Source organism: Mammaliicoccus sp. P-M59, from assembly GCF_022386135.1.
In the GTDB taxonomy this organism is placed as follows: Bacteria; Bacillota; Bacilli; order Staphylococcales; family Staphylococcaceae; genus Mammaliicoccus; species Mammaliicoccus sciuri_A.
In genome coordinates, this window is record NZ_JAJNJJ010000004.1 from 1 (window position 1) to 57,671 (window position 57,671).

Genomic DNA, 57,671 nt, shown 5'->3' on the forward strand with positions numbered 1-57,671 from the left:
TTGTACCTGGTGTGTTTCCATCTGGTAATTGTGTTTCGTCATCCACTGTGATTGTTGGTTGTTCTTTATCCGCTGGATAATCTGGGATTGTCACTGCACCTGTTACATCGTCTGTTGTTGTTGGTGTGCCATTGTCTTTCGTTACACCTTCTGTTGTTGGTTCATATGCATTATTATCTGCTTGTTCCCCTACTGTTACAGGTACTTTAATGTGATCCTCTGTACCATCTGGGTATGTCACCGTTACATCTACTTCTGTTGTACCTGGTGTGTTTCCATCCGGTAATTGTGTTTCATCATCCACTGTGATTGTTGGTTGTTCTTTATCCGCTGGATAATCTGGGATTGTCACTGCACCTGTTACATCGTCTGTTGTTGTTGGTGTGCCATTATCTTTCGTTACACCTTCTGTTGTTGGTTCATATGCATTATTATCCGCTTGTTCCCCTACTGTTACAGGTACTTTAATATGATCTTCTGTACCATCTGGGTATGTCACCGTTACATCTACTTCTGTTGTACCTGGTGTATTTCCATCTGGTAATTGTGTTTCGTCATCCACAGTGATTGTTGGTTGTTCTTTATCCGCTGGATAATCTGGGATTGTCACTGCACCTGTTACATCGTCTGTTGTCGTTGGTGTACCATTGTCTTTCGTTACACCTTCTGTTGTTGGTTCGTATGCGTCATTGTCTGCTTGTTCCCCTACTGTTACAGGTACTTTAATGTGGTCTGTTGAACCGTCTGGGTATGTCACTGTCACATCAACATCTGTTGTACCTGGTGTGTTTCCATCCGGTAATTGTGTCTCATCATCCACAGTAATTGTTGGTTGATCTTTATCCGTTGGATAGTCTGGGATTGTTACTGAACCAGTTACATCGTCTGATGTTGTTGGTGTGCCATGATCTTTTGTTACGCCGTCTGTTGTTGGTTCGTATTGACTGTTTTCCATTATTTTTACAATAAATGAATCAGCTGCTACATCATTGTCGCCTACTACTAAATATGCAGTGTAAATATCTCCATCTACCGCACTATCTGGAACAATAAATGTACCTTGTTGTTCACCATCTTCTAACGTATTAATATCGTCAGTTTTTTGAACTACATTACCATTCTTATCTCTCCACTCAACACGCGTTGGTAGCGGTGAAATATTTGAACCTGTTAAGTCAATGTGTACTTCATCTCCTGGAACTGCAGGTTTATCTGTATTGTTATATTCCAACACATCTAAGTTAATATCATTAGATGGAACTAATGCAAAATTAACGTTGTACCACATTGGATTAGCGACTAAGTTTTGAGCCGGTGCTGTTTGTGGTGCCCATGATAAGTTACTGTTTGGTGCTCTAAATTGAGGGCTTGTATAAGATGAATATGCATTCACTACATTGCCATCTTGATCCATCACATAACCATACATATAGCTTGTATTTAACGTACCATCTGGGAATCTTAAAGTATAACGACCGTTATCATCTGTTTCACCATAAACAGTTGCTGAAATATAGTCAGGGTTTTCTTCTAATAACCCTTTAGCTGCTGCTGCTCTTTCATTTTCTGGTAAACTATTAACTTGAGCTTTATATTGTTTGGCACCTTCTTCAGTTAATGAAGACATAACAACTGTATAACCTGCAGCTTCTGGATCTTTACTATTGTTATTTGGTCCTGTAGCTGAGTTAGCGTAATCTCCATCACCTGTTTCAAACCAAACTTGTCCTGATACTGAATTTTTAGCTTTTGTATCTACTGCTGGACTACTAATCGGACCTTCTTCATCATGAATCCAATTAGATTTATCTGTAGTCATGTAATCATTAGTAGGTTTAACTCCCATGTATATACCAGTACGTTGCATGTTAGTGCCAATTAGTGGGAATTGACCTAAATTAGAGTTACTTACTGAATTTGTAAATCTTCCAGGATAAAATCCGCCAGCTTGACGTATCATTGTTGCAGTATTGCCGTTCTCTGTTTCAAAGTCTTCAATCCATAGACGATATAATTGACCACCAGAAGAATTATATTTATGCTCTTTTCCATTTGCGTCTGTCCAAGCGTCTCTTAAGTCAAATGCATATGCACCTGGACCTACTTGAGAACCATCTGCAGAGCTTAATTTGTTAGATGTTGTAGCCATATATGTTGGAGATACAGCTCCATCTTTATCGATCCATTGTAAGTATACTTTCGTACCTTCAGGAACTGCTGTTAGTCCATTAGACATTGTTGAAGGCGTTCCTTTATCAACAATCCAAGCTCTTCCTGATAAAGTATTTGCAGCGTTAGTTGCGTCAGTTTGCGATTTGATATATCCATTCTTAATAGCATCTGCTTCGATTACTTTTGAATCGTCAACTGCTAACGTATTGATTAATTCATTTGAAGCAATATTTAAAGATTCTTCATCTTTTGGTGATGCCGCTCTTAATGCAGTTGCTAATGGTTTATTGTTTTTCTGCTTGTTTGCTAACGCTTTGATCAATTCATATTGTAATTCTTGTTCACTTAAATTTTTAGTATCTAAATTTAAATTACTGATTACTTCACGAGCTTGTTTATCAGAAACGTTGGCAGCTTTTTTATAATATGTAGCAGCTGTTTCTTCATCACGAACTTGTGAGATTGAATAATCATCATTTTTATTTGCAGTATTAGATTCTACTGTAGATTTAGCTGACTGAGCTTTTTCTGTTGCTACTTTGTTTGTAGTTTTTGGTGTTGTCTCAGTTTCTGGCGCTTTCTCTTCTGTACTTGCTTCTTCTGTTGACTCAGTTTCTGGTGCTTTTTCTTCTGTGCTCGCTTCTTCTGTTGACTCAGCTTCTGGTGCTTTTTCTTCTGTGCTCGCTTCTTCTGTTGTCTCAGTTTCTGGTGCTTTTTCTTCTGTGCTCGCTTCTTCTGTTGACTCAGTTTCTGGCGCTTTCTCTTCTGTGCTCGCTTCTTCTGTTGAGGCAGATTCTTGAACAGAATCATCTATGTTTGCTTTATCCTTATTCACACCTTCATCTTGAACAGTTGAATGACTCGCTTGTTCATCCGCTTTAGCTTCACTACCTATACCGAAAAGTAAAGCTGAACCAACTAAGATTGAAGCCGTACCAATCGTGAATTTTCTAATAGAATAATGATTTAATCTATTAGGTAAAAAATCTAATTTTTTAACTCTTTTTCTTTTCTTTTGTTCCATTTATATACCTCCAGAATATTTTGGATATTCGATAAGCATTTCGAACATCAAGCACTTATCATGTAAAATTATACTAGCGCACTTTAAATTGTACAACATTTATTTTAAAAAGTTATTATTTATATTTATATTTTGTATAATACAACGTTTTAATTTTAAGAATATCTAAAATCTATTTTATTTTTAATATCGGTAATTATTTTTCCGACAAATTCCAAATACCAATTTACTGGCATAAAAAAAGACCCTGTCATTATGTATGACAAGGTCTGATTGTATTATTTAAGTTCTTCGCCGTTTGTATCTATAACATCTTTATACCAATAGAATGAGTTCTTCTTAGTACGTTTTAATGTGCCTTTTCCTGCATTATCACGATCTACGTGAATTAAACCATATCGTTTTTTCATTTCACCTGTTGTAAATGATACGATATCAATTATGCCCCATGGTGTGTAACCCATTAGTTCAACACCGTCTTCATCAACCGCTTCTATAGACGCTTGAATATGTTCTCTCAAGTAATCGATTCTTTCTTGGTCATCTATTGTACCGTCTTCTTTAAATTCATCTGTTGTACCGAAACCATTTTCCACGATAAATAATGGTAACTGATAGCGATTGTACAACGCATTTAAAGTATATCTTAAACCAACTGGATCTATTGCCCAACCCCACTGACTGACTTTAATGTATGGATTCTCTACTGAATTTGGTAATCCACCATTCACAATATTACCATCAACACTTTGTTCTGCATCATGTTTAACGACTGTAGACATATAATAACTGAAACCGATATAATCTACCGTACCATTTTTTAAGATTTCATCGTCGCCTTCTTGCCACTTAATATCGTAACCTTTTTTCTCAAACATTTTTAATGCATAACCTGGGTAATATCCTCTTACTTGAACATCTGGGAAGAAATATCTTAAACGACTTGCAATTTCCGCTTCTAAAATATCTTTAGGGTTACATGAATATGGATAAATAGGTACGTGAGAAATCATGTTCCCAATAACAAAGTTTGGATTAATTTCTTTACCTTTTGATACAGCAAGTGCACTTGCGATTAATTCGTTATGCGCAACTTGATATAGCACTTCTTCAGCATCATCTTCTTCAGTTAAAGTAACACCAGAATTCGTCCATAAGAATATAGGATTACTTGTATCCATTTGGTTATTAATCTCGTTAAATGTCATCCAATATTTCACTTTATCTTTATAACGATTGAAGACAGTTTCAGCAAAACGAACGAAAAAGTCTACAACTTTACGATTTCTAAAACCACCATATTCTCTTGCTAAGTGTAATGGCATTTCAAAATGAGATAACGTTAATACTGGTTCAATGTTATATTTTAAAAGCTCATCAATCACATTATCATAGAACTTTAGACCTTCTTCATTAGGCTCTGTTTCATCACCATTTGGAAAAATACGTGTCCATGCGATAGATGTTCTTAAACACTTTAATCCCATTTCATTGAACAAACCAATATCTTCTTTATATCTATTATAAAAATCAATACCTTCATGGTTAGGATAGTATTTGTCAGCTTCAACCTTTTCAGTAATTTCACGTGCTTTACCATGCTCTCCAGCAGTCATCACATCGTGAACACTTAGCCCTTTACCACCTTGATCATATCCACCTTCAAATTGATTAGCAGCTAAAGCGCCACCCCATAAAAAGTCTTTGTTTAATTTAGCCATTTGATTACCTCCGGATATTTTGTATACACTTACATTATAATTATACCGATACAATTTGTAAAGATAGGTATATATTTAGTTGGTGTTATTAATTTAACAAGTGCTATAATATGAGTAATATCTATCATAAAGTGGGGATTAATATGCTTAAGTACGAGCTTATTGCTGAACGTATTGAGTCGCTTATCAATAATGGGCATTATGAAGCTGGGGATAAATTACCGAGTGTTGAAGTTTTAAGAAATGAATTTAACGTGAGCAAGAGTACAATTATCAATGCTCTCAAAAATCTAGAAAAAACAGGTTTAATCTATCAAGCTAGAGGCAGTGGTATCTATGTAAGAAATCCGAAAAGAGATGGATTTGTTAACTTATTTACTGCTGATGGATTTTCAGATGAATTTAAAGGACACGATGTAACGAGTAAAATCTTAAAAGTCGCGGAGATTCAACCTGAAGATGAAGTAAAACAACAATTAAAGTTAAAAGATAACGATACTGTATATCTTGTCGATCGTGTTAGATATCTTGATGGAGAAGTATTCTGTATTGAAACTTCTTATTTTAGTAAAAATGTTGTCTTATACATGAATGAAGAAATTGCCAATGGTTCTATCTTTCATTACATTGAAAATAATTTAAAAGTCAAAGTAGGATTCACTGATATATATTTCAATATTGGTAAATTAAATAAAGAAGATGCGACTCATTTGGAATTAAATGAAGGTGATCCATCGTTAGAATATGAACAAATATTCTACACAAGTACAGGTATTCCTTTCGACTACTCTAAAATCATATTCCATTATGAAAATTCTAGATTCTATATACCTTCAATTAAATAATAGAACGGGACAGTCATCATGTACGATGGCTGTCCCGTTTTTTCATGCTATTTCTGTTGGATTAATGGCTTGTATAAATTTAAATGTATTGTTTTCAAATTCAAATTCGAGTATGCAACAATTGGAGAATTTCACTTCTTTAACTTTTTCAAATGGTAACCATAGTTGTAAAAACATAAATAATGCTCCACCATGGCTTACTGCTAAAATTGTATTGGCTTCATCTGTATTCATGATATCTGTTAAAGTTTCATTCATTCTATTTTGCAGTTCTTCACTAGACTCACCGCCATAATCAACAAAGAAGTCTCCATATGAAGTTTCACCTGGCTTATGTGGCGGATTTAAAGTTTCACTTTCAGCTTCATAAAGCCCGAAGTTCCATTCTTTCAATCCTTTTAATCTTACATACGTCCTTTCTGGACATATAATTTCAAGCGTATCACTCGCGCGTTCTTGTGTAGATGCGTATAACGACTCAAATGTTATATTCGATTCATCGAAATACTTTTTTGCCATACGCGCTTGTTCAATACCTAATTGTGTTAATGGTGAATCAGATGCACCTTGAATTTTTTTCTTCTCATTAAATAATGTTTGTCCGTGTCTCATTAAGTATAATTTCTTACTCAAAATCCATCATCCCTCTTATTCAAAATATCATTCATTACATTTATCCTACCATTATTAAAACTTAAGTGTAAAATAACATTTATTTTCATGAGCATTCCTATTGCTTTGCTAAAGAATTTAAGTATAATATTTATAGTTAGTTTAATTTTTATCACAGAGGAGAAATATTATTATGTCACAAGTATTATTTATTACAGCTCATCCACATGATGAAACTGTTTCTTTTTCAATGGCAACAGCTAAATCATTTATCGAAAGTTATAAAGCTTCAAACCCAAATGATGAAGTCGTTCATATCGATTTATACAATTCATACATTCCACAAATTGATGCAGATGTATTTGCTGGTTGGGGTAAATTACAATCAGGACAAGGATTTGAAGAACTTTCAGAAGGCGAACAAGGTAAAGTACGTCGCTTAAACGAATTAAGTGATCAATTTGTTAATGCAGACAAATATGTATTCGTTACACCATTCTGGAACTTCTCATTCCCACCAGTTATGAAAGCATACTTAGATTCAGTATCAGTAGCTGGCAAAACATTCAAATATACAGCTGAAGGTCCAGTTGGTTTATTACCAGATAAAAAAGCATTACACATTCAAGCACGTGGTGGTTACTATAGTGAAGGTCCAGCAGCTGACTTAGAAATGGGTCACCGTTACATCGGACAAATGATGAACTTCTACGGAATTACTGACTTTGACGGTTTAATTGTTGAAGGTCATAATGCTAACCCAGAAAAAGCAGAAGAAATCAAAGCAGACGCAATCGAACGTGCAAAAGCATTAGGACAAACATTCTAATTTAATATTGTAATATTGAACCTGAGTCATCGTGTGATGACTCAGGTTTTCATTTATCGGCCTAGTAATCTCGTTTCTGGACCGGTAATTATTTTTATCGGTCCATATTTCTCGTTTCTGGACCGGTAAATTTTTTTATCGGTCCATATTTCCCATTTCTGGACCGGTAATTTTCCGTATCGGTCCAGATTCCGCACACATCCTCCGCAAATTTCCTTCTAATCCTAAAATATATTACATTTTATTCAAAAGTTTCGTTTATACTATATTTATCAAGGAATTATTTTATGATTGGAGGCTTTTTCATAATGAAAGAGATTGTAATTTTAACGGTGAGTGATATTCATGGCTATATCTTCCCTACTGATTATCAAGAGGCTCATCAAGACTTACCTAAGGGGTTACTTAAAATTAATCAAATGATTCAAGATATCAAGCAAACTCATGAACATGTCATCGTAATGGACAATGGTGATTTTCTACAAGGTTCACCACTATGTTCATATTTGGCTTCGGAAACTAAATCAAGTAAGCCTTTAACGGATCTATACAACCAGATTGGTTTTGACTTCGGTGTTATTGGAAATCATGAATTTAACTACGGCTTACCTTACCTTTATGACGCGATTAAATCTTTAAACTACCCTGTGCTATCGGCAAATATTTTTAAAGATCATCAACCTTTCACTGGTAATGATGTCATTTATTTAGAAAAAGACAAAACAACTTTCGGTATTATCGGTTTAACGACTCAATATATACCACATTGGGAGAAACCCGACACAATAGCTGAATTAAGTTTCCAATCTGCTGTTGAAACTGCGAAAGAACTGATACCAGAAGTGAGACGTAACGCGGACATTGTTGTCGTGTGCTATCACGGAGGATTTGAGCGTGATTTACATACTGGTGAAGAAACTGAATTACTGACTGGTGAAAATGAAGGCTATGATTTACTGTCAGAATTAGAAGGTGTTGATGTATTGATAACCGGTCATCAACATAGAGAAATTGCAGAAGTCATTAATCAAACAGCAGTCATTCAACCCGGTGGTAAAGGAGATTGTCTCGGTAAAATCACATTGAAAATTGATGAAGAAACAAACAAAGTGTTATCAGCAGATTCAGAATTACTATTTGTTAAAGACTATCAACCACAAATTTCAATTCCAGAAAATCTTACAAATTTAGAAAAAGAAATTAATGACTGGTTAGATACTGAAATCTCACAACAATCTCAAACGATGTATGTCGACGATCATTTTAAAGCAAGAATAGAGCCACACCCACTGATTAACTTTATTAATTATGCGCAAATGAAGCTTAGTGGAGCTGACATATCCGCTTCAGCCTTATTTGATAGTGGTGTTGGGTTTGGACAAACTATTACGATGCGTGACGTTATTAACAATTACCCATTCTCTAATACTTTCTATGTATTAGATATTACCGGTAAAGATTTATTACTAGCCTTAGAAAGAACCGCTTCATACTTCGATATTGAGCAAGGTAAACTTGTCGTGAATAAAGCTTTCATTGAACCTAAACCACAACATTATAACTATGATATGTACGCAGGTATTTCATATACATTCAATATTCAAAAACCTATTGGCAATCGTGTAGAAAATGTTTTATTTAAAGGCAAACCTATAGAATTAGACACACATTATTCTATCGTTCTTAATAATTATAGAGCAGTTGGTGGCGGTGATTTTAACATGTATAGTGCTGATAAAATCATCAAAGATATTCAAGTTGAAGGCGCTGAAATGCTGATTGATTTCTTAGAACAACACAGTATAGAAGATGTGCCAGAAGTAATGAATTTTGAAATTAAATATTAACTAAATCATAGAAATATGATGCATCAGACAAATCTTTAATATCCTTACAATCATTTAACAAAATTTTCTATTTTTATGTAAAAAAGCATAAGATTTTGTGGTAATATTTTTATGTAAATGGAGTCCATACAAATTATGGCATTAAATAGAAAATATATGCATATTCATATTGTAATTTTACATAATCGAAGGGTATAATTAAATTTGTATCGAGATTTTATTTATTTGTAGTGATAATACATATTTGGAGGTTTAATTAATGGACATGAAAAAAAGTTTTAGTTTTGTAACCATACTTTTGTTGGGGGCAATGATTTTACTAGCTGCATGTGGCAACGGGAAATCAAGTATTGATTCAAAATCGTCAAGTGATGGGGATAGCAAAGGGGACAGCTATAAACCTAAAGAACTTACTATTCAATTCGTTCCATCTCAAAATGCTGACACATTAGAAGCAAAAGCAAAACCGTTAGAAAAATTATTATCAAAAGAATTAGATATTCCAGTAAAAGTTTCAGTTTCTACAAATTACAACACAATCGTTGAAGCAATGAAATCTAAAAAAGTAGACGTTGGTTTCTTACCACCTACTGCTTACACATTAGCACACGATCAAAAGGCTGCTGATGTATTACTACAAGCACAACGTTATGGCGTTAACAAAGACGGATCTAATAATGACAAACTCGTTAAAAGTTATAAATCACAATTTGTTGTTAAAAAAGATTCTGGCATTAAATCTTTAAAAGACATGAAAGGTAAAAAAATTGCCTTACAAGATGTTACATCAACTGCAGGATACACTTATCCAGTAGCTGAATTATTAAAAGAAGGCATCAATCCTATCAACGACATGAAAATTACAAATGTTAAAGGACATGACCAAGCTATTATTGCATTATTAAATGGTGACGTTGATGTAGCAGTAACATTCCAAGATGCTCGTAACATTGTTAAGAAAGACCAACCAAACGTCTTCAAAGATACTGAAATCGTAGAATTAACTGAAGATATTCCAAACGATACAATTTCAGTAAGAAGCGATATGGATGACAAATTTAGAGATAAACTTAAAAAAGCTTTTAAAGATATCGCAAAAACTAAAGAAGGTCACAAAATTGTAAGTGAAGTTTATAGTCATGAAGGCTATGTTGATAGTAAAGACTCTGAATTCGATATCGTACGTGAATATGGTAAAAAAGTAAACGATAACGAAAAATAATGATGAGATTTAATATAAAAGCTCAGCTCCTATTATGAGCAGAGCTTTTATTTTTTAAGGGGGATACATATGAGTCAAATAGAATTTAAAAACGTGAGCAAAATATATAAAAATGGTCACCAAGGCCTGAAAGATATCAATTTAAATATTGAAAAAGGCGACTTTGCAGTAATTGTAGGTTTATCAGGTGCTGGTAAATCTACCCTACTACGTTCAATCAATCGTTTACATGATATTACTGAAGGCGATATTTTAATTGATGGTAAATCCATCTCTAAAGCATCAGGTAAAGAATTATTGATGATGCGTCGTAATATAGGTATGATTTTCCAACATTTCAATTTAGTAAAACGATCATCTGTTATTAGAAACGTGTTGAGTGGTAGAGTCGGATACCACCCTACTTGGAAAATGGTACTCGGTTTATTTCCGAAAGAAGATAAGATAAAAGCATTAGAGTCATTAGATAGAGTAAATATACTAGAAAAAGCGTATAACCGTTCTGATGAATTATCTGGTGGTCAACAACAACGTATTTCTATCGCACGTGCTTTATGTCAAGAATCGTCTATCATACTTGCAGACGAACCTGTCGCGTCATTAGACCCACTTACAACGAAACAAGTTATGGATGACTTAAAGCGTATTAACGAAGAATTAGGTATCACGATTATCATCAACCTGCATTTCGTAGATTTAGCAAAAGAATACGGTACTAGAATTATCGGGCTACGTGCTGGTGAATTAGTTTATGATGGTCCGGCTTCAGAAGCAACGGATGAAACATTTGCCGAAATTTATGGACGCCATATTAAAAATGACGAGAAGTTAGGGGTGCAGTAAATGGACTCTAACCAAGAACGCTTTGAACCTTACTTACGTCGTAAGACTTCTTTAAAAGTTGTTTTATCAATCATTATCGTCGCTATATTAGTCGTTTGGAGTTTCATGTTTACGAACTTTAGTATTGGTGATTTAATGTACGGTATTCCACAAATGGTCGAACTGTTCAAAAGTATGGTTCCACCAGATTTAAGTTATATTTCTAGTATCACGAAACCAATGTTAGATACTATTCGAATGGCAGTTGTAGGAACATTTATAGGTGGTCTACTTTCAATTCCTATTTCAATCCTCTGTGCCCGCAATGTAATTCGTTCAAGTTGGATTACTTATCCTTGTAGATTTATCTTGAATATTGTAAGAACAATCCCTGACTTATTACTTGCAGCAGTATTCGTTGCCATTTTTGGTATTGGTCAAATTCCAGGGGTACTCGCAATCATCATTTTATCTATTAGTATCATATGTAAATTGATGTATGAGTCATTAGAAAGTATTGATGATGGACCATTAGAAGCCATGACTGCAGTTGGTGCAAATAAATTAAAATGGATTACCTATGCGATAATCCCACAAGCTATTGCACCATATATGTCTTATGTATTATACGCATTTGAAATCAATATAAGAGCAGCAGCAGTATTAGGTTTAGTTGGTGCTGGTGGTATTGGTCTGTATTATGATCAAACATTAGGTCTTTTCCAATATCCTAAGACATTAACAATCATACTTGTAACACTTGTTATTGTTGTAATCATTGACTTAGTAAGTACGAAAGTGAGGGAAAAATTAATATGACACAAACTCATTATCAGTTAAAGCCAGAAAGACAACGCAAATCCATTATTTCTCGATGGATTACAAGTATCATTCTTGTCGTATTATTAATTTGGGCTTTTGTAGGATTACCCGCTTTCGAAATCAAATCACAGTCAGGAACAATTATGAAATCTATTGTAGATGGATTATTTCATCCTGATTGGAATTATGTATATATTCCTGAAGGTGAAGACCTTCTAAGAGGTTTATTAGAAACATTTGCAATTGCTGTTATTAGTACATTTTTATCAGCCATTTTATTTATACCACTTGCATTTATTGCTGCTAAAAACATGGTTAAATTTAAACCTGTTTCTAGTATTAGTAAATTTATTTTGAGTGTTATAAGAGTGTTTCCTGAAATTGTTATGGCTATTATCTTCATTAAAGCTGTAGGTCCAGGTTCATTTTCAGGTGTACTTGCACTAGGTATTCATTCTATAGGTATGATGGGTAAATTGTTCGCTGAAGATCTAGAGAATCTAGATTTAAGCCCAACAGAATCACTCGTAGCAAGTGGCGCCAATTCGATTAAGACACTTATGTTTGCAGTAGTACCACAAATACTACCTTCATACATATCATTAGTATTATATCGATTTGAGTTAAACTTAAGATCCGCTTCAATACTCGGTTTAATCGGAGCTGGCGGTATCGGAACACCATTAATATTTGCTTTGCAAACTCGAACTTGGGATCGTGTAGGCATAATATTAATAGGTTTAGTCATAATGGTAGCAGTAGTTGATTTTATATCAGGTAGTATTAGAAAGAAACTCGTTTAATAAAGATGAAGCGACCACGGAAATTACGATTTCCGGGTCGCTATTTTATTTTATCGGCCTGCAAATACCGTTTCCGGGTCGCTATTTTTATTTATCGGCCTGGTAATCTCATTTTCGGGTCGCTATTTTTATTTATCGGTCCGTATTTCTCGTTTCTGGACCGGTAATATTTTTTATCGGTCCATATTTCTCGTTTCTGGACCGCTAATTTATTTTATCGGTCCATATTTCCCGTTTCTGGACCGATAATTTATTTTATCGGTCCATATTTCTCGTTTCTGGACCGGTAATTATTTTTATCGGTCCATATTTCTTATTTCTGGACCGGTAATTATTTTTATCGGCCTGAAAACTCCATTTCCAGGTCTCTATTTTTATTTATCGGCCTGAAAACTACAATCCTACCTACTCACTTCCTGCCCACACCCACACTCCTACATCCACCCATCCCAAATATCATTATCTTTGTGACTTTTACATGGAAAGTATACAATTATATTTAAAGAATGATTCATTATTTATAAGGGGATGAACAAATGGATACTTCATTTAATACAACAAAAGAATTTGCCGAAGCTTTGGATAAAGCGGATGTGTTACATCATGTTCGTGATCGATTTTATATACAACCTAACGAAATTTACATGGATGGGAATTCTTTAGGTCTTGCTTCTAAAGATGCTGAGGCATCATTACTCAATGCGTTAGAAGATTGGAAAAAAGAAGGCATCAAAATTTGGAATATTGAAGACAGCAAATACTATCATTATTCTAAACACATTGCTTCAAACATGGCGCCATTAATTGGTGCGAGTCCTGAAGATGTAGTTGTCGTCGGCAGTACGACATCCAATATACATCAAGCTATCAGTACTTTTTACGAACCGACTAAAGATAAATACAAAATATTAGTTGATGACTTAAACTTCCCTACTGATCGTTATGCAGTAGATAGTCAAGTGCGTCTAAAAGGATTAGATCCAAACGATGCAGTTAAAGTTGTTAAAAGTTCAGATGGTGTATTCATTGATGAAGATGCCATTATTGAAGCAATGACGGATGATGTTGCACTTATTCTATTGCCTACTGTACTCTACCGAAGTGCTCAAGTATTAGACATGGCAAAAATAACAATGGCTGCAAAGGAACGTCAAATCATCATTGGATGGGACTTATGTCATGCAATCGGTGCGATTGAAATGGACTTAGCCCAAATTGATGCAGACTTTGCTGTATGGTGTACATATAAATATTTATCAGGTGGACCTGGTTCAACTGCTGGCTTATATATCAATAAGAAACACTTTAATCGTAATCCTGGAACGGCCGGATGGTTCGGGAATAAAGACGAAACACAATTCCAACTTAATCATACATTTGAACATCAACGAGATGCTTCAGGTTGGCAAGTTGGAACGCCAAATATTCTATCTATGGCACCATTAGAAGGTGTGCTTAACATTTTTAACGAAGTTGGTATGCATGCTATTAGAACGAAATCACTTCATATTACGTCATACTTAATGTATTTAATTGATGAAAAGTTAACTGACTATGGTTATTCAGTTGGAAACTTACGAGATGATTTTAAACGAGGTGGACATGTATGTTTAGTGCATGATGAAGCATATAGAATCAGTTTAGCGTTGAAAGATAAAGGTGTGATTCCTGATTTTAGAGAACCGAATGTTATTCGATTAGCACCTATTGCTTTATATACATCATATGAAGAAGTCTATAAAGTCGTTGAGATTTTAGAAGAAATTGCACAAGATCATTTATACGAACAATATAGTACTAAACGTGGCCTGGTCGTATAATAAATTGCGTACTTAAGGAGTAGCTATATGTCCAAGAAACACGGAGAAATCATTCGATTTATACTTGTAGGTGGCATCAATACAGTTAATTATTACTGGATATATTTATTATTATTAAAAGTGTTCGACATTCAATATTTAGTGAGTCATATATTGAGTTTCATAATAAGCTTTATCATTTCATTTTATTTGAATTGTTATTTTGTTTATCGTGTTCAACCTACCGTAAAAAAATTCATTCAATTTCCTATTACACAAGTTGTAAATATGGGATTACAAACATTATTATTATTTGTGTTTGTACAGTTACTTCATGTAAACGAAACTTTTGCACCATTTATCGGATTAATTTTTACAATTCCAATAACATTTATATTATCTAGATGGATTTTAGTAGGTAAATAAAACGACAAGCGCCTGTAACATAAACATGTTACGGGCGCTTTTCATTTTTTCTATAATAAGAACATAACAAAGAATGGAACGACTGCTACGACTACGATACCAACAAGAACGAGTGAAATACTGGCCATTGATTCTTCTACTTCACCTAATTCTTTTGCTGCTGCGACACCGAGTGTGTGTCCACTTGTACCTAAGGCTAATCCTCTTGCAATCGGATTTGTAATATTAAAGAGTTTCAATAATTTATTTCCTAATGCCATTATAATAACGGCGTTTAAAATCACGGCTAATGATGTGAGTTCTTTAATACCTGAAATACCTTCTGAAACTGGCAATGCAATTGCAGTTGTTGCTGCTTGTGGTAACATTGATGCGATAATATCATCACCAAATTGGAATGCTTTCGCTACAATATAAATAATAACAAGTGCTGCTACTGTTCCAATCGCAATACCACCCATGATATGATGCCAATGCTTTTTAAGTACTTCACGTTTTTTGTATAAAGGAATTGCGAAACAAATTGTTGCTGGTTCTAGGAAGAAATTAATAATATCTCCACCTATTTTGTAATTTTCATATGGTATGCCTGTCGCTTTTAAAAATACAATGCCACCAACCATACTGAAAAATAATGGCGCAAACAAGAAGAATCCATTTGTTTTTTTAAATAAATAAGTACCGACTAAGAATAATATTACAGATAATCCGATACCGAAATATGGTGTATTAAGGCCTAAATGTTCCATCATGCATAATCACCTGCCACGCGTTTATTGTTAATTTCTTTCGTACGTTTAACTGATTTTTCACTTGGTTTAATGATCATTTGTGAAAAGATACCCGTACAAACAAGTAATAAAATTGTAGAAATAATAATTAGTAATATGATAAGTATTGGACTCGTACTTAAAATACCTAATGAGTTGATCACTGAAATACCCGCTGGAACGAATAAGAATCCGATATTATTCGTTAATGCTGTACCAACCGCTTCTACTTGTTCTAACTTGATAATACCTGTCGTCAATGCGATAAACATTAGCACTAATCCAATAACAGATGCTGGCATTGGTATAGGCATAAAGCTTTCTATGACATGTGAAATTAATAAAACAATTGATATTGTTAATACTTGATGAAAGAAGTTATTGACTTTTTTCATTTTGACAACCTCCCGAAGTAATCTCTTAAGGTTATCTTAATATGAAAATCATTTTTTAAAGCGTTTTCAATGCGAAATGCAATAATTGACCTCTAAGTTACAAAATCTATGCTCTGAAAATTATACTAACCCTATTTCTGATTTAAACGACTTCATATATGATCGACTGACTTGTAATTTGATATTCCCCGTCAACGTCACTTGATACGTCGAATTAAACCAATGTTCAACCGATTGTATATGCCATTTATTAATAATACTTGCGCGATGAATACGAATAAATTTAGCGTGACTGAGCTTTTTCTCATAGAAACTGAGTGGCTCATTTGTCGTATATTCATTGTCAGTCGTATTAATCGTCGTAATACCTTGGTTGACAGATATCGCAACAATATCATCTACATTCAATACATAAATACGATCATCAATTTCAATAGGCAAGACTTCATCGTGATTGACCGGTTTCGGCTCCACTGATTGTTGTGTCTCGATATTCGTAATTTTATTTATCGCTTGTTCAATTCTTGCTTTCTCAAAAGGCTTCAAAATATAGTCTGTTGCTTCTAATTCAAACGCTTGTACAGCATATGTGTCATGGGCAGTCGCAAAGATAATATGCGGAACATGTTTCATTTTATTGATTTTCTTCGCTAAATCTAAGCCACTTTCTTCCATCAAATTAATATCTAAAAATATAACATCAAATTCGTGCGACAATAGTTGTTCCAAAGTTTCTTCAACATTTTCTGCTTCTTCAATTTGACTAAATGAACCAATTTGATTCAATAAATATTTCAGTTCATTACGTGCTAATGGTTCATCATCAACAATTAACGCATGCATTACATTTCCTCCTCTCGATATTTGTGTGGAATAATCGTACATACTTTCGTTCCTTTTTCACTTGAATCGAATTGTAATTCTGCATGATTTCCAAATAATCCTGTTAATCTCCTATTTAAATTCTCTAGCGCACTTCCTGTTCCAGACTGAGAGGCAACAGTTGTCTTACCTAAAATAGCAATTTTATCTTCATGTATACCTTGCCCATTATCTCTTACACAAAGTTGTATCGATTGATGGTTACTACTCACTTTAACCCAAATACGATTGTCATCTTTTCTACTTGTAAAGGCATGTTTAATCGCATTCTCTACTAATATTTGTATAACGAAAGGTGGCACAAGTGCAGAATAATGTTCTTCGGGTATATCAAATTCAATTTTAAAGTGATCGGGATATCTTGCTTGTTCTAAAGCAATATAAGCCCGTACTTGTTCTAATTCTTTTTCAATTGTAATCGTATTGTTTCTCGCACCTTGTAGATTCGAACGGAAGAAATGACTCAATTGTAATAATAATTGACGTGCTTTCTCATGATCAATTCGAACTAATGCTGAAATCGTATTAATCGCATTAAAGAAGAAATGCGGATTAACTTGAGCTTGTAACGACTTAATTTCAGCATCTTGTAATAATTTTCGTTGTGTTTCAACAGCACCGAGTTCTAACTGACTAGAGAATATTTTAGCTAAACCTTCAGCTAGTTGTTTCTCTACAAATGTTAAATCATGATGATCTGTAAAATACAACTTCAATGTCCCTACAATATCATCATGTACATATAACGGAATAACGATCGCCGCCTCAAGTGGACAGTTCGGATGTTGACACCCTATATCTTTACTAGAATAGACTTCTTTTTGTTGACCTGTTTCAATAACTGCTTTAGATAAATCAGTAATGATGGTCTTATCAGGTGTGTGATGATCACTAGCTACACCAACATGCGCCAATATATGCGTCTTATTTGTAATAGCAACAGCAGAAACTTTCATAAGATCTTTGATAATTTTTGCTGATTGATGTGCAGATGATTCTGTTAATCCTTCTTTAAAATAAGGCAATGTCTGATTGACAAGCTTTAATACATCATGCGTTTGGATCGCTCTCATTTGTTCTTCTTGTTTAACTGTCGAAATAATAATAGACATAAATATCGCAGTACCTAATCCATTAATGATAATCATCGGCAATGCAATAAGTTGAACAAGTTCCCATGCATCTGCTTTTTGCGATGAGAATATCAATATACAAATCATTTGAATAACTTCCGTAGATGCACCAACTAATGCACTTTGTTTCACGGATAAATAACTTTTTGACTTCATTGCTTGTGCACCAAAGTAACCTGCGACAAGTCCAATGACGATTGATGATATTAAATATGTATATGCATCTGCACCGCCAATATAAACTCTAAATATACCTGATAGCACACCTACGAACAGACCTACAAATGGTCCACCTATCAACCCTGAAACGCCTATTGTTAACACACGTGTATTCGCAAGTGACACTTCTGGTCCGAGATGTAAATAAATCATACTCGATACAATTTCACCATTATGAATCGCGACACCTGTAAAATTAGATAGCAATGCAAATGATGAAAATACAATGATTAATCGCCATTTTACATACCATTTTTCACGTTCACCCATCATATTTTTAAAATACGTGGTATTCATTAATATGTAGGCAACGAGTATAATTAAACCAACACGTTCTAATAATAAGACAAATAAATTTAACATATAAACACCTATCGTTTCTTTACTTTTCTATACGTTCATACCAACAAATATTTTACCATATGATTGTTAGAAAGCTCGGAATAATGTTTAAATGATATAATAAGGAGAACCATGCAGAAAGGGGATAATATCATGAATTTACAAACTGCATCACCTGAAGAAATTAGAGCAAGTATAAGACAAGGCGCATTAACACGACCAACTAGTGGGATGGCTAAAGGGTATGTCCAAGCAAATGTCGTCATCTTGCCTTCTAAATATGCTTATGATTTTTTGAAATTTTGCTTTAAAAATCCGAAGACATGTCCATTACTTGATGTATCTGAAGTAGGATCGCCGTCATTTAGTAAATATGGAAAAGAAGCGGATATTAGAACAGATGTTGGATTGTACAGACTTTATAAAGATGGCAAATTCGTACAAGAATACGAGGATATTAAAGCGTTGTATACAGAAGATATGGTCAGCTTCTTGATTGGATGTAGCTTTACATTTGAACATGCTTTGCTTGAAGCGGGCATTCCAGTACGTCATATAGAAGAAAATCATAACGTGCCGATGTACATTACAAATATACCAGCTGAACCAAGTGGTACTTTTAAAGGAAACATTACAGTAAGCATGCGACCTATGACGATGTCAGAAGCAATTAAAGCTACTGAAATTACAACACATTTCAAAGAAGTACACGGTACACCAATACATATTGGAAATCCAAGTGAAATCGGTATCGGAAACATTGACCAACCTGATTTCGGTGAAGCTGTAACAATTAAAGACGGAGAAGTACCTGTATTCTGGGGATGCGGTGTAACACCACAATCTGTCGCATTAGATGCCAAACCAGATATCATGATTACGCACGCACCAGGACATATGTTTATAACAGATATTAAAGACAGTGAAATGAACTAGAATTAGAAGGACTTTAAAAGCAGAAAGCTGAGGCAACAGAATTTGCCTCAGCTTCATTTTTGTTTCTGGACCGGTAATTTTATTTATCGGTCCATATTTTTTGTTTCTGGACCGGTAATTTTATTTATCGGTCCATATTTCTTATTTCTGGACCGGTAATTTTATTTATCGGTCCATATTTTCTATTTCTGGACCGGTAATTTATTTTATCGGTCCATATTTCTTATTTCTGGACCGGTATTTTATTTTATCGGTCCATATTTCTCATTTCTGGACCAGTAATTATTTTTATCGGTCCATATTTTCTGTTTCTGGACCGGTAAATTTTTTTATCGGCCTGAAAATCCCTACACTCCTATTCCCAACTTATAATTCTGTACGCAATTCCCACAATTCTGGGAAGAAGTTCTGGTCAATAACCCGTTTTAAATAGTTTACACCTGAACTTCCGCCTGTTCCTGTTTTGAATCCTATTATTCTTTGTACGGTCTTCATATGTCTAAATCGCCACTGACTGTATCTATCTTCTACATCTGTTAATTTCTCTAGTAGTTCATACAATTCAAAGTATGCGTCTGATTGTAAATATATTGTTTTAAAAGCTTCTTTCACAGAATCATTCCGCATATAATTTTGCGTAACTTCCCTATTTAACACTTCGGAATCTATGTTAAATCCTGCTCTATGTACTGCTTTAATTGTTTCATCATAAATACTTGGTCGTTCAAGTTGTGTTTTCAACTGCTGATATATATTTGGGTCTTTTTCATAGATTTTTAAAGCGTGTGTTGTTTTATATCCTAAGCTATATTCAATCATTCTATTTTGAAAAGATTGAAATCCTGAAGAATTCCCTAAGTCATCTCTAAATTTCAAATAATCACTTGGTGTCATGGTTGATAATACTTCCCATACTTGAATGAGTTGTTTTTGTATATTACCTACACGAGCTAATTTTTTAAATGCTTGTTTATATTGATCAGATTTAATATCATCACTTGCAGAATTTAATTCATGAATAATTAAGTTCATCCACAGTTCTGATACTTGATGGACAATGATGAATAATTTCTCATCGTGTGCATCTGTTAATGTATGTTGTGCTGATAATACTTTATCTAAACCTAAATATTCACTATACGTCATGTCCTTCGAAAAATCTGTCTTCACACTTTCCCCTTTAAGTGATTCATCTTGAAATTCGCTCACAACTACTCCCCCTTTTTAGAAATGACCGCTCTTATTGGCGATCCGTCTGCACCTACTATATTTAAAGGTAATCCAATGAAGTTATAATAACCTTCTGAAACATTTTCTAATAATAGATTTTCAATATTAATAATGTCGTATTGATTTAATGCATGATGATTGTCTAACGTTTTAGAGTCAATATCATCTACTGATGGTACATCAATTCCAAATACTTTAATCCCTATTGAAGATAAATATTGAATGGCATCTTCTGTTAAGACAGGTACTGACCCTGGAAACACTTCAGAATGTGCTTCTGTTTTAGTCTTAATCATTATAATCGTCCCTTTAATCTCATATTTCTTAAGTATTTCCTGGGTTATTAAAGTTTCATCCATAATTTCTATCAATGTTGCATCGCCAATTAAACGATTGACGTCAATTTCATGAATCTTGATACCTTCTTCATCAAAGTGATATGGCGCATCCATATGTGTGCCTATATGTGTGCTTGTTGAAATACTACCAATATTTACAGAACCCGTTTCTTCTTTAGTCGCTGAAAGTTTAAAATGAAATGGCTCATCACCTGGCCAGTGTGCAATATTGTTCGTCAATTGTTGTGTAATATCAATCCACATAATCATGCTCCTTTATTAATGTAATCGCTACCATATTACCTTTTAATCCAACTTTTGTACATTAATTTGTAATAATGAAAAAAGTAAAAGCCGAGACATATCCGTATGTCCCAGCCTTTTTCAAAATTATACAATTAAATTGACGATTAATATTAATATCAATCCTAATACAGAAAGTACAGATTCTAGAAGCGTCCATGTTAAGAACGTTTCTTTAATTGTTAAACCAAAGTATTCTTTGAACATCCAGAATCCTGCATCGTTCACATGTGAGCAGAATATACTACCTGCACCAATCGCAAGTACGACAAGTGAAATATTCACATCTGAAGCTTGTAATAATGGTAATACAATACCTACTGAAGATATTGCTGCTACTGTTGTTGAACCAAGTGCTACCCTTAATAAAGCAGCGGCTAACCATGCTAGAAAAATTGGTGACATTTCTGTACCGTGGAATATTTCTGAAATTGTGTCACCAACACCACCATCAATGAGGATTTGTTTAAATGTACCGCCCCCACCGATAATTAAAAGTAGCATTGCTATTGGTCCAATAGCTTCTTCAAATGATTTCATAATCGTTGTCATATTCTTAGATTGTTTAATTCCCATTGAATATATCGCAAATAATACAGCTAATAGCATTGCTGTAACAGATGAACCAAGTAAGTACACGATAGATTCAAACCAGTTTGTAGGTTCTTGATCGTGACCAGTTATAAGTTGAACTACTGTAGCAAATAACATTAAGATAACTGGGAATAAAGCTGTTAATAAACTAATACCAAAGTTCGGTAATTTTTCATTACTAAAATCATTAATTTTACCTATACTTGCTGTGTTCCCTTTCTTTTCAAATGCTACAGGTGCAATAGCATATGCAAATTTAGGGAAGATACCACCTACTACAATTGCTAAAGGTACACCAATGATAAGACCATACATCAGTACTTCGCCAATATTGGCATTAACCGCTTCTGATATCGCTACTGGACCTGGATGTGGCGGTAGGAATCCGTGCGTTACAGCAATTGAAGTCGCCATTGGTATACCAACTTGTAAATTAGAAATTTTCATTCTTTTAGCCAACGTAAACACTAAAGGAATTAATAACACAAATGCAACTTCTAAAAATAAAGATATCCCGATAATAAATGATGCAATAATCATTGCCCAAGTTACATATTTTTTACCAAACGTATTAATTAGTGTATCTGCAATTCTTGTTGCACCACCACCGTCAGATAATAACTTACCTAAAATCGAACCTAATCCAAAAATAATCGCAATATGACCGAGTGTATCGCCCATACCTTTTTCAATGGTTTCCACAATTTTATCAAGTGGCATACCTAAAATAATACCCGTTAACATTGAAGTGATAATTAAAGCAACAAACGTATTTAATTTAAAGTACATAATAAGCGCTAATAAAATTAATACACCAATTACAACACTAACCAGTGGCCAGTACTCTCCCAACATTTAAATCCCTCTCTCTTTATATATTTAACGATTTAATTCATATACACTGCTTAAAGTTTCTTCATCTCCGACATTTCCTGGGAATATAACATAAGGTATATTTTGATATTTCGCTTCAGGACCTGTTAGCCATACTGGCACACCTTGTGTAATTTGACCGATGACTTTTGCTTTTTCAATTTTTAATCCTTTTGTCGCAACATCGCTTGAAGTTATACCACCTTTAGCGATAATAAACTTCGGTTGTACATCTAAATTTGAAACGATCGATACTAAACTATTTGAAATAGCAGTAGAAATACTTAAATTATGTTGCAAGTTCTCAGTTCTAATAACATCTCTAGAAGTATAAATGACAACATCTTCACCGTTATCAATGTATCTTTCAACGAGTTGTGTAATGTCATCAACATAAGCTTGTAAATTGGTTGACGCTATTTGCGTAACGTCAAATTCTATTTCACTAATAAATGAATGGTCTAATAAGTATTTCAGTTGATCTGATGACTTTTTAACATGTGAACCAACAACAATGATGCCACCATTATCATTTTCTTTATACGAATTTAAATTGATAATTTCTCCAGGTGTTTCACAAATTGCTTTAACAAAAGATGCCGCTGTTCTAAAGATAAAGCGTTTATCATGTTGTGCTACAAATTCAGTCAGACAAGCTACAAAGAAATCCACATCCTCATCATTTACAGCATCTACCACAACTTGATCAAAGTCATTTAAATTTGAAAATACATTAAAAATCGTTTCTTTATCTCTTTGTCGTAAATTTTCTAATGTGATGTGATAAACTTCGTCAGATTGAACTTCGCCATTACTTTTCTCGCTTATAAAGTCATTCATATGTTTAGACTTAAATCCAAATGTTGTATCTTGTGCAAATTCACTTTCAGATACTGGGATATATTGCTCTCCTTCTTTAAGATAATGAATGCCTTCATATGTATATCTATTGCCTTCAAAGAAAGCTGGAATATAGAATACAGCATCAAAAGCTTGGTCACTAGATTCACTTAACACTTTAGGTTCTAAATAGAAATGACCTCTTAATGTTGAATCTCCTCTACTAATAATTAAATAAGGTATATCCAACTTATTAGCAACTTTTTGTATGTTAGCGCTTACCTCTTGGTGTAAAGAAATCGTCTCTTGTTCATTTAACGCTCTAGAATTCGTCAAAATGTAAAACATATTATGGGATTGAAGAAAACCATCTTCAATCCATTCCTCAGTCCACTTCGTATATACAGGTAAATCTTTAACTGTTTGAGTGCCTGTAGGATCATCATCTAGTACAATAATTTTATATTTTAAATCTGGTAAATGTTTGTTTATATCATCATGTTTAAATTCATTTATTAAATCTTTTGTTAACATCACTATCACCTACATATTATTTATTTTTTCGAAGTATTGAATGATACCTGAATGGTCATTTAAACCATTACCTTGCGCAACTTCTGATTTATAAATTTCTTTAATTTGATTAACAACTGGTAATGTTAAACCTGCTGTATCTGCTGTTGACGATACATTTTTTAAGTCTTTTAAATTAATGTTTAAAGTGCCACCTGGTTTATAATCTTGTTCAATCATTTTAGGGAATTTGGCTTCCATAACTGCTGAACCTGCTAAACCATTTTTGATTGCTTCATGCATTTCTGTCAAATCAATATCAAATTTCTTAGCGAGTACAACAGCTTCTGACAATGCTGCAATATTTGTATTCACGATAATTTGATTCGCCAATTTAACGACACTACCAGAACCAACATGACCAACTCTTACAACAGATCCAGCAATTGGACGAAGTACTTCTTTAATATCTTCTAATAAATCTTCATCACAACCAACCATTACAGCTAATTCTCCTGTAATCGCAAGTGGTTCTCCTCCACTAACTGGTGCATCTACATACTGAATATCTTTTTCTTCAAGTACTTTACTAATTTCTAAAGATTCATTAGGTGTTAAAGAACTCATATCAATAACCATTTTGACATTAATTTCACTTTGGTTTAATACGGTCGTTTCACCACTGTATAAAACTGATTTAACAATAGCGCCATTAGGCAACATTGTAATCATCACTTCGGCATCTCTAGCCATTTCTTCAATAGTTACAACTTTCGCACCTAATGCTTCTACCTCTTTTTCAGCTTCTTTATTTAAATCATTCACTAATACTTCTTTATTAGCTTTGATTAAGTTTTTCACCATTGGCTTACCCATAATACCTAATCCAACAAATCCAATTTTCATTTTTATGCTCCTTTTCTGTAAACGTTTACAGGTATTGTATACCAAAATTTAATAAATGTATACATTTTATTTCAAATTTTTTTATAGTAAGATGAAGTTAACGAGGTGAAAACGATGGCAAATAAGGAATTATCCATATATCAAAAAATAAGAAATGACATTATAAATGGTGACTTAACGCAAAATGAAAAAATAACAGAAAGTAAACTTGCACAAAGATATAATGTTAGTAGAACACCGATAAGAGAAGCTATAAAACAACTAGAATTAGAATACTTCATAAGAGATGGTTATATTTATGTACCAACAGTAGAAGAATATCGAAATATATTTGAGATGCGTATTTTGATAGAAACACACGCAATCAAAAAAGCGAGTATCGTATTCACACAAGACGATATCGAAGAATTAAAAAGTTACGCAACAATCGGAGACGACAAAACAGAAGAAGAAATCATACAAATCAACGATCAATTCCATCAAAAAATCATGAGCGCCACAAAAAATAGTTTTATAATAGATACGTATAGTAAATTAAAAAGTTATATATACCTATTCAGCAAAACAGTTATCAATAAAAAGCGCCCAGGTCTTATAGAAGAACATCAAAAAATAGCAGAAATGCTAGAAAAAAGACAAACCGAAGCGGCAATAGAACTCATGAAAGAACACTTATTAAACGACTTAGAATTCAGTCTATACTATTTAAAATCGTAGGAAGATGTAGTGTGGGGGAAGGGAAATAAACAATATTCAACTATATTAAAATGAATGGAGTGCATCATATGACATTAAAAGAATTTAACATCATTGAAAATCAACTCATTAATGAATATGCAGGTTACTTTGATAAAAAAGAACTTATAACACATTTTCCATCTAAAATTTCTAATATAAATGAAGAAGAATTTTATTTTTACATGACTAAATATTTGAATAAATTTCACGATCCACATCTTAAATTAATTGAACTTAACGGACTTTATCCAAATATTAGAGTTCAATTACATAATGATCAATTATATGTGATAGACTCCAGGAATCCACAAATTCCAACGGGTTCTGTTATTCATAATTTAGGTTCTTACTCAATCAAATATATACTTGAAAATGATCATGATTTATTAAAATCCAGTAACCCAGAAAGAATGGAATGGTCAGACGTACTTAAAAAATATAAATATATCGTATCCGATTCTAAAGAAATATCTATTTTACAAAAGGATAAACCGGATTTCTTTGAACAATCATACATTATCGAAAATAAACATACCTATATTTATATAAAATTTACCGACTTTATTGATCATTTAAAAATCTCTAACTTAATAGATAAGCATAAAAACTTACTTTTAAATGCGAATCAAATCATTATTGATGTACGAGGTAATCGCGGTGGTTCAGATTTAGCTTATTTAAAGTTATTACCTTATTTAACAAGCGAAAGTATTGCATTTACTGATAATACGCCTTATTATCATAGATTTACAAAATCATATTGCGATGAAAGAATACATGCAATTTCTGAACTCATAAAACAGATGCCAGATTCAGATGATCTCGATGAATATAAATCAATTTTAAATCTATATAAAGATAACTATGATAAAGGACTTGTTAATATCAATAACAATCCAGAACCTGATACGATTGAAGGCATTCAAGAAAAATGTCCAGATGTAAAGGTACTAGCTGACTTTGAATGCGGAAGTTCAGGAGATAACTTTGTAAAATATGCACATGAATTTAAAAATATTGAAATTATAGGTAGACCTACTAAAGGTATGAACGATTATAGTAATGTTATGTTTGTCGATATTAACGGTAAATATAAATTAAGTGTCCCACACTCTAAAGACGGAAATGTAGATTTAGGTAAAAGTATGGGAAAAACAGGTATACCAGTAGACCACTATATTCCATGGACACCAAAAGAACTAGAAAAAGATATCATCTTAGAAACAGCAATAAATAGATTTACTTCACTTTAAAGTTAAATGAAAAATGTTGCGCTAACGATCTTGTTTTCCACTCTTGAGCGTTAGAACGATATTTTTTCGCTTTTTGTGCTGGTTTACGTGCGCTAACGATCTTGTTTCGATTTCTTGAGCGTTAGAATTTCTAACGATCTTGTTTTCCACTCTTGAGCGTTAGAACGATATTTTTCTGTTTTTGTGCTAGTTCTCATGCGCTAACGATCTTGTTTCTCTTTCTTGAACGTTAGAATTTCTAACGATCTTGTTTTCCACTCTTGAGCGTTAGCCGGCCCAAAATCAGATACAAAACCTACACAAAATATGAAAAGCGACGCCTTTTTCGGGCGTCGCTTTATTTTTATTATGATAACTTCTCTTTTACGTAATCATAATTCCCTTCATATTTTGTGAGTTGTTTATCTTGTAGTAAATACGTTATATCAAATAGTTTATTTAAGAAATATCGATCATGTGATACGGCTATTACGGTACCTTCGTATTCTAACAGTGCTTCTTCTATTGTTTCTTTTGAATCTATATCTAAATGGTTTGTTGGTTCATCAAGTATGAGCACGTTAAAGTCTTGGTTAACGATTTGTGCCCATCTTAATCTCATTTTTTCTCCACCACTTAAACTTTCCACTTTGTTAAATACATCTTCACCATAGAACATAAATTGTGCAAGTATGTGTCTTGCTTGTCCCTCTGTTACATGCACGACATCCCTAAAAGTTTCTATGACTGTTTGATTTTCTATATTTTCAAACGTATGTTGAGATAAGTAACCTATTCTTAAGTTTGAAGCGCAATGAACTTCTCCATCGTCTGGTTCTACTTGATGCATCATCATTTTTAATAATGTGCTTTTCCCTGTACCGTTGTTACCGATAATAGATACGTGTTCTTTTCTTCTGATGAGTAAATCTATATCTTCGAATAATATATCTTCATACATTTTAGAAACGTTTTTGAATTCAATTACATCATTTGAGACACGCTGTCCTTCTGTTAAGTTTACATTCATTTTTTTATTTTCTAGTACTGGTTTATCTAATCTTTTAATTCTATTTAATGCTTTTTCCATACTTTTCGCACGTTTATACATTGCAGCATTTGGTGGCTTTGCTTGACTCGCCCATAATCTTAATTGTTTAATGGAATCTTCCATTTTTTTAATTTTCTTCTGTTGTGTCTGATATGCTTCAAATTCACGTATAATGCGTGCTTCTTTTTCTTTCACAAAATAACTATAGTTACCGTGATAAATGTGCAGATGCCCTTGATCGATTTCTAATATTTGATTGACTGTTTCATCTAAGAAGTATCGATCATGCGATACGATCATAACTGCACCATTATATTGTTTAATAAAATCTGCTAGCCAATCAATTGATGAAATGTCTAGATGGTTCGTTGGCTCATCTAATAATAGTAGTTTAGGTTGTTGCAATAATATTTGTGCGAGTCCTACTTTAGTACGTTCTCCTCCAGAGAGGTTCCCCCAAGTTTGATTTAATAATTGATCAATTTTCAAACCATGACTAACTCTTCTTATAAGTGCATCTCTTTCATACCCACCTATTTCTTCAAATGTTTCTTGTAATGCACCATATTGTTTTAATAAACGTTCTAAATCATCTGCATTATTTGCCATTTCATCTTCTAAAAATTTCATTTTTTGAGAGACGTGATTGATTTCTTTAAATACTTCTGATAAACATTCATAAATTTCTTTATCTGCTTCATACTGTGGTAACTGGTTTAAATAACCAATTGAAATGTTCTTTTGCCAGCTTATTTGCCCCTCTGTCGGCACTTCGATACCAGCCATCAATTTCAATAATGTACTCTTACCCTCACCATTTCTTCCAACTAGTCCTACGCAATCTCCCTCATTCAAGTCATATTTAATATCTTCAAAGATGAGATCACCTGTGTAAGACTTCGATAGTTTAGACATATTAATAATATTCATTTTGCTTCCTCCAAAATCGGTCTATAAGGAAGCTGGTGTTAGACATTCCTTATAGCTATATTTTTCTTCAAAAAAGACATACTCCGCCAATTTTGGAAGAACATCCGCAAATTTGTTGCGTACGATTACGAAAAATCTGCAACTATGAGCTAAAAGAAACATCTAAAACACCTCCGTTCATTTAAGTTAGTTTCATTATATAGTTGTAAAAATAATAATTCAATGTCTTTATGCTATTTTAAATTCTCACCAATATTAACGGTTGTGACGTAATTATCATCTATTGTAAATATGATAAGATTGCCACCTACTAGGAATCTATATTCATCTCCGTTACTAGTTTCTTCTATAGTATAATCATTTCCGTAAGCTTTAAGAATTTGTGCTTTTGAAATGTGATGCTTTTTCACTGGGAATTTAGCACTTGCTGCATATTCTTCTTCATATTTTCCACCAAAATAGAATGTTTGATCATATGAAGTTCTATGCGTATAAATATTTCCTTCATAAGATTGTGGTTGAACAATTCTATAATTATTCATTGTAACGTTCTTATACACTAAAGCATTGATGAAAGCTGAATCTAAAATAAAACTACCGTCATGACCGGTGTAACCTTTATAAGTGTAGTAAGGTGTTGTGGCTGCTTCAACTTCATGACTGTCTTGACCAGGAAAATCTACAATGCCAAAAATTGTTCCGAAAGAAATTCCTGTTGCAATTGTTAATTTAGTTATTTTATTCATTATCATCACTCCCTTTTAGTATAATTGTACACCTTAATGTTACAACAATATTACAATGATATCAAAAATATTACACAAGAGGATTGTAGGTATATCACTAGTAATATTACTGATAATTCAGTCTATTATCGTCATAATTACGCTGAAACTTACGCGCACTAACTATAGAAGCATTATAAGAAACATTAAATTCTTGCTATGAACTTTTCATAATCAAAATATGATTGATTCATTTTACACATCTAAAATTTTACATTTTTATTCTATGATCTTATTTCTTAGTAATGAAATCGACTTTAAAATTTTATATATCTACTTTCAAAACCGTCATGAAAGGATTCTATTTCATTATATAAAATCCGACTATTTTATCATCCAATTGTATACAATCGGTAAACTTAGGTGTAATATTACAAAATATAACGAACGTAATTCATTATTACATTATTTCTTCTACATTGTAATCTTTTGTTATTTGACTGTAATTTACAAAGCCTCTATATATGTTATTGTTGTCTTGTCCCAAATTTAAGGGAAGAATTTTTAACTAACAAAGAAATTATCATCTTAAAAAAGATACTATAAATAAAAAAATTATTCGGAGGGTTTTAAAATTATGAAAAAAGCATTTTTAACTTCATCATTAGCAGTAGCAATCGGAGCAACAGGTGTTGCATCTACACAAGTAGCAGACGCAGCTGAACAGGACATAAATAAAGAGCAATTAGCTCAATTAGCTCAATCTAATTCACCAGAACTTAATGAACATGCGATTCAAGAAGGCGCATATAACATTAACTTCACATTAGATGGTTTCGAGTATAACTTCCAATCAGATGGTCATAACTTTACTTGGGAATACCATGCAACTAATGCAGCTGACTCTGAAAGCACTCAAGCTCCTGTAGCTGAGCAACAACAACCAGTAGCTGAACAAAACGTAGCTGAACAAACTCCAGCTCCAGCAGCAAACAACACAGCTAATGAACAAGCAACTCAAGAAGCACCTCAACAAGTAGAAGCACCAAAACAAGAAACACAACAAACTCAACAAACTACTACACAAACAACTCAAACATCTACAACTTCATCTTCAGCTTCTGAAGGTTCAAGTGTAAATGTTAATGATCACTTAAAACTTATTGCTCAACGTGAATCTGGCGGAGACTTAAAAGCTGTTAACCCAACTTCAGGTGCAGCAGGTAAATACCAATTCTTACAAAGCACTTGGGATTCAGTAGCACCATCTGAATGGGTAGGTAAATCTCCAACAGAAGCTCCAGAATCAGTACAAGATGCAGCAGCTGTTAAATTATACAACACTGCAGGCCCTTCACAATGGGTAACTGCATAATATATAAGCAGTATTAAAATTTTATTCAACACATTAATCCAACGCCCCCGGCAATAGCCAGGGGCGTTTTTTTGTATATATTTTTATTTATTAAACATATTATTTACGATTTGTGCAACTTCTGGAAACTCAGTATAACCATCTGAATCACAGAAATGCCCTTCATGTTCAACAATAACCTCTTCAGATTGAAGCTTTTCTGCTAATCGTTCACTTAAATTTCTCGGGACTAAACGGTCATTAGATGCTATGACACTCACAATGTTTGGTACTTGTTTAATAATCTTCTCAAAATCTACTTGTGTCTGATCCATGTAAGTATCAATTTTATTCAAGTTAGGAATCTTTTCATAAAAGCCTGCCACAAGAACAAGTCCTTTAACATTCCATTCTCCTTCAAATCTAGATAGATAATCTAATACCGTCACAACACCTAAACTATGTGCAACGATTACATTATTACCACTCGTAATATCTATTTCATCTAATAAAGTCTTATTCCAATCTTCTAACACTGGATTTGATGAATTAGGAAAGTCCAATATTTTACTATCTATATCGTTAACTTGTTCTGTTAACCATTTAAACCAATGCTTTTTACTGTTTGCAGTATAGCCATGTGCTATATATAAATGTTTATCCATATTCATCACCTATTCTATTTATTGTAAGAGCGCGTTAATGATACCTATTATAATACCTCCGAATGGAATTACGACCCACCAATATCTTGATAAGAACTCCCAACCATTCATCGGGCGATTATAATAATTTTGATTAGGTTCATTTCGATAAGTCTCAATAATCGTGTTTTTTAAATTTTTATCCCCTTTGATTAGCTCATCTAAAGATACATCAAAGATATCGCTCATTTGTACCAATATATCTATACCTGGATATACTTTACCGAGTTCCCATTTAGATACACTTTGTCTTGTGACATGTAATTTGTTAGCAAGTTCTTCTTGAGACCATCCATTAATTTCTCTCTCTTCTTTAATTCTAGCTCCAATATTCATATCAACCAACTCCTTATGTTTACTATATAACGACTACTTTAAAATATCCCGATACTATACTTTGCACCCTGTGCAACTTGAAGTTGCAAACGCATGATACTAACCTTTAACACCATTATATACTTTTTTTACAACACGTCATTTATTTTAAGAGGTTACTCTGCCTTCTGTCTTATTTTAAAAAAACTGCTATTAATCGTTCATTCCGTAATTATAATTGTACTTTGTTATACTATATATATCATATCGATAAAGGAGCGAACAACATGACAATCCCGATTATTATTGACACGGACCCTGGAATTGATGATTTTATAGCGATTTCTGCAGCACTACATAGTAAAGAATTAGATGTAAAATTAATCACAACTATTGGTGGTAATGTAGGCATTGAACGCACAACTCAAAATGCATTAGATATTGTAAGTTACTTTCATTCAAATACGCCAGTTGCTAAAGGTGTAGACAAACCACTCATCAATACACTTGAAACTGCAGAACATGTACATGGTCAAAATGGTATAGGAAATGCTCAAATCAAGACCAATTTACATAATGATATTTTAGAAGAACATGCTGTTATCGCAATGAGAGATACTATCTTGAATTCTGAAGAACCTATTACACTCGTACCAATTGGGCCACTAACAAATATAGGGCTGTTATTCTCACTATTTCCTGAAACTAAAAAGAACATTAAACAAATCGTGTTAATGGGCGGCGCAGCAGTTGGAGGAAACGCTACGCCCGTTGCAGAATTTAATATTTTTGTAGACCCACATGCAGCAAAAATTGTCTTCGATCAAGATGTCCCAATCGTAATGTGTGGACTTGATGTAACGAGAGAAACTATGATTAATAAAGATGATTTAAATATCATTCAAACACAAGGAGACTTTGGAAACATCATTATAGATATGTTGTCTTCATACAACGATGTCAATGCCGGCGAAGAACATGAACATATCATTCATGACTTATGTACAATTTTCTACTTATTATATCCAGAAATGTTTACAACAGAGCGTGCCGATGTATCTGTCATAACAGAAGGACAAGCAGCAGGATGTACATACACAGAATTTAATGAGGAAGGTAAAGTAGAAGTATGTATGCATGCACAAAATGAACAATTCCGAGAAAAATTTGTAGACTTTATTAAAGCAATACATCAAGATCAATAACCATACTTGTTTATATAAAAAGTGAGACTGGAATATTGCATTCCAGTCTCTTTCATATGGGAAATTTGAGGGAGACGAGCTCTATGTTGCTTGTTTGGAGAGTCTTGCAACATACGGTGGCTCTATGTTGCTTGTTTAGGCAGTCTTGCAACATACGGGTGTTCTATGTTGCTTGTTTGGGCAGTCTTGCAACATACGGGTGTTCTATGTTGCTTGTTTGGGCAGTCTTGCAACATACGAGCGTTCTATGTTGCTTGTTTAAGTAGTCTTGCAACATACAGGCGTTCTATGTTGCTTGTTTAGGTAGTCTTGCAACATACGGAGGTTCTATGTTGCTTGTTTAGGTAGTCTTGATAAATACAACGCTCCTATTTATCTTGTTTGCTCAGTCTTGATAAATACGACGCTCCTATTTATCTTGTTTGCTCAGTCTTGATAAATACGACGCTCCTATTTATCTTGTTTGGGCAATCTTGATAAATACGAAGCTTCTATTTATCTTGTTTGCTCAGTCTTGATAAATACAAGGCCCTAAGAATTGCTAGTCACGCCCCACTTGCAATATTCAGCCTCCCAACATTGCTTGTCACGCCCCACTTGCAATATTCAGCCTCCCAACATTGCTAGTCACGACCCACTAGCAATATTCAGTCCTCCAACATTGCTTGTCACGCCTCACTTGCAATATTCACACCTCCAATATTGCTAGTCGCGCCTCACTTGCAATATTCACCTCATTTAAAATATTCACCCCACCCCCATATTTCTAAAAATACGAAAAAGCGTCTAGAACATTTCTGTCCTAGACGCTTTATATTAAAGGCTTAATATTCACCTTTATCTTCTTTATGATAACCTCTTAAGAAGTATATGATTGCCATTACGGATAAGAATACAATACCGATAATAACAGAAACTCTTGTTTCTGAATTGAACAACATACCGATTAATACTAAGATAAAGAATCCTAATGTTAAATAGTTAGAGTATGGTGCAAACGGCATCTTGAATGGATGATCTTTAATTTCATCTGAATGATTTTTTCTAAATTGAATATGACTAAATAAAATCATAAACCAAGGAACCATACCTGGTAGTATTGATGCACTGTATACATACACAAAGATATTTTCAGAACCATCAATCACTAATGGTAATACAATATTTAAAATAACACCTACAAAAATACCAATTGAAATTGCTAATACTGCAAAGAATGGTACCCCTGTTTTCATAACTTTTGTGAAAATACGAGGCATTTGTCCTTTTTGAGCTAATGTATAAACCATACGGCTTGAACTGAATATACCTGAGTTACAACCTGACATTGCTGCTGTTATAACAACAAAGTTAATTAATCCTGCCGCAATTGTAATACCTACTTTTGCGAATGTTGCAACAAATGGACTACCTACATTACCTAATTGATCCCATGGATAAACTGTTACAATAACGAATATTGCACCTATGTAAAAGATTAAAATACGCCAAATTACACCATTAACGGCTTTTTTAATATTTTTCTGTGGATCTTTCGTTTCACCAGCTGTAATCCCTATTAATTCTACCCCTTGATAAGAACCTACAACCATAGATAATGCAAAGAAGAAACCTACGATACCTTTAGGGAAGAATCCACCATGTTCTGTTAAGTTTCCTAATCCTATAGCATTCCCGCCATTTCCAAGTCCAAAGAAGATTAGACCGAAACCAGCTATAATCATTAAAATAATTGTTACTACTTTAATCATTGCAAACCAGAATTCAAATTCACCGAAAGCTTTAACTGACGTTAAATTTGCTGCAGCTAAAGTTACTACTACTATTACCCCTGGTATCCATGTTGGTAAATCTGGCCACCAGTATTGCATATATTGACCAACAGCGATTACTTCACTCATACCTACTACTATCCATTGGAATATGTTACTCCAAGCTGTTACATAACCAGCTACTGGATGTAAATAATCACTTGCATAGTTGGCAAATGATCCTGTAGTTGGATACAAATAAACTAATTCTCCCATTGCTCTCATTACTAAATACAAGAAAAGGCCTGCTACTAAATAAGCGAATATTGCAGATGGTCCCGACCATTTAATAGTGCTTGAAGCACCCATAAACAAACCAACACCTATTGTTCCACCAAGTGCAATCATCTGTACTTGACGTGAACTCAGACCCCTTTTTAAATGATTGTCTTCCATTCTTTCCTGTCACTCCTCATTACAAACTTTTCAGTTAAGATTTATCTATTTAATTTTATTCAAACTTCATGGGACAATTATACTATAAATAATCAGAAAATAAAGCACTACTAGAAAGCGTTTTCCTTTTTTTATAAAATTATATGTATTTTGTTCATAATATTGTAATTTATTTATAATTAATAAATAGAAATAAAGAAAACGAGACATTAATTTAATGTCTCGCTCCCAAAGTTTGTTCTATTGTAATATTTCTACCAGCACGTGATCCTATAATCATAATGATAATTGACGTAACAAGTAGTATGCCAAATGACGTATTCCAACTATTTGTAGCATCGTGCAGTATACCGAATAGTAATGGACCAATCGCAGCAAATAAATACCCTACTGACTGTGACATACCTGATAATTTAGCTGCCGTTAAACCATTTTCTGTTCTTAATCCAAAGAATGTATTAACAAGTCCAAATGCTAAACCACTGGCAATACCAATCAATATAATACTAAAAAATGCCCAGTTAGGTTGTAACATTAACGTTAGTATACCTAATACGAAAAGTAATCCTGTCACAAAAGTAATCAGAACTTGGTTCTTCATTTTTTCAGCAAATATAGGTGTGACAAAAGTTAGTGGAATAATGGCTAATTGAAGAATCGATAAATAAATCCCCGCTTCATTAATCGGCGTACCATGACTTAATAAAAATTCAGGTAACCAATTTATCAATGAATAAAATATCATTGACTGACCACCCATTAATAGCGTAATTTGCCATGACAATGGTGATTTCCAAACATTTATATTTGTCGTAGTTTGAGAACTATTAACTGTTTCATGTTTGTTTAATTGGAACGACCATATAATAATACCTATAAACGTTACAATACCAATTAAACTGATTGCTATGTTGTAATTAAAATGTTTAACAAGTGGTGCTGTCACATATGATGAAGCACTTCCGAATATATTCATCACAACTGTGTAATAACCTGTCATGATACCTATACGTAACGGGAAGTTCATTTTAATGATACCTGGTGTTAACACATTTCCAAACGCAATCCCTACACCTATTAATACCGTACCGACATATAACCAAGAGACGCCCGTAATCGCCCTTAAAGCAATACCTATACAAATTAATATGAGTGCACCAAAAACTGTACGTTCTAATCCAAATTTATGACTAATTTTAGCAGCGAATAGTGAAATTACTGCAAATGAAAGCAATGGAATAATGGTGATTAAACTGACAGATGTATTGGATAAATTTAAAGTTTCTTTAATTGAAGGTAATGCAATCCCTACTGAAGTAATAGGTGCTCTTAAACTTGCTCCAATTAGTAAGATACCAATAAATAATATTAAAGTTTGTTTTTTACTTCTATTTATATGATCCATCTTTTTATTATCTCCCTAAAGTGAATTTCTGTTATACTGTTCTTAACGTTCGTTATAAAGAACACACTATATTGTACAACGCGTTCGTTATAAAGTAAATAGGAGTGTTTATATTTATGAAAGATATCCATACAATTGTTGCGCATAATTTGTCACAGTACCGAACATCGCAACAATTAAGCCTAAGCACAGTATCTAAATTGACAGGTGTTAGCAAAACAATGCTCAATCAAATTGAGAATGGACAATCTAATCCTACCATTACAACTTTATGGAAAATAGCAAATGGCTTACATTTACCTATATCCGATTTAATTTCTAACAAAGAAGATAACATTAATTGTGTGTCTAAATCAGACATTACACCTATATATAACGATAATCAATCCGTCACGATATACCCATATTTCCCATTTAATATTGATAAAAATTTTGAAATGTTTAATATGATTTTACAAAGTGGAGCTGAAATGATATCAGAAGGCCATCACAATGGATCTGAAGAGTACATTATCGTTCATAGCGGTACACTTGAAGTCGATATCAATGGCGTTAAACACATAGTTCGTAAAGATGATGCTATACGTTTTGAATCTGACGTAACACATACTTATCGTAATATAGGTGAAGATAATGTTCATTTAACAGCAACTATACAATATCAACACAATAAATAAAGGATTGGGATAAATTTTTATCCCAATCCTTTTACTTATCATTTAATATGTCATCCATTGTTCTCTGTACACTACCTGCATACATTGAACCAAACTTCACTAAGTGCACCATCAATAAGTAAAGTTCATAAAATTTAATTCTTTCATTTGCACCTTTACTTAATGGTAATGCTTCATCATAAGCTTTATAAAATGCTTCCGTGAAACCACCAAAGACTCTTGTTGCTCCTAAATCAAATTCACGATCTCCATATAATGGAGAAGGGTCGAATAATGCTGGTTCCCCGTTTGATAAGAACATATAATTACCTGCCCACAAGTCTCCATGTAGTAATGACGGTTTACTTTTATGTTCTGTTAAGGCTTCAATAATGACTGTACGTACTTGTTCAAATTGTTGAAGTTCGTCCTTAGACCAAAGTCCTCTTCTTACAATTTCGTCTCTTAATTGGTCTAAACGTTGCTCGACAAATATATTAATCCATGTATCTTTCCAACCATTTTCGAACGTAATATCACTACCATGATAAGGTAAATGAAATCCAAATTTACCATCTTGTTGATAATGACTATGCAATTTCGCTACCAGTTTGCCGAGTTCACTTTGACTACCTCGACGACCTTCTTCAAGATAACTTAGTATTAAATACGCATCTCCATTAATTTGACCGTAACCTTTAACAACAGGCGCTGTAACACCCGCTTCTTCAAATGCTTCTAAACCAGCAATTTCCGCAGCGTAAAAATCTTCGCTTCTATTATGTTGGACAAGTAGAAAATCCGTTCCACTCTGTCTTTCAATTCTATATGCTTCATTCACATCTCCACCACTTACTGGTATGAGCTCTTTAATATCATCTATAGGTAATTGCGATTGCCAATCTTTATTCATGACGATCCCTCCTATGTGTTATTGTATTAAAAATTATTCAAAGTTCAAAACAACAGCTATTTATTATTGTGTAACCTACTCAAAGGTTAATGACTCAAACTTATAAATCATCTGCAAAATCAACTCGCCATCTTTCGTAAGATGATAATAGATATTTGGGGGCATAATCTCTTCAGTTCTAACATTGATAAGGTTATTTTGCTTCAACACTTCTAGAGATGCTTTAATAATTTGATCATCCACTTTCTCAAACGCTGAAAGTATTGCTTTTTCTTCTCTTTCACAATCACTCATATAATTTAATAGTTGAATACCGTAATTTTGAATAAGGTGATTCATATTTTGTTCAATTTTTACTTCATTAATTGAAGTCACTTAAATAACCCCATTTCATATTAAGTAAATTGATACATCCATATGTTAGCTTTTTAAATTATTTTTATACGATTTCACAATTTGCTGTTTCGCATCTTTATCTGCTTCGAAATACCAAATACCATCACTCTCTACTTGATTCACACCATCGATAGATATCTTCTCAAAATACTCTGTAGCACTTTTATAGTCAGTGATTAGTTTTCTTGTGTCATTTAAATTAAAGCTTGTTGTAATGTTATCTTGAGCAACATTCATCAACTCATTGAAATTATTGACATTCAAATTATTTTTAAGTTTTTTACTTGTTGCTTCTATTACAATACGTTGTCTTTCTTGTCTTCCTTCATCATCTCCAGCACCCGCTTCTTTACGACTGCGTACAAAGTCTAATGCTTCTTGACCATTTAATTTCACTTTCTCTCCAGCTTTAAATTTTGTACCGTTAAAAGTAAATGATTTATTACTTTTAACATTTACACCGTCTAAGGCATCGATTGTCTTTTTAAAGCCATCCATATCTACTGTTATATACCCATCTATCGGTATATTGAATTCATTTTTTAATGTTTGTACTGCTGTTTTTGATCCACCGTATGCATATGCATGTGCAACTTTATCGTGATTACTATAACCAGGAATATTTACTGCCATATCACGTGGCACACTAACGAGTTTCGTTGTTTTAGTTTTAGGATTAATTGAAGCTAACATAATGGAATCCGTTCGTTCACCTATATTTTCTGATTCTCTTTCTTTGTTAGAATCCACACCAAAAATCGCGATAGAAATTGGCTTATTGTTTTTAATTTTTTCTTTCACATGTTTTGTATCTTGTTTATTGATGGGTTGATAAACTTTGTTATTTATATTAATCGCCTTTACTGTTACAAATATACCAGCAATTAAGACAATAGCTGCAATAATAATTGTTACTTTACCTTTTCTTGTTAGCTTCATAGTCACACTCCTATTTTTTATTTATAATTACTATGATAGCACTTTTAAGTAATTTACTAAATGATATTTAGGTAGTCCTAAAGTCCTATTGTCTAAAATTATTTTTATATTTACAATAGAAAAAAAGTCTAAATATTCATGTTCAAAGGAGCTTTACGCACAATGAAGAAAGATTCCAAGCTCATTATTTGTTATGCTATTTTATTAATATTAATCGTGTCATTGATTTTTACAAATTATATCAATCCTATTGATCAGTATGTCTATCAATTTATACAAACCGAAACATTAGCATTTAGATTACATAATTATCTATCCATTATTTCATTTTTATTTTCACCTTTACATAGTGGTATATTAATATGCGTATTATTAATTGGATTATACTTTTATAATAGAAGAAATTTGCTACAGTATTTAATATTCTCTTTCTCATCACTATTTATCGGAACAGCGTTAAAGTATATTATTCAACGACCAAGACCTTCTGATTTAATTGATGGATACAGCTTTCCAAGCATGCATACACTAACATTATTTGTAGCTATTTTTCTCATACTTGCGTTATACAATCATGTAACAGTTAAATGGATTACTGCGATATTAATTTTATCTATGATGTGTTCAAGAATTTATTTAAGTGCACACTTCTTTTCTGATACTGTCGCAAGTTTAATTATTGTTCATTTAGTTTATTTAAGCGTTGCTAAATTTATGCATCAGTACTCGCGCTCGTAAATTTCACCTCCTTTATTTTATGCTATGATAAAAATAAAGGAGGATTTTTTATGAGATATAATACTTTTAATCAACCAATTGGTGATGAAGTCGAATCATTTAAAGAACCGAATATGCCTAATGTTGAATTACTTGAAGGTAAGTACAGTAAACTTGAACATTTAAACGAAAGTCATATCGATCAGTTATTCCCTTTATTATGTTCATCAGAAAATGATGCAAACTGGACTTATTTACCACATGAACCGATTCATGATAAAGCTTCATTTACTCAATTAATCGAAGAAAGAATCATTTCTAAAGATCCTTATTTCTTTGCGATTGTCGACAAAGAAACACATCAAGCATTAGGTATTATGTCACTTTTAAGAATTAATCCTAAAGCTTCAACGATAGAAGTTGGCCACATTCATTATTCATCACTACTTAAAAGAACGCGCATTGCTACTGAAGTACAATATTTACTTGCTCGATACGTTTTTGAAACTTTAAAATATAGACGTTATGAATGGAAATGCGATAGTTTAAACGCACCTTCAAAACACGCTGCCGAAAGACTTGGTTTCAAATATGAAGGTACTTTTCGACAAGCACTCGTATATAAAGGAAGAAGCCGCGATACTGATTGGTTCTCTATCATTGATAAAGAATGGCCATCTATCAAAAATCATTATGAAGAATGGCTAGATGAAAGTAATTTTAATCATGATGGTACACAAATCAATAAACTCTCAATGAACTAAATGTTTATATTTATAACGATGGGTATAATAAGTAAAAAGGATTGAGGAGATGAAGAAATGAATAATCAAAGAATTGTTCCGCATTTATGGTTCGATAACGAAGCGCAAGAAGCCGTCGATTATTATATGCAAACTTTTCCAGAATCAGAAATCATTTCAGATGTAACGTTTACAGATACACCATCCGGAGATGCAAAGCAGCTCACTTTTAATGTTTTTGGTTATAAATTTATGGCAATCAATGCTGGTCCTTATTTCACAAAAAATCCTTCCATATCATTTACAGTACTTTTCAATCAATCTGAAGCAGCGTTACTCGACAAAGTTTGGACTGCACTCGCACATAACGGGAAAATTATGATGGAACTTGGTGCTTATGACTTTAGTGAAAAATATGGCTGGTTAGAAGATCAGTTTGGTGTTTCATGGCAACTCCTCATCACAGACCAACCATTCGATGATCGTATTAGACCATCATTTATGTTCATTAATGATAATGTTGGTAGAGCTGAAGAAGCGATTAACTACTACACAAGCGTATTTAAAAACAGTGGTGATATTAGTAAATTTTATTACCCAGAAGGCATGGAGCAAGACAAGCCAGATTCACTCGCACATGCAGAATTTAAATTAGAAGACCAATATTTTGTCGCTCTTGATAGTGCACATAAACATGAATTCAACTTAAATGAAGGTATTTCATTAATGCTATTTTTAGAAGACCAACAAGAAATTGATTATTATTGGGATAAATTATCTGCTGTACCAGAAGCCGAACAATGCGGATGGGTCAAAGATCAATTCGGTGTCTCTTGGCAAATTGTCCCTAAAATCATGGACCAAATGGCAGAAGAAGGTACACCAGAACAAATCAGTAACGTTACAAAAGCATTCCTTAAGATGAAAAAATTCGATGTAGAAACTTTAATAAAAGCCTACGAAGGCAAATTATAGTATTAAAAAAGACAGAAGCGTTGTGTATGCTTCTGTCTTTTTAATTTATTTAACCGGTACTGGCCATGTTTCTAAATGTTCAGCCATATCCCAGAACATATATTCATAGTAACTCGTTTTAACAATAATGTCTTCTAAGCGTTGTAATTCCGCTTCTGTCTTACCTTCTGCAACTTGATCCATCAACTGAATACAATCTTCTTTGTACTGACTAAATTCATCTGAAGCATACATATTAATCCATTCTCCGTATAAAGGATGGTCCGATGCTCCTTTAATTTTAGCTAATTTTAACCCTATATAATTATAACTCCAAGTACATGTCAAAATAGCCGCAATAACATTCTCTATACCACCTTGTTGTGCCATATTCAACATATAACTCGTATAGCCAACAGTCGTTTGTGCTGGTTCTGTTTCTTCTAATTCCGCTTCTGATATACCAAATTGCTTAGCATAACCTCTATGTAATGACATTTCAGTATTTAATGTACCATTCGCTAAATCAGCATAAGTCGCCATCATTTTTAAATCAGTTGATTTAGCTGCACCAATTGAGAATAGTCTCGCATATTCTATTAAATATATATAATCTTGCTTCAACCAATGTTTAAATTTTTCTTGATCTAACGTGCCATCGCCTAATCCTATAATAAAAGGATGTTCCATATAAGATTGCCAAATCGGTTCAACTCTATTGAATACTCTATCTGTAAATTTCATTTATAAATCCTCCTTATAATTAAAAAAACGCTATTTTCATTAAGAAAATAGCGTCATGAGTACCTTAAAATCAATACGCCACTTTCCTACGCCAGTATAAGCTGGATCAGGTTCAAGGAATTTTAAAGGTATCACTTTAATCTCAGCCTTTATCAAGGCACTTCCAGTGGTTTAAAATTATTTAATTTCTATACTCTTTCAACATATCTGTTTTATCCTAGGATTGCAAATAAAATTACATACAACTTTTATTACATGATTCTAAATAAGCTTTAGCCTGTTTATTCACTTCTTTAAAATCTATACCTTGCTTCATAGCTGCAAACACACAACCACAATAGCATTGTCTAAAAATTTCATACTCATTGCACATTTTAATCGATCTTTCATACCCCTTGTTCTTCTTAAAATCACTCGGTAAATAATAAACATGATATAAATCTTGAACATCCATACCAAGTTCGTTAATCAATTGTGCATTTTTCTTAGGTGATAACGTTAACGCACTTGCGAAATAATCATATCCAAGATCGGCAGCCGCTTCTGCCACGAGTTCTATACGCATTTCGAAACAAGCCGTACATCTTAGCCCACCTTCATTTTCATCAGCTAAATCTTTACTTTTAACCATTTTCATAAATTTATGTGGTTCATAGGCTGCTTCAATATATTTAACATTTGAATTTGTACGCTCATTAAACTGTTCAACAAACGTTTCTTGAACTTTCGCCCTACGTTCATATTCACTTTTCGGATGAATATTTGGATTCGCAAAATAAATCGCAACATCTGCATATTGTGTTAATAACTCTAACGTATAAGTACTACAAGGCGCACAACAACTATGAATTAAAATAGAAGGTCTTGTTTCAGAACGTTCCCATTCAGAAATCATTTTACGCATAACCTTATCATAGTTAATCTTTTGATTTTTCATCTTAGCAATAATACCATCAGCTGAAATCACCATATCCCTAACCATTCCTTTATACAAAAATTGTCATTTTTACAATATTTTATAACATATAAAAGGTCATAGCAATATAATGATTACAGAAAGTATGGTGATATTAATAAATGACTTTTGCAATATTATCTTCACTTTGAGATTGGCCAGTTTTTAATAAAAATTGTGGCTAGGATAAACTATGTTACCCCGGCCACAATCAAATTTAAGCACTTATTATTCTTTTTTACGATTTTTTCTTCTATTAAATAGCATAATAGATCCTAATCCTGCGAATAATGTTGCGAATAAAGTACCATTATTATTGTTATTTTCTCCAGTATCAGGTAACTTACCATCGTTATTTTCATCATCCGATATTTCTGTTTCTGTATCAGCGTTCGCTACAAAATTTGTAGTAGTGTCATGATTACTTGAACTAATATTTATCAGGTCTTGATTATATTCATTGCTATCGTTACCTAAACCAAAGTCCTTATTTAAGTCATTCACTTCTGCTGTTTTGTTATCAGCATCTATTACAGAATCACTATCAACCGTTTCTGAATTTGTGCTTTCATCAGTAGCATTATTTCCTTCTAGATCTTCCTCTACATCCGAATAATTATCTCCGTTTGCATCAGAATCAGTATTAGAACCATCTTCTGTTTCTTCTTCTGATTCTTCGACTGTATCATTATTTTCTACAGCAGGATCTGTTTCTCCTTCGTCTACATCCGAATCATTTTCTGAACCTTCTGGGTTGTCGTCCCCGTCAGAACCTTCTTCAGTATTTGGACCTTCTTCTGAGTCTTCATCTGAATCAGAGTCTTCTGTATTATCTTCGTGTTCAGATCCAGCATCGGAATTGTCTTCTGCATCTTCACCTGGTTCTTCTGTGTTGTTGTCACCATTGTCTTCTTCACTATTTGGTTCTTCTTCTGAGTCTTCATCCTCGCCTACATCTGAATCAGGGTCTTCTGTATTACCTTCGTCTTCGTCACCAACATCCGAATCTTCTTCTGTATCTTCTGAGTTGTCGTCTCCGTCAGAACCTTCTTCAGTATTTGGACCTTCTTCTGAGTCTTCATCCTCGCCTACATCTGAATCAGGGTCTTCTGTATTACCTTCGTCTTCGGATCCAGTGTCGGAATCTTCATCGTTATCCTCACCTGGTTCTTCTTCTGTGCTGTCATCATTAGTGTCTTCTTCGGATCCAGCATCAGAATTGTCCTCAGAATCCGTTTCTTCTTCGTCTACATCCGAATCTTCTTCTGTATCTTCTGAGTTGTCGTCTCCATCAGTATCTTCGTCAGTATTTGGATTTTCTTCTGAGTCTTCTTCCTCACCAACATCTGAATCAGAGTCTTCTGTATTATCTTCATCTTCGGATCCAGTGTCTGAATCTTCATTAGGGTCTTCTGGGTTGTCTTCTGGGTTGTCTTCATCATTGTCTTCGTCTGGTTCTTCTGGGTTGTCGCCTCCGTCAGAATCATCTTCAGTATTTGGTTCTTCTTCTGTGCTGTCATCATTAGTGTCTTCTTCGGATCCAGCATCAGAATTGTCTTCCGTATCTTCACCTGGTTCTTCTGTGTTGCTGTCACCATTGTCTTCTGTATTTGGTTCTTCTTCTGAGTCCTCTTCCTCACCTACATCTGAATCAGCATCTTCTGTATTATCTTCGTCTTCGTCACCAACATCCGAATTGTCATCCTCAGGATCCGTTTCTCCTTCGTCTACATCCGAATCAGTATCTTCGCTTTCATTCGAATCATCTTCTGTATCTTCTGAGTTGTCGTCTCCGTCAGGATTTTCTTCAGTATTCGGATCTTCTTCTGAGTCTTCATCTGAATCAGGGTCTTCTGTATTTTCTTCGTCTTCGGATTCAGTGTCGGAATTGTCTTCTGGATCTTCAACTGGTTCTTCTGTGTTGTTGTCATCATTGCCTTCTTCACTATTTGGTTCCTCTTCTGAGTCTTCATCCTCGTCTACATCTGAATCAGTATCATCGTTCTCATTCGAATCTTCATCTGGTTCTTCAGTACCGTTTTCTGCGTCAGAATCTTCTTCAGTATTCGGATCTTCTTCTGAGTCTTCTTCCTCACCTACATCTGAATCAGAGTTTTCTGTATTGTCTTCGTCTTCGGATTCAGTGTCGGAATTGTCGTCTGGATCTTCACCTGGTTCTTCTGTGTTGTCGCCTCCGTCAGAATCATCTTCAGTATTTGGATCTTCTTCTGAGTCTTCTTCCTCACCTACATCTGAACCAGAATCTTCTGTATTATCTTCGTCTTCGGATCCAGTGTCGGAATCTTCATCGTTATCCTCACCTGATTCTTCTTCTGTGCCGTCATCATTAGTGTCTTCTTCGGATCCCGCATCTGAATTGTCCTCAGAATCCGTTTCTTCTTCGTCTACATCCGAATCTTCTTCTGTATCTTCTGAGTTGTCGTCTCCGTCAGTATTTTCTTCAGTATTCGGATCTTCTTCTGAGTCTTCATCCTCGCTTACATCTGAATCAGGGTCTTCTGTATTACCTTCGTCTTCGGATCCAGTGTCGGGATCTTCATCGTTATCCTCGCCTGGTTCTTCTCCTGTGTTGTCATCTGAATCTTCGTCTTCGTCACCAACATCTGAATTGTCATCCTCAGGATCCGTTTCTTCTGAGTCATCATTTGGTTCTTCTTCTGGGTCTGGTTCATCACCAGTGCTGTCATCGTCATTCTCGTCTTCTGCTTCTGGGTCAACTTCAATAATTATAAAATCTTCATTACCATTTTTTGTTAATAAATCAAGATTTATTATTCCTGTTCCAACATCAGATTTAAAGTTATACTCGTGACTACCTGGTTGGTCAGAACCTGGTAAAATACCGTCATCTGTTAATTCATTTAAATCTAACGTTAAAATATACGCCGTATTAGTAACAATACCAAGAGAAACTAAACTTGATATCTTGCCGTATATCACACCAGTATTAGGATCAATATTTAAATCATTCCCCGTAATTGATTTATTATCCAACAACTTTAAATTCAAAACATCACGTGCTTCATAATCAATTCGTACTGCGTCTCTAAAATTAGGATTTGACATTAAATCTTTAAACTGAGAAGGCAACTGGAAAGTAGGGTAAGTACTTCCAATTCCCAGATTTACTAACGATCTACCTTCCATTTTTAATTGCAATTTACCATCGCTATGTGTAGCGTCAAGCTTCTTATTACTAAGAACTTCTACGTCAATTAAAGCATTGATGCTAATGTTCTCTTCTTTCGAATTTAAAGATTCTGGTTGTACGTTATCCGTTATATCTTCCGAATATGGTACATCTTCACTAATTTTTTCATCCACTTTAATATTTGTTTCTGAAGCGTTATTTGTTGTATCTACTTCATTATTTGATCCTTCTGTATTATCAAGTTCTGTTTTTTCTAGACTGTCTTCTACACTACCTTGTGTATCTTCAGATTCTTTAGCAACTTCTGATGAACTGTTTCCATCTGTATTTGTAGCATCTTCAACTTTCTCACTAGTATCTGAAGATTGATTAATGTCTACTACATTTGGTTCATCTGTTGAAGAAACTTCTTGTTCACTCTGTTGTTCTGTTTGTACTTCTGTTGCTTTTTCTGTATTTTGTTCTATTAAGTCACTATCTTTAACTGGATGCTCATGCTCTTGAGACGATTGGTCATCATATGTAGCTTCCTCTTGTTCATTTGTTATTTTTTCATTATTTTCAACAATAGAAGCACCTTCTAAAACATTAGTATCTTCTTTATGCTCTTGTTCTAGAGTTGATTCTTCACCTAAAGATTCATTTGAGTTATTTCCCGTATTATCAGTTGTTTCATTAACTTTTGTATCTTGACCAGTTGATTTTATTGGTGTTTGTACTTGTTCAGTATTTAAGTCATTATCTTTTATGACTTCATTTTTCTCTGAAGTTCCATCATCTTCTGATGAATTATTTGTAACCTTAATTGATGTTTCAAAATTATTTTCACTTGCTTCTACTGTATTTATTCCCGAATACAGCGTTAAACCTATTAAAACTGATCCTGCTCCAACTGTAAATTTGCGTATTGAGTATCTTCTCTTTTCTCTCATGTCTTACTCCTCCCAAATTAATTAAATACACTTTTATAATACTACATAATTTTAATTTTGCACTATTTTTCTTTTATTAAAATCTAATAATATACAATCGATTTATATTTATATAAGATTTTAGTAATGTTATAAAATTACATTTAAGGCAATGTTAGAATATATTTATCCATTTAATAGTATTTATTTGTTTCGTAATATACACCGTTTTATATAGCTATAAAGAATTGTTGTATTATACAAATTATTAGTGAGACATATTTTGTACGAGTGCATACTAGATTAATAAATGGAAAAGTAATAATCACACTATTTCGAAAACTTTATTTAAATAATAAAATTTACGCAAAAAAAAGAAACAGATTTACTGTTTCTTTACTCTCGTATTGTTCCTAAACCGATATTCATTTCAAATATAAATTCAATAAGACTATTCCTATACGGAATAAATAAACCTTCTTTAATCATGCCTAATAATTCATCTTTTGTAACCCATTTTACTTCTTGTACTTCTTCTGTTGGAAAGCTTAGTTTTTCTATATTTACTTCCTCGTGAATAACAAAGAAATCATCAAATGCATCATAGTAATTAATTGTGAAATGTGGTCTTTGATTAGACAAGTCTAATTGAATACCTAGTTCTTCATATGTTTCTCGTTCTGCTGCAACTCTATTTGTATCACCTTGAACAGCACTACCTCCTGCTGAGAAGTCCCACTTACCTGGCCATCCTTGTTTGTCATCTCTTCTTTTTTGTATTAGTAATTGTCCCTGCTTATTAATAATACAGACATGAATCACAAGATGATATCGATTAGCAGGTACTTCATTTCCTCTTGTCATCGTTTCATTTAATAACTGCCTATTTTCATCGTATAAATCCCAAGTCTCCATTCTCACCACTCCGTAATCATAGTAATTTTATTTTATCATATTGAAATTAACACCTTGTTATAGCTATTCATAAGTTATGTGTATTATTACAACTATCCATTTAGGTGTATGGTGTAAGGAAAGGGGATGATATTTTGAATAATATATTTCATGATGAGCATAATAAGTATATGTATAGTGGACGAAAGGTTGATTATAATTGGGTAACTTTGATAAGAAGCATCATCAAACAATCTAATATTGATAAGGATAATGCACTAGACATCGGTTGTGGTGGCGGCATTTATACAAATCAATTAAGTGAATTTGGATTCAAGCATGTCTTAGGTATAGACCAATCTGAAGTAATGATCGCATCAGCTAATGAACAAGCTTACAATAACCATATAGAATTTGAAGTTGGAGATATATTCAATAATCATTTAGCCAACCAGTCACAGAATTTTATCCTTTCAAGAGCGCTCATTCATCATATTCAAGATTTACAAAAAGCTTTTTTAGAAACAAAGCGTATTCTAAAAGATAACAGCATATTTGTCATTCAAGATCGAACTATTGAAGATTTAGCGATTCCCGCTTCTTCAAACAATCTACGCGGATATTTATATGAGCATTTTCCAAGACTTCGGGATTTTGATTCAAAGAGAAGACATTCAGAAGTAGATGTTACAAACGCATTGTATGATGTTGGATTTAATAGTGTTGAAACTTTAAAAATTAATGAAATTAGACAAACATATGCAACGATAGAATCCTTACAGCATGATTATTTATCAAGAAAAGGTCGTAGTATTCTATTTGAATTATCAGACCAAGAATTAAATTCATTTGTAGCACAATTCCCTAAATATGTAGGAGACGATTCTCCGATAATAGAAAAAGATCAGTGGACACTTTGGGTAGCATATCATTAAAAAAGCATGGGAGATTATCCCATGCTTTTACTTTATATTCACCTAAATATGTTTTCTTTTTTCTTACCTCTCGCTAACTCATCTATTAATTTGTCTAAGTATCTAATTTCTTGCATAAGTGGTTCTTCGATTTCTTCAACTCTTATGCCACATATGACGCCTTTGATTAGTTTTCGATTTGGATTCATATTTGGTGCTTCTTCAAAAAATGTTCTAAAATCAGTTTTGTTCTCTAATTGCTGTTCTAATGATTCTTGACTATAACCTGTTAACCAAATGATGATTTCATCTACGTCTGCTTTTGTTTTACCTTTTTTCTCAGCTTTTGTGACGTAATGTGGATAAACATTTGATACTGGCATGTCGTATATTTTTTCATTCTTCATTATGCATCCCTTATTTTTATCTTTACTTTATTATAAAGGGTAACAGCATTTATTGACTAATTTTATTCGTTATTCATCATCTTCGTCTAAGTCTTGTAGTAAATCATTTACTTTTACAATACTTTTTTGTGTTTCATTAATGATGTCCGCTTCTTGATTCAACATTTCTCCATTTAGATATGCAATAACCATAGGCAAATTCATTCCGGCATATAAATCAAACTGCTTTCCATTCATTAAAGTTTTAGAAATGACATTGGCTGGTGTACCGCCTAGTAAATCTGTATATACAGTTACTTCTTCATCATTGATTGCTGCTAGAAATTTCTTTTCAAAGTCTTCTTGTCCTTCATCTGGTAAAAGTGCAACAGTTTCAATATTATCTTGTGGTCCTAATATCATTTCGACACTTTCTTTTAAACCTTCACACATTGAACCATGACTTGCTAAAATTAATTTTCCCATTGTGAAAACTCCTATTAATTAAATTTTTGCTAATACACCTAATGCAGATAATATAACCGTTACAATGATAACGATAAAGATTGCACGTGTTGAATTCATATGTTTTTTACCTAATAACCAATAAATACCTAGTACAATTGCTAATGGTAATAATTTTGGTAAGATCATATCGACATTATTTTGAATATTAACCGTTAAATCACCAATTTTTGGTTCCCAAGCAAATTGAACTTTAACCATCGTGGCGACGAGTGCTCCGACCATAAATACCCCAAGCAATGTAGCGGCATTTGTTAATGATTCAAGCTTATGTTGCATCGTTGTTACTAAAGATATACCCTCTTTATATGCAAATTCTAATTGTTTCCATCTGAAGACCATAACGGCAATTTGTGCTGCTAACCATATAAAAGCACCAAACGGATTTCCGTTAATCGCCATATTGGCAGCTAACGCCCCAAAAATTGTTGGAATTAATGAACCGAATATAGAGTCACCTACTGCGGCGAATGGTCCCATTAAACCTACTTTCATACCACTTACAGATTCTTTAGATTTAATTTGTTCTTGTTCTTCCATCGCGATATCAATACCCGTTACAATTGTGTTGAAAAAGTTACTCGTATTGAAGAATTGAGCATGTGTATGCATCATTTCTTTTAATTCTGGTGTATCGTCACCATAAATTTTGCGTAATTGTGGAAGCATAATAAATAAATAGCCAGATCCTTGCATACGTTCATAGTTCCATCCGGCTTGGAACCCTAATAAACTTCTTCTATTAATTTGTCTAAAATCTTTTTTCGTTAATTTATACTGACCTTCTGTTGTGACATTTTGTTCTTTAGGATCAACATTTTGATTATAGTTCGTCATCTTCAATCTCCCCTTCATCATCATTTTGAGAATTAGAAGTATTCATTTCTCCAGGTTGTACTGGTTTTGCTAAAGAAGTACGTTTGTATTCCATTGCAGCAAATGAAAATCCGATTAACGCAATGGCTAACATAGGTAGAGGATTGAATACCGCATCAAATTTCTTATCAAGTCCTGATACAGCTGTACCTAAACCGCTCATACCATCAAATACTGTAGCTAATAACGCTGTTAATACAAATCCTAAAATGAAATACATATAATGTTTCTTAATAGGTAAGTATCTTAATAAGATTGCAAAACCGACTGCTGGTAGTACAGCACCTGCAGTTGTTAATCCGTCTCCAAGCCACTTTAAGTCAGCGTTCAAGTAATTCACAACTGTTTTAACGACAGAACCCCCAAATGCTAATGCTAAGAATACTGGAATCATTCTTGATAATGCCCATGGAATAATACCTGCAATATAATAACGTTCAATTCCTTTATAATCCATTTGTTCGATTTTAGCGTCTATACGATGTGCAAAGAATGTATTTGTAAATCGAGCTAGAATATCTGTTTGAATCATCAAACTCGCAACAGGTACGGCTAATGTAGCAATTGCTTGCGTCGGTTGCATACCTAATGCAACTGAGAAAGCTACCGCTAAAATTGTACCTGAGTTCGCATCAATTCTAGATGCACCTCCGAATGTACCAACTCCTAAAATTGTTAACTGCATACTACCACCGATAATTAAACCAGTTGTTACATCTCCCATTATTAACCCTGCAATTAAACCTGCGAATACGGGTTGGCTTATTGAAGAATAAAGATGAAGCTCATCCCATATTTGATAACCCGCATATAATGTTAAAAGCAGAACTTGCCACCATAATATTTCCATAATTAAAAACCCCTTTTTGTTTGAATATTATTTAATCAATGACATGAAATCTTCACTATTATCATTTGGAACCATTTGCGAAATAATTCGAATACCTTTGTCGTTAAGTTCTTTAAATGTTTCTATATCTTTATCCGTAACATTAATCGAACGTTTAATTGATCTTGTTTCATTTGTTTGAGACATATTACCAACATTTAACTCATCAATTTTTACACCATAGTTTACAAGTTCTAAAAATTGTTCAGGTCCTTTGGCAATCACCATTAATCTTTGAGAGTCATATTTACCGTTTAGTATGTTTTCCGCTGCCTTTTTAACAGGTAATACACTTAATTTAACACCAGCTGGCGTTGCTAATTTAAGCCCGCTTTTATCTACTGTACTTTCTGCGACAACATCATCAATAACCATAAGTCTTGTAATATCTAGTTTAGTCGTCCACAAATTTGCTACTTGCCCGTGAATCAGCCTACCATCAATTCTATTCGCTATAATTGTCATTTAAATCTCTCCCTTTTTTTGAATAAATTTAGGTTCTTTCACCAAATTAATTTCTTGGTTATATGTCCCCTCAGTATCAAAAATAATAATTTCGTTTTCCCCTTCATGAAGCAGTGCTTTTGATATATATAAGGATGCTGTTGGTCCAACATTCCAATATCTACCTATGTTCACGCCATTCACTAATACTACACCTTTCGAGAAAGCGCTTACATCAATATGCGTATTGTTTGCTTCATTTAACGTAAACACATACCTGTAAAATGCAGGTGTCCCTTCAATCCATTCCTTTTCAAAATGCTCCTTGTTTAGTTGCTCTAATTGAATATGGAATTGTTCATAGTCTTGAACAAAGTGCAAATCTTGCATTAAACCTTGTCCTAAACCTTTTCTTTGTGTACTCGCAAGCAATTTGTAACCATAATTTACTCGCCCCATATTTTCAACGAGTATATCGATTTGAGGTTCTTCTGAATGTAACTCAACTTCAAAAGCATCCCCGATTTCTTGTTGATAAGCCGTATAAACATGTTCACCATCGATATACATTTTTACTCTATCTCGTGCATCAACAATTCTAAATTTTTCAACTGCTGAATCTTTGTGTATTTTCGTACGATAAAGCATGTAACCAAGACCATCACCCGCTTCTTCCATCGTCTCTGGATATTTAGAAGTCGTCTTGTACGATATTTCATCTAAAACATTAAACAAACTGACTTTATCTTGTAGTTGAATGTGATCCAATTCCATAAAATCTTTTATTAAAGGTTCTGATTGCTCGATATGTGGTATTTCTTCTTTAAGCATTTTCTGCAAATCATAATACTTTTGAGTCGGATTGCCCATTTCATTAAGTGGTGCATCATAGTCATAAGAAGTAATTTGAGGTAAGTCTACCGTACCTCTAGCTGAGCAACCGTTCCAGAATCCATAATTCGTACCACCATGGAACATGTATAAATTGATATGTCCTTGTTGAACGCAAGTTCTTACTTCGGCAACTAAATCATCACTTTCTCGTTTAATAATGACATCGCCCCATCTATTAAACCAACCATCCCAAAATTCCATACACATGAATGGCCATTTTTTCTGAAATTCATCATGGAATGATTTTAAATTTTGAAAGTTTAAATTCGTCTTAGATCCAAAGTTTGCGGTTGGTAAAATATTATCTTCAGCCATACTGCCCGCTCTCAACGTTTGTGCCCATCCACCATCAGAAGTAAATAGCGGCACTGTTGTACCATGTTTAATCATTAAATCTTTAATCATATTTAAATATGATTTATCTTCACCGAATGAGCCATATTCATTTTCAATCTGCATCATGATAATCGGTCCATTATGATCAATTTGTAACGGCTTTAAAATTTTAAATAATTGTGTATAATATCGGTCTACTTTATCGATAAATCGTTGGTCTGACGAACGAATTCTCATGTCTTTGTAATTGAGCAACCATGAAGGTAAACCACCAAATTCCCATTCTGCACATATAAATGGAGATGGTCTTATAATCACATACAGACCTAATTCTTCAGCTAATTGAATAAAGTGTTGAATATCTTTTTCGCCACTAAATTCAAAGTGTTCTTCCCGAGGTTCGTGATAATTCCACGGAATATAGGTTTCAACTGTATTAAAACCGAGTGCTTTCAAATTGTATAACGAATGATACCAGTCATCTTTAAGAACTCTAAAATAATGAATGGCACCAGACAATATTTGAATAGGTTTATCGTCTAATAAGAAATCAGTGTCAATTTCAAATTTATGCATCTTTACACCACCTGTTCTTTGTTTATCTTATTGGAGTTGCTGTCTTCTGTATGATGTCATTGAGCGTTTTTAAATTATGAATGCCTTCACTGTTCAACCATTCTTTAGCAGCTTCTTGACCTTGTTCTTTAAGTACAACAGTTCCACCTTGCCATGTTGCACGTCCGCACAATACACCATTGAAATGCGCACCACTTTCATGTGCAAAGACAAGTGTATCTTTAAATTGTTGTGAAGTTAAGCCCCCACTTAAATATATGTAAGGTATTGAAGTTGCATTGTCTTGTTCTTTAAAATATGATGCCGCTTCATCTTTACTAAAGACATAGTCTTCTGCAAAACCTTCGACATAGTTCATATTAACGGGTGTTTCAACTTTAAGGACGTCGACGTTATACTTTTCATCGCTAAAAGCTTTCATCGCCTCTATCACTTTATGTGGTCTTACTTTAGCATACGATCGACCTTTTTCATCACCTATTTGATCATCATAAGTTAAGATTTCTAATAGGAATGGAATATTCTCTTCGACCGTTTCTTGTCCAACTTGTTGCACTAAATCTTTCTTTACATCATTAATATCATCCGGTTCATCGACGTCATAATAGATGAGTAATTTAATACCGTCAGCACCCATCTCTTTTAATTGTTTAACAGATAAACCTTCAACTAATCTTGGTAATCTACCGACTACTGATTTATCGTATCCAGTTTGTTCATAAGCTAAAATTAATCCAGCATCTTTAGCCTTAGCTTGTATGCCATCTTTACCATATTCAGGGTCTAATAGAATACTAGAACCACTTGGTGAAAGTGTTTCAGATACAAGCTTTTTAAATAATGCCACATTATCATCCGTTCCTTGTTCACCTAGTAATCTTTTGAGTGCACCTCTTTGGTCAACAGCAATTGCAGCGAATATCCCTTTGTCATCGACGAGTTTATTAATATCTTTATTTGTCATCCTAATTTCTCCACTCCCACTTTTTTGATTAAATCATCCACATCTTGTTGAATGATTTTTCCCGTTGCAGCTTGCATCGCATTTGAAGTACCACACGCTAATGCTGTTTGAATTGTCGTTACAGGATCTAAATCATGCTCCACACTATAAGCGATACCTGCTACAGTAGCATCTCCTGAACCTACAGGATTAACCGCATTTATATTTGGTAAAGTTGCTTGATAAAACGACTCTTTTAATTTAATAATCGCACCTTCAGAACCAAGCGTTACAAATACATCCACATCTTTAAACAACTGATTTGTTTTTAGAATCTTGAAAATGTCTTGGTGACTTAACCCCTTTTGATGAACTAAGTCTTCAAATTCTGATTGATTAGGTTTTATCGCATGAATATGAGCACTCTGTCCTAAAATTGCTTTTAACGATTGACCATCTATATCGACTATGTTGTAACTATTCGTTAATGTATTTAAAATTTTAATCATATATGCAGTCTTTGACTGATTCATTAACTTTGGTGTGCTTCCGCTGATAGTTACAACTTTGTATTGATGGGCAATATCCGCCAATTGTTTAAGATACAACGCTTGATATGCTTCAGATACTTCAGGTCCAGCTTCAAGAATTTCCGTTTGATGTTCACCGTCGTTAATGGCGATGCACTGTCTTGTATTACCTTCTATATCTATGAATTGAAGTTGAATATTTCTTTGTTCGAGTTGTGTTTGAATCCATTGTCCATTCGTTCCACCTAAATAACCTGTAGCTGTCACGTCTGCATCTAAATCATCTAGAACTTTCGTCACATTTATACCTTTACCGCCAGCATTTTTAATCATTTGCGTTGGTCTATGCACCGCCCCAATTTCAAGACTTTCAACTTGATAGCTGATATCGATAGATGGATTTAATGTATTGGTCAAAATCATTCTTCTCACCCTTTAGCTATATGAATATATTGTTACCCCTTTAACAACACGATTGATAAAGCCATCTGGACTCGGATTATCAGGATTCAAGCCAAGTTCGACAGATTTTTTACTTGCTAATAATTGACCAAACATTAAATAAATCAGACCTATTTCAAAGTCGTTATAATCCTCAATATTCGGTATTTGTGTACTTTCATCTGAAGATTGACCATCTAAGATAAGCAACTGATACTTATCTTTAACTTTGTTCACTTCATTTAATAAGTCACTTTCATAGTCACGTTTATACGTTTCATTACTTCTAAGTAATATAAAAATAGACCCTTTCTTTAGTCCTGCTTTAGGACCATGTCTAAACCCTAATGTCGTTTCTCTAGCAATCTCAACATGACCGCCTGTTAGTTCGTTTAATTTCAAGCTAACTTCTTTAGTAAGCTCACCTAACAAACCAGTTCCTACGTAGAATACTTTTTCAAATGATTTTTGTAATGTTTGATCTGCTAGTTCTTCCAAATATTCAAATAGCGAATCTGCAGTATCATAAAAGCCATTCGTAATCGATCCATTAAATAATAAATAACCTGCGACAAGCATTGAAGAAAAGCTTGATGTCATTGCTAATGATTTATCATTTGTTTGTTTAGGTAGAATCACTTTAAAAACATGTTTTAAACTTTCTTCAGTTGCTAAATAACCACTTTTATTATTTGTGATAAATAAATGATGTACGTTATCTGATAATTGTTCGACTAAATCAATCGTTGCTTTCGTTTCAGGACTATTACCAGATCTAGCAAATGATACAATTAAATACGTCGTTTCTGAATCTATATACGCTTCAGGACTCGTCACAA

53 protein-coding genes and 1 riboswitch (1 of these 54 running past the window's edge) are annotated in these 57,671 nt (G+C 33.5%); of the genes, 19 read left to right on the forward strand and 34 right to left on the reverse strand.

Annotation, left to right across the window (positions count from 1 at the left end; all coding sequences use genetic code 11):
• Together LQ617_RS07580 and LQ617_RS07585 are read right to left on the reverse strand one after the other, a co-directional pair.
• A partial coding sequence (locus tag LQ617_RS07580; RefSeq protein ID WP_239740103.1) for a Rib/alpha-like domain-containing protein occupies positions 1–3,196 on the reverse strand: 3,196 nt, incomplete at its 3' end.
• Positions 3,197–3,474: 278 nt separating this feature from the next.
• On the reverse strand, positions 3,475–4,917 hold the full coding sequence (locus LQ617_RS07585) for a 6-phospho-beta-glucosidase (RefSeq protein WP_239740104.1): 1,443 nt from the start codon (positions 4,915–4,917) through the stop codon (positions 3,475–3,477).
• Positions 4,918–5,060: 143 nt separating this feature from the next.
• Here LQ617_RS07585 and LQ617_RS07590 point away from each other — a divergent pair, with 143 nt between their 5' ends.
• Complete coding sequence (locus tag LQ617_RS07590; RefSeq protein ID WP_206167282.1) at positions 5,061–5,762, forward strand: GntR family transcriptional regulator; 702 nt, start codon at positions 5,061–5,063, stop codon at positions 5,760–5,762.
• 42 nt (positions 5,763–5,804) lie between these two features.
• Here the strand turns inward: LQ617_RS07590 and LQ617_RS07595 are convergent, their stop codons facing one another.
• Positions 5,805–6,395: a histidine phosphatase family protein gene (locus LQ617_RS07595; protein WP_239740105.1), complete on the reverse strand. Its 591-nt coding sequence runs from the start codon at positions 6,393–6,395 to the stop codon at positions 5,805–5,807.
• Between the two features lie 172 nt (positions 6,396–6,567).
• Here LQ617_RS07595 and LQ617_RS07600 point away from each other — a divergent pair, with 172 nt between their 5' ends.
• From LQ617_RS07600 to LQ617_RS07635, 8 genes are all read left to right on the forward strand, one after another.
• Entirely contained in the window at positions 6,568–7,203 is a 636-nt protein-coding gene (locus LQ617_RS07600; protein ID WP_025906904.1) for an FMN-dependent NADH-azoreductase, read from the forward strand.
• 308 nt (positions 7,204–7,511) lie between these two features.
• The gene (locus LQ617_RS07605) at positions 7,512–9,050 is read left to right on the forward strand and encodes a bifunctional metallophosphatase/5'-nucleotidase (protein WP_239740106.1); all 1,539 of its coding nucleotides are present in this window, start codon (positions 7,512–7,514) and stop codon (positions 9,048–9,050) included.
• Positions 9,051–9,315: 265 nt separating this feature from the next.
• A complete protein-coding gene (locus LQ617_RS07610) occupies positions 9,316–10,272 on the forward strand; it encodes a phosphate/phosphite/phosphonate ABC transporter substrate-binding protein (protein WP_025906906.1) in 957 nt (318 codons plus the stop codon).
• Between the two features lie 69 nt (positions 10,273–10,341).
• On the forward strand, positions 10,342–11,115 hold the full coding sequence (gene phnC / locus LQ617_RS07615; RefSeq protein WP_025906907.1) for a phosphonate ABC transporter ATP-binding protein: 774 nt from the start codon (positions 10,342–10,344) through the stop codon (positions 11,113–11,115).
• A complete protein-coding gene (gene phnE, locus LQ617_RS07620; RefSeq protein ID WP_025906908.1) occupies positions 11,116–11,913 on the forward strand; it encodes a phosphonate ABC transporter, permease protein PhnE in 798 nt (265 codons plus the stop codon). It begins immediately after the preceding gene.
• Positions 11,910–12,719, forward strand: coding sequence for a phosphonate ABC transporter, permease protein PhnE (phnE, locus tag LQ617_RS07625; RefSeq protein WP_037590241.1), 810 nt, complete (start codon positions 11,910–11,912; stop codon positions 12,717–12,719). The genes phnE (LQ617_RS07620) and phnE (LQ617_RS07625) overlap by 4 nt, the downstream gene beginning before the upstream one ends.
• Before the next feature lie 536 nt (positions 12,720–13,255).
• Positions 13,256–14,539 carry a kynureninase gene (gene kynU / locus LQ617_RS07630; RefSeq protein WP_239740107.1) on the forward strand — a complete coding sequence of 428 codons (1,284 nt, stop codon included), beginning with the start codon at positions 13,256–13,258 and terminating at the stop codon, positions 14,537–14,539.
• A 27-nt stretch (positions 14,540–14,566) separates the two neighbouring features.
• Positions 14,567–14,944, forward strand: coding sequence for a GtrA family protein (locus tag LQ617_RS07635; protein WP_239740108.1), 378 nt, complete (start codon positions 14,567–14,569; stop codon positions 14,942–14,944).
• A gap of 50 nt (positions 14,945–14,994) precedes the next feature.
• Here LQ617_RS07635 and lrgB read toward each other — a convergent pair whose 3' ends face one another.
• The 4 genes from lrgB to LQ617_RS07655 form a co-directional block, all read right to left on the reverse strand.
• Positions 14,995–15,696, reverse strand: coding sequence for an antiholin-like protein LrgB (lrgB, locus tag LQ617_RS07640; protein WP_025906914.1), 702 nt, complete (start codon positions 15,694–15,696; stop codon positions 14,995–14,997).
• Entirely contained in the window at positions 15,693–16,109 is a 417-nt protein-coding gene (lrgA, locus tag LQ617_RS07645; RefSeq protein ID WP_159316200.1) for an antiholin-like murein hydrolase modulator LrgA, read from the reverse strand. Before lrgA ends, lrgB begins: the two co-directional genes overlap by 4 nt.
• A gap of 120 nt (positions 16,110–16,229) precedes the next feature.
• Positions 16,230–16,952, reverse strand: coding sequence for a response regulator transcription factor LytR (locus LQ617_RS07650; RefSeq protein ID WP_239740109.1), 723 nt, complete (start codon positions 16,950–16,952; stop codon positions 16,230–16,232).
• Positions 16,952–18,706: a sensor histidine kinase gene (locus tag LQ617_RS07655; protein WP_239740110.1), complete on the reverse strand. Its 1,755-nt coding sequence runs from the start codon at positions 18,704–18,706 to the stop codon at positions 16,952–16,954. The genes LQ617_RS07650 and LQ617_RS07655 overlap by 1 nt, the downstream gene beginning before the upstream one ends.
• Positions 18,707–18,838: 132 nt before the next feature.
• Here LQ617_RS07655 and LQ617_RS07660 point away from each other — a divergent pair, with 132 nt between their 5' ends.
• On the forward strand, positions 18,839–19,621 hold the full coding sequence (locus LQ617_RS07660; RefSeq protein ID WP_239740111.1) for a putative hydro-lyase: 783 nt from the start codon (positions 18,839–18,841) through the stop codon (positions 19,619–19,621).
• Between the two features lie 366 nt (positions 19,622–19,987).
• Here the strand turns inward: LQ617_RS07660 and kynA are convergent, their stop codons facing one another.
• The 5 genes from kynA to LQ617_RS07685 all read right to left on the reverse strand — a co-directional run bounded on the left by kynA (position 19,988) and on the right by LQ617_RS07685 (position 25,218).
• The gene (gene kynA, locus LQ617_RS07665) at positions 19,988–20,830 is read right to left on the reverse strand and encodes a tryptophan 2,3-dioxygenase (RefSeq protein ID WP_058590676.1); all 843 of its coding nucleotides are present in this window, start codon (positions 20,828–20,830) and stop codon (positions 19,988–19,990) included.
• Between the two features lie 2 nt (positions 20,831–20,832).
• Complete coding sequence (locus LQ617_RS07670) at positions 20,833–21,453, reverse strand: cyclase family protein (RefSeq protein WP_239740112.1); 621 nt, start codon at positions 21,451–21,453, stop codon at positions 20,833–20,835.
• A gap of 126 nt (positions 21,454–21,579) precedes the next feature.
• The gene (locus LQ617_RS07675; RefSeq protein WP_204187426.1) at positions 21,580–22,941 is read right to left on the reverse strand and encodes a gluconate:H+ symporter; all 1,362 of its coding nucleotides are present in this window, start codon (positions 22,939–22,941) and stop codon (positions 21,580–21,582) included.
• A 24-nt stretch (positions 22,942–22,965) separates the two neighbouring features.
• The gene (locus LQ617_RS07680) at positions 22,966–24,333 is read right to left on the reverse strand and encodes a four-carbon acid sugar kinase family protein (protein ID WP_239740113.1); all 1,368 of its coding nucleotides are present in this window, start codon (positions 24,331–24,333) and stop codon (positions 22,966–22,968) included.
• A 9-nt stretch (positions 24,334–24,342) separates the two neighbouring features.
• Positions 24,343–25,218 carry an NAD(P)-binding domain-containing protein gene (locus LQ617_RS07685; protein ID WP_239740114.1) on the reverse strand — a complete coding sequence of 292 codons (876 nt, stop codon included), beginning with the start codon at positions 25,216–25,218 and terminating at the stop codon, positions 24,343–24,345.
• A 114-nt stretch (positions 25,219–25,332) separates the two neighbouring features.
• Between LQ617_RS07685 and LQ617_RS07690 the strand changes: the two genes are divergently transcribed.
• A complete protein-coding gene (locus tag LQ617_RS07690) occupies positions 25,333–25,935 on the forward strand; it encodes a GntR family transcriptional regulator (RefSeq protein ID WP_025906924.1) in 603 nt (200 codons plus the stop codon).
• Between the two features lie 68 nt (positions 25,936–26,003).
• On the forward strand, positions 26,004–27,209 hold the full coding sequence (locus tag LQ617_RS07695) for a S41 family peptidase (RefSeq protein ID WP_239740115.1): 1,206 nt from the start codon (positions 26,004–26,006) through the stop codon (positions 27,207–27,209).
• A gap of 346 nt (positions 27,210–27,555) precedes the next feature.
• Here LQ617_RS07695 and abc-f read toward each other — a convergent pair whose 3' ends face one another.
• Together abc-f and isaB are read right to left on the reverse strand one after the other, a co-directional pair.
• Positions 27,556–29,169: a ribosomal protection-like ABC-F family protein gene (gene abc-f / locus LQ617_RS07700; RefSeq protein WP_239740116.1), complete on the reverse strand. Its 1,614-nt coding sequence runs from the start codon at positions 29,167–29,169 to the stop codon at positions 27,556–27,558.
• A 233-nt stretch (positions 29,170–29,402) separates the two neighbouring features.
• On the reverse strand, positions 29,403–29,915 hold the full coding sequence (gene isaB, locus LQ617_RS07705; RefSeq protein ID WP_119488974.1) for an immunodominant staphylococcal antigen IsaB family protein: 513 nt from the start codon (positions 29,913–29,915) through the stop codon (positions 29,403–29,405).
• A 616-nt stretch (positions 29,916–30,531) separates the two neighbouring features.
• On the opposite strand from isaB, the gene LQ617_RS07710 reads away from it, so the two are divergent.
• The gene (locus tag LQ617_RS07710) at positions 30,532–31,269 is read left to right on the forward strand and encodes a transglycosylase family protein (protein WP_239740117.1); all 738 of its coding nucleotides are present in this window, start codon (positions 30,532–30,534) and stop codon (positions 31,267–31,269) included.
• An 83-nt stretch (positions 31,270–31,352) separates the two neighbouring features.
• Here LQ617_RS07710 and LQ617_RS07715 read toward each other — a convergent pair whose 3' ends face one another.
• Both LQ617_RS07715 and LQ617_RS07720 read right to left on the reverse strand, forming a co-directional pair.
• Positions 31,353–31,913 carry an RBBP9/YdeN family alpha/beta hydrolase gene (locus LQ617_RS07715; protein ID WP_239740118.1) on the reverse strand — a complete coding sequence of 187 codons (561 nt, stop codon included), beginning with the start codon at positions 31,911–31,913 and terminating at the stop codon, positions 31,353–31,355.
• Positions 31,914–31,931: 18 nt separating this feature from the next.
• A complete protein-coding gene (locus LQ617_RS07720; protein WP_204173720.1) occupies positions 31,932–32,288 on the reverse strand; it encodes a helix-turn-helix domain-containing protein in 357 nt (118 codons plus the stop codon).
• Between the two features lie 266 nt (positions 32,289–32,554).
• On the opposite strand from LQ617_RS07720, the gene LQ617_RS07725 reads away from it, so the two are divergent.
• On the forward strand, positions 32,555–33,472 hold the full coding sequence (locus tag LQ617_RS07725; RefSeq protein ID WP_239740119.1) for a nucleoside hydrolase: 918 nt from the start codon (positions 32,555–32,557) through the stop codon (positions 33,470–33,472).
• Positions 33,473–34,296: 824 nt separating this feature from the next.
• Here the strand turns inward: LQ617_RS07725 and LQ617_RS07730 are convergent.
• Positions 34,297–35,679: an amino acid permease gene (locus LQ617_RS07730; protein WP_239740120.1), complete on the reverse strand. Its 1,383-nt coding sequence runs from the start codon at positions 35,677–35,679 to the stop codon at positions 34,297–34,299.
• Positions 35,680–35,893: 214 nt separating this feature from the next.
• Positions 35,894–37,084 (reverse strand): CynX/NimT family MFS transporter, encoded by a 1,191-nt coding sequence (locus LQ617_RS07735; protein ID WP_239740121.1) that lies wholly within the window; start codon positions 37,082–37,084, stop codon positions 35,894–35,896.
• A 116-nt stretch (positions 37,085–37,200) separates the two neighbouring features.
• Here LQ617_RS07735 and LQ617_RS07740 point away from each other — a divergent pair, with 116 nt between their 5' ends.
• On the forward strand, positions 37,201–37,761 hold the full coding sequence (locus LQ617_RS07740; protein ID WP_037590546.1) for a helix-turn-helix domain-containing protein: 561 nt from the start codon (positions 37,201–37,203) through the stop codon (positions 37,759–37,761).
• Between the two features lie 31 nt (positions 37,762–37,792).
• Here LQ617_RS07740 and LQ617_RS07745 read toward each other — a convergent pair whose 3' ends face one another.
• The 3 genes from LQ617_RS07745 to LQ617_RS07755 all read right to left on the reverse strand — a co-directional run bounded on the left by LQ617_RS07745 (position 37,793) and on the right by LQ617_RS07755 (position 39,988).
• On the reverse strand, positions 37,793–38,653 hold the full coding sequence (locus tag LQ617_RS07745; protein ID WP_037590547.1) for a fructosamine kinase family protein: 861 nt from the start codon (positions 38,651–38,653) through the stop codon (positions 37,793–37,795).
• Positions 38,654–38,728: 75 nt separating this feature from the next.
• Positions 38,729–39,028, reverse strand: coding sequence for a winged helix-turn-helix transcriptional regulator (locus LQ617_RS07750; RefSeq protein ID WP_239740122.1), 300 nt, complete (start codon positions 39,026–39,028; stop codon positions 38,729–38,731).
• Positions 39,029–39,073: 45 nt separating this feature from the next.
• A complete protein-coding gene (locus LQ617_RS07755) occupies positions 39,074–39,988 on the reverse strand; it encodes an LCP family protein (protein WP_239740123.1) in 915 nt (304 codons plus the stop codon).
• Between the two features lie 162 nt (positions 39,989–40,150).
• On the opposite strand from LQ617_RS07755, the gene LQ617_RS07760 reads away from it, so the two are divergent.
• From LQ617_RS07760 to LQ617_RS07770, 3 genes are read left to right on the forward strand one after another with little or no spacing between them, the layout of a single operon-like run.
• Positions 40,151–40,726 (forward strand): phosphatase PAP2 family protein, encoded by a 576-nt coding sequence (locus tag LQ617_RS07760; protein ID WP_196308311.1) that lies wholly within the window; start codon positions 40,151–40,153, stop codon positions 40,724–40,726.
• Between the two features lie 50 nt (positions 40,727–40,776).
• On the forward strand, positions 40,777–41,469 hold the full coding sequence (locus LQ617_RS07765) for a GNAT family N-acetyltransferase (protein WP_239740124.1): 693 nt from the start codon (positions 40,777–40,779) through the stop codon (positions 41,467–41,469).
• A 57-nt stretch (positions 41,470–41,526) separates the two neighbouring features.
• Positions 41,527–42,423, forward strand: a complete 897-nt coding sequence (locus LQ617_RS07770) for a VOC family protein (RefSeq protein WP_239740125.1) — start codon at positions 41,527–41,529, stop codon at positions 42,421–42,423.
• Positions 42,424–42,468: 45 nt separating this feature from the next.
• Here LQ617_RS07770 and tenA read toward each other — a convergent pair whose 3' ends face one another.
• The 4 genes from tenA to LQ617_RS07790 all read right to left on the reverse strand — a co-directional run bounded on the left by tenA (position 42,469) and on the right by LQ617_RS07790 (position 49,099).
• A complete protein-coding gene (gene tenA / locus LQ617_RS07775) occupies positions 42,469–43,146 on the reverse strand; it encodes a thiaminase II (RefSeq protein ID WP_239740126.1) in 678 nt (225 codons plus the stop codon).
• A 66-nt stretch (positions 43,147–43,212) separates the two neighbouring features.
• Positions 43,213–43,321: riboswitch (TPP riboswitch) on the reverse strand.
• A 60-nt stretch (positions 43,322–43,381) separates the two neighbouring features.
• Entirely contained in the window at positions 43,382–44,113 is a 732-nt protein-coding gene (locus tag LQ617_RS07780) for an epoxyqueuosine reductase QueH (protein WP_239740185.1), read from the reverse strand.
• A 216-nt stretch (positions 44,114–44,329) separates the two neighbouring features.
• Positions 44,330–48,205 carry a YSIRK-type signal peptide-containing protein gene (locus LQ617_RS07785; RefSeq protein ID WP_239740127.1) on the reverse strand — a complete coding sequence of 1,292 codons (3,876 nt, stop codon included), beginning with the start codon at positions 48,203–48,205 and terminating at the stop codon, positions 44,330–44,332.
• 375 nt (positions 48,206–48,580) lie between these two features.
• The gene (locus LQ617_RS07790) at positions 48,581–49,099 is read right to left on the reverse strand and encodes an NUDIX hydrolase (RefSeq protein ID WP_239740128.1); all 519 of its coding nucleotides are present in this window, start codon (positions 49,097–49,099) and stop codon (positions 48,581–48,583) included.
• A gap of 134 nt (positions 49,100–49,233) precedes the next feature.
• On the opposite strand from LQ617_RS07790, the gene LQ617_RS07795 reads away from it, so the two are divergent.
• Positions 49,234–50,013: a class I SAM-dependent methyltransferase gene (locus LQ617_RS07795; RefSeq protein WP_239740129.1), complete on the forward strand. Its 780-nt coding sequence runs from the start codon at positions 49,234–49,236 to the stop codon at positions 50,011–50,013.
• 38 nt (positions 50,014–50,051) lie between these two features.
• On the opposite strand, the gene LQ617_RS07800 is transcribed toward LQ617_RS07795, so the two are convergent.
• The 9 genes from LQ617_RS07800 to LQ617_RS07840 all read right to left on the reverse strand — a co-directional run.
• Positions 50,052–50,399 (reverse strand): DUF2200 domain-containing protein, encoded by a 348-nt coding sequence (locus LQ617_RS07800; RefSeq protein WP_204173731.1) that lies wholly within the window; start codon positions 50,397–50,399, stop codon positions 50,052–50,054.
• A 69-nt stretch (positions 50,400–50,468) separates the two neighbouring features.
• Positions 50,469–50,864, reverse strand: a complete 396-nt coding sequence (locus tag LQ617_RS07805; protein WP_239740130.1) for a PTS sugar transporter subunit IIA — start codon at positions 50,862–50,864, stop codon at positions 50,469–50,471.
• 18 nt (positions 50,865–50,882) lie between these two features.
• A complete protein-coding gene (locus tag LQ617_RS07810) occupies positions 50,883–51,740 on the reverse strand; it encodes a PTS system mannose/fructose/sorbose family transporter subunit IID (protein ID WP_037590374.1) in 858 nt (285 codons plus the stop codon).
• Positions 51,727–52,629, reverse strand: a complete 903-nt coding sequence (locus LQ617_RS07815) for a PTS mannose/fructose/sorbose/N-acetylgalactosamine transporter subunit IIC (protein ID WP_025906947.1) — start codon at positions 52,627–52,629, stop codon at positions 51,727–51,729. Before LQ617_RS07815 ends, LQ617_RS07810 begins: the two co-directional genes overlap by 14 nt.
• A gap of 27 nt (positions 52,630–52,656) precedes the next feature.
• Complete coding sequence (locus LQ617_RS07820) at positions 52,657–53,133, reverse strand: PTS sugar transporter subunit IIB (RefSeq protein ID WP_206166672.1); 477 nt, start codon at positions 53,131–53,133, stop codon at positions 52,657–52,659.
• Complete coding sequence (locus LQ617_RS07825; protein WP_239740131.1) at positions 53,134–54,918, reverse strand: glycoside hydrolase family 35 protein; 1,785 nt, start codon at positions 54,916–54,918, stop codon at positions 53,134–53,136.
• A 22-nt stretch (positions 54,919–54,940) separates the two neighbouring features.
• The gene (locus tag LQ617_RS07830) at positions 54,941–55,882 is read right to left on the reverse strand and encodes a tagatose 1,6-diphosphate aldolase (RefSeq protein WP_204252702.1); all 942 of its coding nucleotides are present in this window, start codon (positions 55,880–55,882) and stop codon (positions 54,941–54,943) included.
• Positions 55,879–56,814, reverse strand: a complete 936-nt coding sequence (locus tag LQ617_RS07835; protein WP_239740132.1) for a 1-phosphofructokinase family hexose kinase — start codon at positions 56,812–56,814, stop codon at positions 55,879–55,881. The genes LQ617_RS07830 and LQ617_RS07835 overlap by 4 nt, the downstream gene beginning before the upstream one ends.
• A gap of 12 nt (positions 56,815–56,826) precedes the next feature.
• A protein-coding gene (locus LQ617_RS07840) for an SIS domain-containing protein (RefSeq protein WP_239740133.1) crosses the window boundary here: on the reverse strand, positions 56,827–57,671 show its 3' portion. It continues 256 nt past the right edge of the window; only the last 845 of its 1,101 coding nucleotides appear in the window; the start codon falls outside the window, past its right edge — the gene reads right to left on this strand; the stop codon is at positions 56,827–56,829.

Coding starts and splice junctions, on each gene's coding strand:
- LQ617_RS07590 (WP_206167282.1), top strand. CDS start 5,061: ATGCTTAAGTACGAGCTTATTGCTGAACGTATTGAGTCGCTTATCAAT.
- lrgA (WP_159316200.1), bottom strand. CDS start 16,109: ATGAAAAAAGTCAATAACTTCTTTCATCAAGTATTAACAATATCAATT.
- LQ617_RS07660 (WP_239740111.1), top strand. CDS start 18,839: ATGAATTTACAAACTGCATCACCTGAAGAAATTAGAGCAAGTATAAGA.
- LQ617_RS07585 (WP_239740104.1), bottom strand. CDS start 4,917: ATGGCTAAATTAAACAAAGACTTTTTATGGGGTGGCGCTTTAGCTGCT.
- phnC (WP_025906907.1), top strand. CDS start 10,342: ATGAGTCAAATAGAATTTAAAAACGTGAGCAAAATATATAAAAATGGT.
- LQ617_RS07790 (WP_239740128.1), bottom strand. CDS start 49,099: ATGGAGACTTGGGATTTATACGATGAAAATAGGCAGTTATTAAATGAA.
- LQ617_RS07670 (WP_239740112.1), bottom strand. CDS start 21,453: ATGTGGATTGATATTACACAACAATTGACGAACAATATTGCACACTGG.
- LQ617_RS07800 (WP_204173731.1), bottom strand. CDS start 50,399: ATGAAGAATGAAAAAATATACGACATGCCAGTATCAAATGTTTATCCA.
- lrgB (WP_025906914.1), bottom strand. CDS start 15,696: ATGATGGAACATTTAGGCCTTAATACACCATATTTCGGTATCGGATTA.
- LQ617_RS07805 (WP_239740130.1), bottom strand. CDS start 50,864: ATGGGAAAATTAATTTTAGCAAGTCATGGTTCAATGTGTGAAGGTTTA.
- LQ617_RS07760 (WP_196308311.1), top strand. CDS start 40,151: ATGAAGAAAGATTCCAAGCTCATTATTTGTTATGCTATTTTATTAATA.
- isaB (WP_119488974.1), bottom strand. CDS start 29,915: ATGAATAAAATAACTAAATTAACAATTGCAACAGGAATTTCTTTCGGA.
- LQ617_RS07635 (WP_239740108.1), top strand. CDS start 14,567: ATGTCCAAGAAACACGGAGAAATCATTCGATTTATACTTGTAGGTGGC.
- tenA (WP_239740126.1), bottom strand. CDS start 43,146: ATGAAATTTACAGATAGAGTATTCAATAGAGTTGAACCGATTTGGCAA.
- LQ617_RS07730 (WP_239740120.1), bottom strand. CDS start 35,679: ATGGAAGACAATCATTTAAAAAGGGGTCTGAGTTCACGTCAAGTACAG.
- LQ617_RS07690 (WP_025906924.1), top strand. CDS start 25,333: ATGGCAAATAAGGAATTATCCATATATCAAAAAATAAGAAATGACATT.
- LQ617_RS07605 (WP_239740106.1), top strand. CDS start 7,512: ATGAAAGAGATTGTAATTTTAACGGTGAGTGATATTCATGGCTATATC.
- LQ617_RS07820 (WP_206166672.1), bottom strand. CDS start 53,133: ATGACAATTATAGCGAATAGAATTGATGGTAGGCTGATTCACGGGCAA.
- LQ617_RS07725 (WP_239740119.1), top strand. CDS start 32,555: ATGACAATCCCGATTATTATTGACACGGACCCTGGAATTGATGATTTT.
- LQ617_RS07685 (WP_239740114.1), bottom strand. CDS start 25,218: ATGAAAATTGGATTTGTTGGATTAGGTATTATGGGTAAGCCAATGGTG.
- LQ617_RS07770 (WP_239740125.1), top strand. CDS start 41,527: ATGAATAATCAAAGAATTGTTCCGCATTTATGGTTCGATAACGAAGCG.
- LQ617_RS07720 (WP_204173720.1), bottom strand. CDS start 32,288: ATGAATATTGGAGCTAGAATTAAAGAAGAGAGAGAAATTAATGGATGG.
- LQ617_RS07755 (WP_239740123.1), bottom strand. CDS start 39,988: ATGAAGCTAACAAGAAAAGGTAAAGTAACAATTATTATTGCAGCTATT.
- LQ617_RS07675 (WP_204187426.1), bottom strand. CDS start 22,941: ATGTTGGGAGAGTACTGGCCACTGGTTAGTGTTGTAATTGGTGTATTA.
- LQ617_RS07825 (WP_239740131.1), bottom strand. CDS start 54,918: ATGCATAAATTTGAAATTGACACTGATTTCTTATTAGACGATAAACCT.
- LQ617_RS07830 (WP_204252702.1), bottom strand. CDS start 55,882: ATGACAAATAAAGATATTAATAAACTCGTCGATGACAAAGGGATATTC.
- LQ617_RS07695 (WP_239740115.1), top strand. CDS start 26,004: ATGACATTAAAAGAATTTAACATCATTGAAAATCAACTCATTAATGAA.
- abc-f (WP_239740116.1), bottom strand. CDS start 29,169: ATGAATATTATTAATATGTCTAAACTATCGAAGTCTTACACAGGTGAT.
- LQ617_RS07715 (WP_239740118.1), bottom strand. CDS start 31,913: ATGGATAAACATTTATATATAGCACATGGCTATACTGCAAACAGTAAA.
- LQ617_RS07740 (WP_037590546.1), top strand. CDS start 37,201: ATGAAAGATATCCATACAATTGTTGCGCATAATTTGTCACAGTACCGA.
- LQ617_RS07655 (WP_239740110.1), bottom strand. CDS start 18,706: ATGTTAAATTTATTTGTCTTATTATTAGAACGTGTTGGTTTAATTATA.
- LQ617_RS07680 (WP_239740113.1), bottom strand. CDS start 24,333: ATGTTAACAAAAGATTTAATAAATGAATTTAAACATGATGATATAAAC.
- kynU (WP_239740107.1), top strand. CDS start 13,256: ATGGATACTTCATTTAATACAACAAAAGAATTTGCCGAAGCTTTGGAT.
- LQ617_RS07650 (WP_239740109.1), bottom strand. CDS start 16,952: ATGCATGCGTTAATTGTTGATGATGAACCATTAGCACGTAATGAACTG.
- LQ617_RS07765 (WP_239740124.1), top strand. CDS start 40,777: ATGAGATATAATACTTTTAATCAACCAATTGGTGATGAAGTCGAATCA.
- LQ617_RS07815 (WP_025906947.1), bottom strand. CDS start 52,629: ATGGAAATATTATGGTGGCAAGTTCTGCTTTTAACATTATATGCGGGT.
- LQ617_RS07810 (WP_037590374.1), bottom strand. CDS start 51,740: ATGACGAACTATAATCAAAATGTTGATCCTAAAGAACAAAATGTCACA.
- LQ617_RS07835 (WP_239740132.1), bottom strand. CDS start 56,814: ATGATTTTGACCAATACATTAAATCCATCTATCGATATCAGCTATCAA.
- LQ617_RS07710 (WP_239740117.1), top strand. CDS start 30,532: ATGAAAAAAGCATTTTTAACTTCATCATTAGCAGTAGCAATCGGAGCA.
- LQ617_RS07745 (WP_037590547.1), bottom strand. CDS start 38,653: ATGAATAAAGATTGGCAATCGCAATTACCTATAGATGATATTAAAGAG.
- phnE (WP_025906908.1), top strand. CDS start 11,116: ATGGACTCTAACCAAGAACGCTTTGAACCTTACTTACGTCGTAAGACT.
- LQ617_RS07600 (WP_025906904.1), top strand. CDS start 6,568: ATGTCACAAGTATTATTTATTACAGCTCATCCACATGATGAAACTGTT.
- LQ617_RS07610 (WP_025906906.1), top strand. CDS start 9,316: ATGAAAAAAAGTTTTAGTTTTGTAACCATACTTTTGTTGGGGGCAATG.
- LQ617_RS07785 (WP_239740127.1), bottom strand. CDS start 48,205: ATGAGAGAAAAGAGAAGATACTCAATACGCAAATTTACAGTTGGAGCA.
- phnE (WP_037590241.1), top strand. CDS start 11,910: ATGACACAAACTCATTATCAGTTAAAGCCAGAAAGACAACGCAAATCC.
- LQ617_RS07735 (WP_239740121.1), bottom strand. CDS start 37,084: ATGGATCATATAAATAGAAGTAAAAAACAAACTTTAATATTATTTATT.